Origin of the sequence: Microbacterium sp. NPDC058269 (assembly GCF_042881445.1) — a bacterium.
GTDB lineage: Bacteria > Actinomycetota > Actinomycetes > Actinomycetales > Microbacteriaceae > Microbacterium.
Window position 1 is genome coordinate 560,735 of record NZ_JBHVXT010000001.1, and the last position, 55,228, is coordinate 615,962.

A 55,228-nucleotide genomic window follows, 5' to 3' on the forward strand; every position below is an offset into this window, starting at 1 on the left:
GCGCCAGCGGCACCTCGATGATCTGGCGTCCGCCGCGGAGCGAGGTCAGTGCCTGATCGAGTGCCGTACGAGTCGTCACCCGTTGGTACTCCCAGCCGTAGGCGAGGGCGAGGTGCTCGATGCGGACGGTGTGCGGCGTGTAGAAAGCGCGGTCGAGGTCGCCGGGGCGTGCGGAGGAGGCGACTTCGAGGGAGTCGAAGATCGTGCCTCCCCCGTCGTTGCCGACGATGACCTGCAGACGGGGCTCGGTCTCATCCGGGGGCAGCAGGAGGGCACCGACGTCGTGCAGGAACGCGAGGTCGCCCAGCAGCACTCTCGTCACCCCGGGTGCCCCGGCGGCCTGACTGGCGATGGCGACGCCGGTCGCGGTGGCGATCGTGCCGTCGATGCCGGCGAGGCCGCGGTTGGCATGGACCGGGACCTTCTTGCCTCCCAGCACCTGATCGGCGACCCGGACGAGCCGGGAGGAGCCGAAGACCAGACGGTCGTGCGGCCAGGTGGCGCGCCACACGGCGTCGGCGAGCAGTTCGCGGTCGAGCGGGCGGCGAACGGCGTCGAGTTCGGCCTTGACCGCTTCTCTGCGGGCCGCGAAGTCGGTGGATGCCAGCGCCTCCGGATCGGGGGCGTGCTCGCTCAGATCGACGGTCTCGACGGCCGACGCCCGCATCCACTCGCCGAGCCACGCGCGGTCTGCAGCACCCGAAGCGACAGTGACGGCATCGACCCCGCGCGTGCGGTGATTGAGGTTCAGCTCCTCCCCGCCGCAGCGCACGGCGACGACATCGAGGTCGCGGCGGGAGAGGAGCGCGGCCACCTCACGGCTGAGCGTCGGGTGTCCGAGGACCACGACCCGCTCGATGCGTCCGCCGAGATCCTCCCGCGCAAGCAGGCGACGGTAGCCGTGCACGATCTGGCGCCCGAACCGCGCACCGCTCACGATCTCCGCGATCAGCGGCCAGCCGCCGGCGTGCGCGATCTCCTCGGCATCGGGACCGGCGTCGGCCCCGGCGATCACGACGGTTCGCGGGCCGCGGTCGAGCTCGAACGGCTCGTCTCTCAGCGCCGCGGGCGCCTCGCCCCGGACGACGGCGATCGACGGCAGATCGCCCGAGAGCGGCTCCCGCGACGGGAGGTTCAGATGCACGGGGCCGGCGATGCCGCGGAGTCCGCTCTCGACCTCGCGAGCGCCCATCGCCGCCGCCACAGCCTGTTCGGCGAGTCCGGCCCAGTCGCCGTCTCCCGGTACCGGCGCATCGAGCTGGTCGCGCACCCAGGGCTGGAAGAGGCCGTCCTGGAGTGTCGCCTGGTTGGCGCCGACGCCGCGCAGCTCGGGCGGACGGTCGGCGGTGAGCAGCAGCATCGGCACGCCGGAGTGGAACGCCTCCATCACCGCGGGCAGCAGGTTTGCGACGGCTGTGCCCGAGGTGCACACCACGGCGGCGGGCACTCGGGTCTCACGGGCGATGCCGAGCGCGGTGAAACCGGCGACCCGCTCGTCGATGCGCACGTGCACCCGGACGTGGCCGTCATCCGCAGCGCGCACCGCGGCGAGCGCGAGGGCCTGTGAGCGCGACCCCGGCGACACGACGATGTCGCGCACGCCCTGCGCGATGAGGTCGGCGATCAGGGACGCCGCGGTCTCCATGGCCGGCGACGAGGTCACGGGCGCTGGTCCGTGGCGGGAGGCTCGTCGGTCTCCTCGTCCAGACGGGCGAGTTCCTCTTCGAGGCGGTGGATGCGCGCATCCTGCTCGGTCTTGCTGATGCTGCGGAGGAAGGCGGGGTCGTCATCCGGGGCGATCACCGGACGGACACCGGGATCGTTCGCACGTCGGCGGCCGATCACGAACCAGAGGATGCCGCCGATCACCGGAAGGAGCACCACGATCACGATCCAGAGGGGCTTGGACACACCTCGGTGCCGCGTCGCCGGCTGCACTGCGCAGTCGACGATGCTGAACACCCAGAACACGGCGGCGAGGAAGCCGCCGACGATCAGTAGTCTCGCCACCCCTCCAGTGTAGGCGTGCGGAGCGCCTCCCGGCCCCGAGGAGAGGACAGAGGCGGCGTTGCTAGACTGCGCGGGAAATGCTGCCCTCATCGCCGGATCCGATGCCGCGAGCACGGGCCGAGCGGATGCTGATCGCCCGCGTGATCATCGCCGTCGGCCTGGCGCTCCTGCTCGTCGTCGGCGCGTGGTCGACCGCACGGGGCTCAGCCGATGTGCACGCGACGCTGTGCCTCGCATCCGGTGTCTCGGAGTCGGCTGCAGCCGCCCCGCCCGCCGCCGATCCGGAGGGGGCGAGCACGGTCGACGCGCTCTCGTCCGGCGTGGGGATGTGTCTCCTGGCGGTGATCGGCGGTGTCGCGCTGGTCCTGCTGTTCCATCGACTCACGGGCCACGGAACCCGCCCTCTGTGCACCCGCGCCCCGCGCGCGGTATCGCCGAGTCGCGCCGGTCCGAGCATCATCGTCGCCGCTCTCACTCTCACGCAGCTCTCCATCTCCCGCACCTGAACACCGACGCGTGTGTCGAGCCGCCCCGAAGCGGCATCCTTCCCTCGTCGTACCCGTGTGTCTGGAGACTCCATGAAGAACTCTGTCAAAGCGACCCTGATCGCCATCGCCGTCGCCATCGTCCTGCTGATCGCCGGAATCGTCTTCGCCATCAGCCAGCAGCAACCCGCCGAGCCGTCAGAAGGCGGAGAGGGCGAAGAACCGCAGCAGACCGTCCGTACCGATTCCCATGTGATCGACGACGGGGGTGAGGGCGCTATCACCGTGGTCGAGTTCCTCGACTTCGAGTGCGAGGCGTGCGGGGCGTTCTACCCCGTCGTCGAAGACCTCCGCGAGAAGTACGACGGCGAGATCACCTACGTCGTCCGCTACTTCCCCCTGCCCGGGCACATCAACTCCACGCAGGCCGCTCTGGCCGCCGAGGCCGCTGGTCAGCAGGACCGCTTCGAGGACATGTACCACCGCCTGTTCGAGACCCAGGCGCAGTGGGGCGAGCAGTCCGAGGAGACGCCCGAGGTGTTCCGCGGGTTCGCCGAGGAACTCGGCCTCGACATGGCCGCGTACGACGCCGCGATCGTCGACCCGGCCACCGCGGAACGCGTGGAGTCGGACAAGACCGACGGCGCGAAGCTCGAGGTGAACAGCACTCCGACCTTCTTCGTCGGGGGTGAGAAGGTCGCGCTGCAGGAGTGGGACGACCTGGAACAGGCCATCGAGAAGGCCCTCAACGGCTGAGACGGCAGGCGGGATCGCGCGGCCTCCGTGTCGGAGCCGCGCGGTCCCTCCGCACCGATATTCTGGCCGCATACCCAGGAGAGGGCCAGAATGACCATCGATATCTCGACCGCCTTGCAGACGACGCACAACGCCCGCGAACTCGCCGGCCTTCCGACCTCCGGAGGTGGGACGCTCGCCTCCGGTCTCCTCTTCCGTTCGGATGCCCTCGCCGCGCTCACGGACGAAGGGCTGCAGGCGTTCGCCGACCTCGGCATCGGCACCGTGATCGATCTGCGCACCGATGGCGAGCGCTCCCGTGCCGCGGACCGCCTGCCCGATGACGGCAGCGTGACACTGCTGACTCTGCCCATGCAGGGCGGGGCGATGGACGAGATGGTCAAGCAGCTGCTTCCGGCCGCCGGTGGTGCCGGGCTCTCGGTGACCCAGGTCGCCGAGGTGCTGAAGCGGGTGCCGACGCTGGAGGAGCTGTACGTCGCGATCCTGGAGGCGAGCGCCCCGCAGTTCGCGACCATCGCCCGGACGGTGCTCGAGTCTTCCCGTACCTCGCGCCCCGGCGTGCTGTTCCACTGCACCGCGGGTAAGGATCGCACCGGTCTCGCCGCCGCAGTCCTGCTGCTCGTCGCCGAGGTGCCGCGCGAGGCGATCGTCGCCGACTACACGCTGACGGAGAAGAACCTCGCACGGGGGTTCGCCGAAGCGCTCACCGCGCTGATCACCTCGCTCGGCGTCCCCCTCACCCCCGCGCTGAAGACCCTGGCCACCGAATCCCCCGCCTCGGCCATCGAGGCGGCGATGGACTGGATCAGCGCGAATCACGGTGACGTGTCCGGCTATCTGCGCAGCGGCGGCATGACCGATGAGGAGATCGCCGATCTTCGCCGGGTTCTCCGCGGCGAGTAGGAGCGGCCTGCGCAGAGGCGACGCCTCCCTCGCTACGCTGAGCGCATGACCGAGGAGCGCTCCCCCTCTCCGCATCCTGTGATCGCCGTCGTCCGGCGGATACCGGCGACCCTGACGATGGTGCTGCTGATCTTCGCGGTCGGGGTCGTCTGGCGCGGGCTCTGGGCGCCCTTCGAGGACACGGCACTGTTCCAGACCGTCGCCTACGGGCTGCCGAACCTCGCCGACGGCAAGTGGTGGACCCCCCTGACCGGCACGTTCTTCGTGAACCAGCCGTGGGTGTACCTGTTCACGATCGCGGGTTTCTGGGGCATGGCCTACCTGGAGTTCCGTCGCGGTTCGCGCGTGGCACTCGCCTACTACTGGCTCGGTCAGCTGTTCGCGATCTTCGCCACGGCACTGCTGCTGTATGTGCTCTCGCAGTTCCCGTGGGCATGGGCGACCGAGCAGGCGCAGGCGCTCGATGTGGGGGCATCCGGCGGCACCATGGCGTGCATCGCCGCGGCGGTCGGCCTGTTCCGTCCGCCGTGGAAGGTGCGCGGCTGGCTCATCCTGCTCGGCTTCGTGTTCATCGCGATGCTCTTCTGGGGGAAGGTCGCTGATCTCGAGCACCTGCTCGCGGTGCTGCTGATCCTCGTCGTGGACCGCACGCTGCGGGTGCGGCACACCACAGTCCGTGAGCAGCGGCTGATCGCCGTGGTGGCGATGCTGGTGCTCGGCGCGGTCGAGATCATCACCACCCTCCTTCCGACCGACGGTCCCTTCGGCCCGACCGAGCCCGTATCCGGCGGCTTCATCAGCCTCGCGATCGACCTCGTCGTGATCCTCGTGCTCGTGAACGGCCTGCGCCGGGGACGACGCTTCGCGTGGGTGCTCGCCCTCCTGCTCGGGATCTTCAACGTCCTGACCGCGGCTCTCGTGCTCATCCTCATCACGGTGTTCAGTCAGGCGCAGCTCGATGTGCGGTGGGACGGCGAGACCGAACTCGAGCTCGCGAACGGCTTCCTCTGGCTGATCATGCTCGTCTACCTGGTGTGGGTGCGCCGTGCCTTCCGGGCGAAGCGTCGTTCGAAGCTGGGCATCCAACCCGCCCCGACCGTCGACGACATGAAACACGAACTCCACACCCACGGCGGTGGGACGCTCTCGTGGATGACGACGTGGGAGGGCAATAGCTACGCGCGCGTGAACGGCGGGATCGTGGCCTACCAGCGACGCAACGGCGTCGCACTGGCGCTGGCCGATCCGATCGGACCGGCGGATGCGCGCGCCGAGGCCGTGACCGACTTCATCCACGCCGCGGAGCTGGCCGGTCTCGTTCCGTGCTTCTTCAGCGCGGATGAGGCCACACGCGCCGCCGTCCCCTCGACCTGGCGGAGCATCGTGGTGGCTGACGACGCGATCGTCGACCTGCCCGGACTGGAGTTCACGGGCAAGCGCTGGAACTCGGTGCGCACCTCGCTCAACAAGGCAGGCCGGGAGGAGATGACCTTCCGGATGACGCACCTCAAGGCGGAGCCGTGGGGAGTGCAGCAGCAGCTGCGGGCGATCTCGGAGGCCTGGGTCGGCGACAAGGATCTGCCCGAGATGCGCTTCACACTCGGCACGCTCGACGAGGCGGAGGACCCGGAGGTGCGCCTCGCCCTGGCGCTCGCCCCCAACGGCGACGTCGACGGCTTCCTCTCCTGGTTGCCCGTGTACGGCAGCGACGGTGCGGTACACGGCTGGACCCTCGACCTCATGCGTCGGCGCGAAGGCGGCTTCGGGCCCGTGATGGAGTACCTGATCGGATCGTCCGCGAGACAGTTCGCCGACGAGGGCGCGCAGATCATGTCTCTCTCCGGAGCCCCGCTCGCCCACGACTATCCACCCGACGCCGGGATGATCGCGGCACTGAGCGACCGGCTGGCCGATGCGCTGGAGCCGGTGTACGGCTTCGGGTCGCTGCACCGCTTCAAGCAGAAGTTCCATCCGCGATACGAGACCATGTACCTCCTGTTCCGCGACGAGAGCGACCTCACCCGCATCGGCGGGGCGCTCACCCGGGCCTTCCTGCCGGATGCCACGCTGCGGCAGTTCGCCGGAGCCGGGCTCGAACTCGTGCGCGGCGGGAAGGACTGAGTACCTCGAAGTCCACGTGAGTACGATCGGTGTCGTGCTCGATGAAGACCGCCTCCGCTCCATGGCCGACGAACTGAGCCGGGTTCCCGGCGTGCAGGCGGTCGCGCTGGGCGGCAGTCGCGCTCGCGGAACGCACCGTCCCGACTCGGACATCGATCTGGGGCTGTATGTGGACGCGAACGTGGACCGCGTCGGCATCGCACGCGTGGCGAGCGGATGGACCGGCGAGGCCGTCGAGCTCGCCGAGCGCGGCGGATGGGGCCCCTGGGTCGACGGCGGCGCCTGGCTGATCGTGGACGGAGTGCCGGTCGACCTCATCCTTCGCGATATCGCCCGCGTCGAGGAGCAGTGCGCGCGGGCCTCACGCGGCGAGTTCGCCTTCCACACCCAGCCAGGGCACCCGCTGGGATTCCTCGATGTCGCCTATGCGGGCGAGGTGGCGACGAGTGTGCCGCTGCGTGATCCGGACGGGCTCCTGGTCGGGCTGGCTCGCAGCGTGACCCCCTACCCGGAGGCTCTGCGGGACGCGTTCCTCGCGAACCTCTGGCAGGTCGACTTCCTGCTGAACGCGGCCATGAAGGGTGCGAAGTCCGGCGACGCGGCGTATGTCTCGCTGTGCGGCACCACGACGACCATGCTCACCGCTCACGCCTGGCATGCCGCCGCCGGACAGTGGGTCACGAACGAGAAGGGCCTGGTGCCGAACGTGGCACGGCTCCCGCTCGACACGGCGGGGTTCAGCGCGGCTGCGGCAGCGGCGCTCGGGAACCTCGGGACGACGCCGGAGGAACTACTCGCCTCGATCACAGGGATGAGGGAGCTACCGCGTCCGGCAGCTCCCTCATCCTGATCCTGCACCTGATCCTCAGCCGACCGTCTCGACGACCTCCGCCGGCGCCTCGCCCGCGATACCGCCTTCCGGGCGCTTCGCGGTGTTTGCGATGTGCGCACGGCTGACGACGATCACGGCGACGATCATGATCGCGACACCGAGCCAGTAGGGCGCGGCGTGGCTGACCAGCGCGTAGAGCGACCCCGCGATGAGCGGGGCGGCCGTGCCCATGGCCGCGTTCAGCGACTGCGTCGCTCCGCCGAGCCAGCCCTGTTCGTCGTCACCGACGGCATTCGACATGGCGCCATCCATCGCCGCCTGGGATGCGCCCTGGCCCGCGGCCAGCATGAGGGCGCCGACGATGAAGACCCAGGGCTGAGCGAAGATCGAGGCGACGATGGCGAGCGCCGCGAGACCGACCATCTGCGCGACGATGCCGCTGATGATCACTCCGCGCTCGCCGATGCGCGGAAGGAGGATGCCGAGCAGCACACCCTGGATGAGGATGTCGATGATTCCGACGGCCGCGGTCAGGAGACCGATCTGCGTCGGGCCCCACTGGATGGAGTCGAGCGCCAGGACGCTGAAGTTGTTCACGAAGAACCCGAACGGCAGCGCGAGAAGGCCGAAACCGATCATCAGTCCACGCAGCTCCTTGCGGCCGAACGCCTCCTTGAAGACCGCGAACGGCTGCACGTCGCGCAGCTTGATGGCGCTGATGCGGTTGCCGGGCTTGAGGCTCTCCGGAAGCAGGAAGATGCTGAGAATGGCGATCGTGAGGGCGACCGCGGAGGTGAGGAAGACGGGGAGCTGGATGCTCACCGCGGCGAGCAGACCGCCGATCCCCGGCCCGACCATGGTGCCGATCCCCGTGAGAGCGCCGAGGAGCCCGAACCGCTTCGCCCGCTGTTCGGGCGGGGTGATGTCGGCGAGGTAGGCGAAGAGGGCGGGGAGATCTCCCGCAGTCAGTCCCTGGATGACGCGAGCGAGGACGAGGACCCAGATCGCACCGCCGATGCCGAACAGTGCCATCGAGAACGCGGCGCCGAACGCGGCGACGATGATGACGGGTCGACGACCGAAGCGGTCGGAGAGCCTGCCGAGGAAGGGCGCAGCCAGGAAGGCGCAGAGCCCGTTGACCGCCTCGAGCACGCCCACCCAGATGGCGAGGTCGCCCTCGTGCGAGACGTACTGCAGCACCACGAACGGGAGCACGGGAAGGACGACCGTCATACCGATGACGGTCAGCATCGTGAGCACGATGAGCATGATCCACGCGCGGTTCTGATCCCGTCGCGTGAGGGTAGTAGGTGAAGTCATACCGAAAGTGTAGCGATACCAGTTTTGGTGTCAAGCCGGGTTTGTAGTCGGTCCACGATAGACTGTCGTCATGACGAATCCAGAGCCCCTCGGACGCCGCGAACGGAAGAAGGCCGCGACCCGGAAGACGATCTCCGACGTGGCGACGGTGATGTTCCTGGAGCGCGGCTTCGACAACGTGAGCATCCGCGAGGTCGCCGATGCCGCCGACGTCTCCCCCACAACCGTTTTCGCGCACTTCCCGCAGAAGGAGGCCCTCGTCTTCGACGAGGATGACGAGCAGCGTGACCGCCTCGTCGCGGCGGTACGGGAGCGCCCCGAGGGGAGCACGATCAACCACGCGATCCACGACTTCTTCTCCACCGAGGTCAAGGCGAACTTCGACGAGCACGGTGACGACGTCACCCGTGTCTTCATGCGCTTCCTCAACGAGACGCCGGCACTGCGCGACTATGCGGCGAAGATGTGGCTCCGACACGAAGATGCCCTCGCCGCGGCCATCGCCGAGGAACTCGGCCTCAGCGAGCCTGTCGCCGAGATCCGCGTCTATGCCCGGTTCGTGCTGCAGATGCAGCTGCTCATCAACGACAGCGACGACCCCCTCGAAACCGTGGACGCGGGGTTCCGCGTGCTCGAGAGCGGGTGGGACCCCGTCGAAGAGCGTCTCGCCAGGTGATTATCCGGCGCCGGGTCAGTCGTCGCGAGGGCGCCGGCGCAGACTCTTGACGTCAGTGCGCCGCTGCTTGGCCTTCAGACGGCGCTCCTTCGACCCGCGGCTCGGCTTCGTCGGCCGTCGAGGCGGTGCCGGCGGACGCAGAGCCTCCGCCACCAGGGCGACGAGCCGCTCCCGCGCCGCATCCCTGTTGCGCAATTGGGCCCGGTGCTCGGATGCCACGATCGCCAGGACGCCATCGACCAGGCGGCCGCTCAGTCGGTCGAGGAGCCGCTCGCGCTGATGCGGAGTGAGCGCCATCGAGTTCGCCGCATCCCACAGGAGCTCCACGCGGGAATCGGCGGTGTTGACGCCCTGTCCACCCGGCCCGGATGACCGCGAGAAGCGCCACGAGAGCTCGGCCTCGGGGATCGTGAGGCCCGACGAGACCCGCAGACCGGGACGATGGGCGGATGGCATGTGTCCATCATCGGCCCTCGCGGGGCCATCCTCGACCTCGCTTCCTCAGTCGTCGGACTCGTCGCCTTCGGCGAGGTACACGGTTGCGTAGACATCGACGCCCAGCTCCCCGATCTGCGCGGCCAGCTCGAACGGCAGCACGAAGCCGCCCTGAGAGGAATCGGAGCTGGCGGACCACCAGATGCGCGCCTCGCAGTCTTCCGGGAGGTCGGCGACACGCCCTGCTGCGGCGGTACAGCGGTCAAGGAGCTCGCGCAACGGCCGCGTTCCCGTCTGATCGATCTCGGTGTTGTCGAGAGCACCCACATCGAGGGACCACCCATGATGCGTGCGGACCCGACTCGACCGGAGCATCTCCCCTTTGCGCCACACCTCGCTCGGATCGAGGCCCAACAGCTGTGTGACGACATCCGGATCAGTGGTCTCCGACAGCACGGTGAACGTCGCCCTGCCCCACTGGATCATGGGATGAGCATAGACGCGAGCCGGCGCGCGAGGAACGCCGATGAGATGCAGCCGACGGATAGCATGGCGAGGCGGCGCTCACTCCCCCGACGGTGCCTGCCGCCACACGCGGAGCACGAATGAACTCATACCGGCAGGACGACTGGGCGGCGAGCCCCTCGTATCCGTCGACCGTGAATGAGCCGTACCTGATGGGCACGGGCGTCGTCACCGCCGAAGACACCGGCACTCGCCCGCTCTCGCCGCCGCACAGCCACGCCGATCCGATGCTGGCGTGGTGCTACCGCGGCACGGTGTGGGTGCACCTGCAGGATGCGCGGTGGCGCCTCGCTCCGGGTCAGGGTGTGTGGATTCCCGCGCACACCCCGCACACCGCCCATCACGAACCAGACTCGACCGGCTGCTACACCTACATCCCGGATGCTTCGCTGATCGCGCCGGTCGACGGCATCACGCGTGTGCTCGTACCCCGCGCGGTGCAGGAGATGCTCCTCCACCTCGGCATCAACGACATGCCGACCGACCTGCGCGTGCGCATCCAGTCGGTGCTCATCGAGATGCTGCAACAGCCGCTGCCGGAGGATGCCGGTGGCTGGGGCGAGGTGCCGATCCCTTCAGACGAACGGGTCGCCCCGCTCGTTCAGGCCGTGCTCGCCGACCCCGGCGATCCCCGCAGCACGGTCGAGCTGTTCCTCGCGCACGGACTCCACGAACGGACGGTGCTGCGCATCTTCCAGAACGACGTCGGCATGAGCTTCGGACGCTGGCGCACCGGGGTGCGGATGACTCTCGGGGCTCGGCTGATCGTCGACGGCACCCCGATCGGGGCCGCCGCGCACCGGTGCGGGTACGCCACGACGAGCGCCTTCTCCGCCGCGTTCAAGGAGCGCTTCGGGCTCACTCCCCGGCAGCACGTGGCCCGCGTGCAGGCCGACGCCGCGCACCAGCTGTACTGGCGGTGACGGCGGGGACAGCGGGGCGATCCTGATCCCCTGACGGCGAATCCGACCGTCATTGTCGGTTCCGCGACACAAGTCGTCGCTCCCGCGACACTGAGCGCTGCGTCCGCGTTCTAGCATCGTTCTGTTAGGGCATGCTTACCTAACTTCTCGCCGCGTCGACGCGGCAACACCCCTCCCCCCTTCCCGAAGGAGAACCATGTCGCTCGCTTCTGCGCGCCCGAAGATCCGCCGAGGCTCCGCCCTGGTCGCCGCGGCCCTCGCCGCCGCCCTCACCCTCGCCGGGTGCTCGTCCAGCCCCGAGGAATCCAGCTCCGACTCCAGCGCGACGGAGGGCGTGATCATCGAGCACGGCCACGGGAAGACCGTGATTCCGGAGAAGCCGCAGCGCATCGTCACCCTCGGCTGGATGACGGCCGACATCGTCGCCGCCCTCGGTACCAATCCGGTCGGCATGGAGGAGGTCTGGGGCGCGGGCGAGAGCGGCTACCAGCCCTGGTTCGAGGACTACGTCACCGAGGAGTACGGCGAGACCCCCGAGATCATCCCCTTCCTCGAAGACGGCCCCAACTACGAAGCCATCAAGGAGCTCAAGCCCGACCTGATCCTGAGCCTCTACTCCGGCGTCTCCGACATCGAGTACGAGCGCCTGACCGAGATCGCCCCGACCGTCCCCTACATCGAAGGCCCCTGGAACCCGGGGACCTGGGAGGACATGACCCGCACGGTCGGCAAGGCACTGTCCGAGGAGGACAAGGCCGATGAGCTGATCGCCGAGACCGAGAAGCAGATCACCACCCTGGCCGGCGAGCACCCCGAGTTCGAGGACAAGACCTTCGTCTGGGGTCTGACCCTGAACGAGGGCGGCACCGACCTCGGCGTCTACCTCGAGTACGACCCCCGCGTGCGCATCACCGAGGCCCTCGGATTCACCTCGACCCCGGCGATGGACAGCTTCCTCAAGACCGCGGAGGGCGACAACTGGTACACCGGCGTCAGCCTCGAGAACCTCTACGACGTGGAAGCCGATCTGTTCGCGGCCTGGGGCGGCAGCGCCGACGAGGGCACGTACACGGTCGAGAACAAGGTCGTGTCGCGCTGGAACCCGATCGCCAACGGCTCGTATGTGATCTACGCCGACGACGCCGAGGCCTCGGCCATCAGCGCGCCCACGGTGCTCTCGCTGAAGTACATCCTGCCGAAGTACGTCGACGACCTCGCCGGGGCACTCCAGGGCGAGCCCACCATCACCGGCAAGTGATCCGAGAGATGTCCCTGGCGACGGATGACGGCACGGACGTCTCGAACACGGGTGCGGGGAGTCGTCCAGTCGACTCCCCGCACCGCAACGGGACGCTCGTGGCAGGACTGGTCATCGCCGTGGCGGTGCTGGTCGTCGCCGCCATCGCCTCGCTCGCCGTCGGCGCCCGCGCGATCGATCCCGTCACCGTGCTGCAGTCCCTCTTCGCCTACGACGACGAGAACCCGCTGCATCTGACGGTCATGGAGCTGCGCGTGCCGCGCACCCTGCTCGGCATCGTCGTGGGGGCCGCTCTCGCCGTGTGCGGCGGCCTGATCCAGGCCTTCACCCGCAACCCGCTGGCCGACCCCGGCATCCTCGGTGTGAACGCCGGGGCATCCTTCGCCGTCACCTTCGCGGTCGGCGTGCTCGGGCTCACCACCCCCGGTGCCTATGTGCCCTTCGCCCTCGGCGGAGCCTTCGTCCTCACCATGCTGGTCTACGTGCTGGGCTCGTTCGGAGCCTCGGGCGCGACTCCCATGAAGCTCACCCTCGCCGGCGTCGCCCTCGGCGCGGCCTTCACCGGCTTCACCACCGCGATCGTGCTGCGTGACCACAGCACCCTCCAGGTCATGCGCTTCTGGGGCGTCGGCTCGATCGGCGGACGCACCCTCGACCAGCTCACCTGGGCCGTGCCCCTGATCGTGAGCGGCCTGCTGATCGGGCTCCTGTGCGCGCGGTCTCTGAACGCCCTGGCCCTCGGCGACGACCTGGCGCACGCCCTCGGTGCCCGCGTGCGCGTGACCCGCATCCTCGTCATCATCGCCGTCACCCTGCTGGCGGGAACCAGCGTCGCCGCTGCCGGCCCCATCGCCTTCGTCGGGCTCATGATCCCGCACATCGTCCGCTGGTTCACCGGGCCCGATCAGCGCTGGGTGCTCGCGTACTCGATGATCATCGGCCCCGCCTTCCTGCTGTTCGCCGACATCCTCGGGCGCATCGCGCTCCCGAACGGCGAGATGCGCGTGGGCATCGTCACCGCGCTCCTCGGCGCCCCGATCCTGATCATGTTGGTGCGCCGCAAGCGGGTGAGCGGACTGTGAGCATCGATCAGAAGCCCACCACCGCACCGAGTGCAACCGCACCGTCGGGCAGATTCACTCCCGTGGATCACGGGCGACGCCTGTTCCGGATAGAGACCGCACGCATCTCCGCACTCATCCCCGTGCGCTCCGTGGTCGTCAGCATCGTGCTGGTCGTCGTGATCGTCGGAGCGGGCCTCTTCTCCGTGACTCTCGGCGCCTACGAGGTCGACTTCGCCGCCGTCCTCCGGGCGATCTTCGACCCCGCCTCCGACCCCGATATCCGCCAGGTGGTCTTCGAATGGCGTCTGCCGCGCGTGCTGTTCGCGGTGCTGTGCGGTGCAGCGCTCGCCCTCGCCGGCGGCATCTTCCAGTCGCTCACCCGCAACCCGCTCGGCTCCCCCGACATCATCGGCTTCGGCATCGGCGCGCAGTTCGGTGTGACGCTGGTGATGATCGTCTTCGAGCTGAACACCTACATGTTCAAGGCGGCGGGGGCGCTGGTCGGCGGCCTGTTCACCGCCGTGCTCGTCTACGTGCTCGCCAACAAGAACACGATGTCGTCGTTCCGGCTCATCATCGTCGGCATCGGCGTCTCGGCAGGACTCGGATCCCTCACCTCATGGATCCTGATCTCGGTCAGCGTCGAGAAGGCGATGATGGCGGCGACGTGGGGCGCGGGTTCGATCGCCTCGCTCGGCTTCGACCAGCTGATCCCGGCGGCGATCGTGTTCGCGATCGTGACGCTGCTGTCCCTCCCCCTCGCCCGCACGCTGCCGGTGCTGGAGATGGGCGACGACGCGGCGACCGCTCTCGGCATCCGTCCCGGTCGCACCCGCCTCGCGGCGATGGTGTTCGGTGTGGCCCTGGTCGCGCTGGTGACCGCCGCAGCCGGCCCCATCTCCTTCATCGCCCTCGCGGCCCCGCAGATCTCGCAGCGCCTCACCCGCTCGAACACCCCGATGGGCACGGTGCCCGTGATGCTGACGGGCGCCGCCCTCGTGGTGGTCTCGGACGCGGTCGCTCAGCTCGTCGCGGTGCCGGTCGGCGTCGTGACGGTGTCGGTCGGCGGCCTCTATCTCGCCTGGCTGCTCGCCACCCAGTACGCGCGCCGCACCTGAAAGGAACACCATGACCGCTTCGCTGCGGGCCCGCGAGATCACGCTGGGCTACGGGGACACCCCGATCATCTCCGACCTCACCCTCGAGGTTCCCGACAACTCGTTCACGATCATCATCGGACCGAACGCGTGCGGCAAGTCGACCCTGCTGCGCGGATTCGCCCGGCTGCTGCGCCCGACCACGGGCGCCGTGCTGCTCGACGGCGATGAGCTGCGTTCGCTCAAGCCGAAGGAGGCCGCCCGCAAGCTGGGCCTGCTCCCGCAGTCGTCCATCGCCCCCGACGGCATCACGGTCGCCGACCTCGTCGGTCGCGGGCGCTTTCCACACCAGAGCGCCATGCGCACATGGAGCAGCGCTGACGAGCGCGCGGTGTCCGAGGCCATGGCCGCCACCGGGGTCACCGATCTTTCGCGGCGTCTGGTCGACGAGCTCTCCGGCGGGCAGCGGCAGCGCGTCTGGGTGGCCATGGCGCTCGCCCAGCAGACCAAGCACCTGCTGCTCGATGAACCGACGACCTTCCTCGACATCGCGCACCAGATCGATCTGATGGAGCTCTTCGCCGACCTGCACCGCGATGGGACGACGCTCGTCGCCGTACTGCACGACCTCAACCATGCCGCCCGCTACGCGACGCATCTCGTGGCGATGCGCGACGGGGCCATCGTGGCGCAGGGCGATCCACGCGAGATCATCACGGCCGAACTCGTGCACGCCGTGTACGACCTGCCCTGCACGGTCATCACCGACCCGGTCTCGGGAACTCCGCTGGTGCTGCCCCTCGGACGGCGGACGACGTGACGCCCACACCGCGAAGGCTGTTCGGGATCGCTCTGAAGTCCGAGGGCCGCGGGATCGCCCTCGCCGCGGCCACCGCGCTGCTCATCGTGCACGCACTGGCCGAGGCGACGATCCCGGTCATCATCGGGGCGACGATCGACCGCGCGGTGCTCCCCGCCGACCCCGCGGCGCTCGCGCTCTGGCTCGGTGTGCTGGTGGGCACATTCCTCGTGCTGACCGCGAGCTACCAGTCTGCCTCGCGGCTGATGGTGTCGATCTACGGATACGGCGAGCAGGCCCTGCGCCACCTCACCCTCTCGCGGATGCTGCGCCCTCGGCTCTCCCGCCGCACGGTGACCCCCGGCGAGGCCCTCACCTTCGTCACCTCCGACACCTACCGGGTCGCCGGAGTCGCCTGGTCGGTGGCGCAGCAGTGCTCCACGATCGCCGCGATCCTCGGCGCGGGGTTGGCGATGCTGGTGATCTCGCCCGTCGCGACCATCGTCGTGTTCGGCTCGACCATCGCCATGATGTTCGTGATGCAGGTCGTCTCACGCCCGCTCGAACTCCGCGGGTTCGCCGAGCAGCACGCGGCGACCGAGGCTGGGGCGGTCGCCGCCGACTTCATGAGCGGATTCCGGGTGCTGGTCGGCATCGGTGCGCGCGAAGAGGCTGTGCGCAGGTACGTCGCCGCGAGTGATGCCTCTCGTCGGGCGGCCACGGCGGCCGGTCGTTCACTCGCCTCGTATGAAGCCGTCAGCGGCACGCTGGCTGCGGTCGCCACCACCGCGCTCGCGGGGATGTCGGCATGGTTCGCCGCCGAGGGCCGCATCAGCATCGGCGAGCTGGTCACGGTACTCGGGCTCGCCCAGTTCATCAGCGGCTACCTGGCGTACGCCGGCTCGTTCCCCTCGAACTGGATCCACAAGCTCGCCTCGGCCAAGAGGCTCGCCGAGGTGATCGACGCCGACGACCTGCTCGATGCGCCACCCGCCTCTTCTGCTCCGGCAGAACCGGCCGGTGATGTCGTGCTGACCTTCCGCGCGGGGTCCTCCGCGGATCCGGTTGAGGTGCGGGGACGGGAGCTGCTGGGCATCCGTCCCGCTGACAGCGACTCGGCACGTGCCCTCTCGCGTCTGCTGGGTCTGCGCACCCGGGTCGATCGCGGCCGGGTCGCGCTCGCGGTCGAGGGAGAGCTCCGCGACCTGACGGACCTCGACCCGGTGGAGTACCGGCGCCGGGTCATCGCCCCTCCCCACGGACAGACGATCGTGAGCGGGTCCCTGCGCGAGGCGGTGCGCGGTCACGGCGTGGAGGAGCCCGCGCACCCGCCCTTCATCGAGATGGCAGCGCTGCACGACACCGTGGTGCAGGTCGGCGGGTGGGAATCACAGGTCGGTGAAGCCGGCCGCCGCCTCTCGGGCGGGCAGCGGCAGCGCATCGGCATCGCCCGCGCCCTGCATGCGGATGCCGATGTGCTGGTGCTCGACGAGCCGACCTCGGCTGTCGATGCCATCACCGAGGCGCACATCGCCCGCGCCCTCGCGGAGCACACGGAGACGGTGGTCGTGATCACCACCTCGCCGGTGCTTCTCGCCGCCTGCGATCGGATCATCGACCTCCCCTCCGAACGATCGGATGCGCACCATGCATGAGTCGAGCCCGACCACGACCCTGCTGCCGATCGCCTCCAGCGCACGGGTGCGCGACGTCGTCGGCGCACTGCTGCGGCAGCATCCCGGTCGCACGGCGGCTGTCGCCGCGCTCTTCCTCGCCGCATCCGCCCTGGGCATCGTTATGCCGACGTGCCTGGGACGCATTGTCGACGCGGTCTCGTCCGACGCCGGATTCGCGATCATCGCCGCCTGGGTCGCCGGGGCGGGCCTCGGCGCGATCGGCGCCGCCGTGGTGATGCTGTGGGCGGTGCGGGTGCTGACCGGGCTGGTGCAGGACATGCTCGCGACCCTCCGCGAAGACGTGTTCGCCTCGGCGATGCGACTGCCGGTGAGCGAGGTCGACGACGGCGAGAGCGCCGACCTGCTCTCCCGGGTCACCGGCGACGTCGATGCGGTGGCCGAAGCCGGCGGGAACGTCGCCCCCACCCTGCTCTCGGCAGCGTTCGCGATCGGGGTCTCGGTGGTCGCGCTGACCGCACTCGACCCCTGGCTCGCGCTCGCAGGGCTGGTCTCCGCTCCGTTCTACGTGCTCGGCACCCGGGCGTTCCTGCGCAGGTCGCGCGTGGTGTTCCGTGAGGTGCGGGTGCGCGAGGCCGCGCGCAGCCAGGCCGTGCTCGACGCGGTCGAGGGCATCGAGACCCTCACCGCCTTCAATGAGCAGGAGCACGCGCTCGAGCGTGTGCGTGAACGGGCAGAGGCGTCGATCCGGATGCAGATCGAGGGCGTCCGGGTGACCAACCGGCTGTTCCGCTGGATCAACGGCGGAGAGCTCGTCGGGCTGGCCGCGATCCTCGGTGCCGGATTCCTGCTGCAGTCCTCCGGCGCGATCACGGTGGGCGCGGTCACCACCGCCGCGTTGCTGTTCCACCGGCTGTTCGGCCCGGTCGGGCAGCTGATCTTCGGACTCGATGACATCCAGCGGGCGGCGATCGGACTCGCGCGGCTCGTCGGCGTCATCGACCTCGCGCCCGCGCCTACCACGCAGACCTCGGAGGTTGACGCCGCGCACCGGGCATCCGCAGAGATCGAGGTGCGGGACGTGACGTTCCGCTACCCGACCACCGGCCGCGGCATCAGCGACGTGAACCTTCAGGTCGCTGCGGGCACCACAGCGGCGCTGGTCGGCACGTCGGGGTCGGGCAAGAGCACGCTCGCCCGCGTGATCGCCGGGCATCATCCGCCGACCTCGGGCAGTGTGCACCTCGCATCCCGCACGGAGGCCCCGTACTACCTGTCGCAGGAGCTGCACCACTTCCGGGGCACGATCGCCGACAACCTGCGCCTCGTCGCCCCTGAGGCGAGCGACGACGAGATGGTGGCGGCGCTGCGGGCGGTCGGGGCGCAGTGGGCGATTGAGGAGATGGTCCGCGAGGAGAGGACGGGGGACGCATCCGCTGATCCCGTCGCGCCGCTCGATGAGGGTCGCATCCAGCAGCTCGCGGTCGCCAGGGCGTTCCTCGCCGATCCGGATGTGGTGATCCTCGACGAGGCCACCGCCGATGTCGGGCTCCATCACCGCGAAGCCGTGGAAGACGCGATCGCCACGCTGCGCGAGGGACGCACCGCTCTGCTCATCGCGCATCGACTGCAGCAGGCCGTCACCGCCGAGCAGATCATCGTTTTCGCCGACGGTCGGACGACGCAGCGCGGCACGCACGAGGAGCTGCTCGCCGCCGACGGGCTGTACCGAGACTCCTGGCTCGCCCAGACCCGCACCACTCCTCCCGCCCCTTCCCCCACCCCCACGGGTCAGAACCCCGACCCAGAGACGGAGACACCGTGAGCATCCACCGCGGCATCGTCAGCAGCACGACCACCCTCACCCCGACCCTGGTCCGCGTCACGCTCGGCGGCGAGGGGGTCGCGGACTTCCTCAGCACCGGCATCGGCGACGAGTACGTGCGGGTGTTCTTCCCGCACGGCGACGACCCGAAGGACGTCTCGCTGCCCGTGCCCGCGGGCGACTGGTGGGAGACGCCCGAGGGTGCACCCGAGGCGCCGATGCGCACCTACACGATCAGCGGCGTGCGCCCGGATGCCGGTGAACTCGACATCGACTTCGTGATCCACGAGGCAGGAGTCGCGGGTCCCTGGGCCGCGCGGGCGGAGCCGGGGCACGTGCTCGGGTTCAACTCCCCGACGGGCCTGTACTCGCCTCCGGAGGGCATCACGTGGCAGGTGCTCGTCGCCGACCTCACCGGGCTTCCGGCCGTGGCGCGCATCATCACTGAGGCCCCGGAGGGCGTGCGCACGCGGGTCGTGCTCGAAGTGCCGAGCGAGGCGGACCGCGTGCCCCTCGACGCGGGCGCAGACGTCGAGGTGACCTGGGTGGTCGGCGGCAACGGCCACGGACCCAGCGCGCTCGGGCCGCTCGTGCGCGGCATCGTCGACGACCGGCTCCCGCTCGACGAGGGCTACGTGTGGGTGGCCGGCGAGACCGTGGCGCTGCGCGACGTGCGCAAGTATCTGCGCAAGGAACTCGGCCTGCCCGCGACCCGGTTCAAGGTCGTCGGCTACTGGACGCCGGTCGCTGCCTGGGACGAGAAGTTCGCCGCCCTGCCCGACTCGGTGCAGAAGGAGTTGGACGCGATCTGGGCAGAGTCCACGGACGATGAGCCCGAGGACGTGCAGGTGCGCTTCGAGGAGCGGCTGGACCAGCTCGGGTTGTGAGGTTCCGCCCCGACCTCGGCTTCCGGTCGCACTTGCTGCCGCCCGCGGGGCGTTTAGACGGCGGGAAGTGCGACCGGAGCAGCGACTCGGGCTCGGACTCGGGCTCGAGCTCGGAGGCTCACTGCACGGTGAGTTCCGTGCCCTGGCCCACGTCGACGATAACCCCGATGTAGGAGGGGATCGCCTTCGCCATCTCCTCCCGCAGCTCGTCGAGCGGCGGGGTCGATCCGTCCGGGGTCGTGAGCGAGATCGTGGCTGTCAGCCCGCTCCATTGCACCGCGCCGTGGATGTGCCCGTCGGTCTCGCCGTCGAGCCAGTCGGCTGTCGTGTTCTGGATGTCGACCGACCAGCGGGCGACCGCGACCGAGGCGACCGAGTTCGCGGCGAGCGGCACCGCGATGATGACAGCCAGAGTCGCGACGACCGCATAGGCACGGCGTCGATTGGCGGTCGGCGAGGAACCGGGATCCCGCGCGTACCCCGCCATCGTGAACACGATGCTGCCCGCGATCACGAGCGCGAACACGTTCGAGAGGAACAGCACCAGCGCCCCGAGCGCCGCCGGCCACTGCCCCTGCCCCGCGCACACTCCGACCACGCCGAGAGGCGGTACGAGGGAGATCGCGATCGCGACGCCCGGCAAAACCGCGCTCAGGTCCCTGCGGCACATCGCGAGGCCGCCGGCGAACCCCGTCGCGAGAGCGGCCATCAGATCCATCAGGCTCGGCGACGTGCGTCCGATCACCTGGGAGTTCGTGGAAAGGCTCTCGGGGGTCGCGACGAAGACGGCGAACACCAGCCCGAGGGCGATCACGATGCCGACCCCGCTGAGCACCCACAAGATCGACGACACGACCAGCCGGAGGTGCCCGGTGACGATGCCCCACGCGATGCCGAGGATCGGCGTGCCGAGCGGGGCGATGATCATGGCCCCGATCACGGTCGCGGTCGAGTCGGTCAGCACTCCCGCGATCGCGATCACGCCCGAGAGCGTGAGCATGAGGAGGAAGCCGGAACGCTTGCTGAGGGTGTCTCCGGCGCTCAGATCGAGCGCGTCGTTCAAAGCCTCGGCCGACAGCCGCTGCGGCCGCGGGATCAGCGTCTGCGTCAGCTTGGACATGTCTCGGGCCCGCTATGTGCGCCGCGTGCGATCGTCATAGCCGAAAGCTAGGTCCACCGGATCACGGCTCGCAAGAGTCTCGTCACCCGTGCGGGACGAGGGCTCCGTGCAGACGCATGAACCGAAGTGGACGCGACGGCGGGAGTCGAACCCGCAACGCCTTCAGGTATGAACTGAGGCCCGGGACCGCCCGGATCGCCGCGATGGGAATGACGTTACCGGGCCGTGATCTGACCCGCCAGGACCGTTGCCTGGGATAACCCTATGAGTCGGAGGATGACGCCGCGCCGTCACCGGGCGTCATCCGGTTGCGGGGCGTCGAGGGCGCGCAGCAGCCGCCCGACGGCCTCGCGGAGTTCCGCCCGGTGCGGCTCCGCCAGCGCCACCGTGTACTCGACTCCCTCCGGGATCCAGAGCAGTCCGTACATCGCTTCGCGCCAGTCGGAACCACCGACCGGCCACCGCGTGCGGTCCTCCCCCACGGGCGTCGCGCCCTCCCACCAGGGCCCGAAACGCTCCTTCATTTCGGCGAGCGGCAGCTCCATCACGGCGTCCGCCTCGACCTTCTGCGGCGACCACGACGAGGCGATCAGCACGCGCTCCTCGATCTCCTCCTCGGTGATGTCGCGCCGTGTGAACAGCACCCGCGTGTGCTCGACGGCGGCGATGCGGTCGACGCGGAAGGTGCGCCAGTCGTCGCGGTCGAGGTCCCAGCACAGCAGGAACCACTTGCGGCCGGCCGGGGCCAGGGCGTGCGGCTCGACGCGACGGACGCTCTCCTGCCCTTCCCCGTCGACATACCGGAGTCGCAGTCGCTCGGTGTCGCGCGTGGCGAGCGCGATCTCCCCGAGCACTTCCGGCGAGACGACCGGGCCGTCGCCGATGCGCGGTGCCTGGACCGACGCGGCGAGTGCATTCACCCGCTGCCTCAGCGCCGACGGCAGCACCTGCTCGAGCTTCGCGAGCGCGGTGAGCGTGACCTCGGGTCCACCCACCAGCTGCTGGGTCGCAGCGACGCGCAGTCCGATCGCCATGGTCACGGCCTCATCGTCGTTGAGCAACAACGGTGGCACGGCGCTCCCGGCCTCCAGTCGATAGCCGCCGGCCACACCCGGGGTCGACTCCACGCGGTAGCCGAGCTCGCGCAGCCGGTCGACGTCGCGGCGCACGGTGCGCTCGGTCACCCCCAGCCGGGTGGCGAGCTCGATCCCCGGCCAGTGCCGGTGCGTCTGCAGCAGATTGAGCAGAGCGAGTGCGCGAGACGTGGTGTCGGTCATGCGTCTCAGATTGCCAGACGATGCGGACAGGATCTGTCCGCATCTGTTTCTACGCTCACTCACATGAACGAATCCCTCATCGAGACCGAAGGCCTGACCAAGGTCTTCACCGTCAAGAAGACGCCGGTGCATGCCGTGACCGACGTCTCCTTCACCGCCGTGCGCGGCGAGCTCGTCGCCTTCCTCGGACCGAACGGCGCCGGCAAGTCGACCACGCTGCGGATGCTCACCACCCTCATCCCGCCCACCTCGGGGCGCGCGAAGGTCGTCGGGCACGACATCCGCACCGACGCGGCAGGGGTGCGCGCCCGCATCGGCTACGTCGGACAGCTGACGAGCGGCAGCTTCTCGCAGCGGGTGCGTGACGAGCTGCTGAGTCAGGGCGCGTTCTACGGGATGTCCCGGCGGGACAGCGCACGGCGGGCCGACGAGCTCATCGAGTCGCTCGACCTCGCATCCTTCGCGACGCGCAGCGTGCAACAGCTCAGCGGCGGGCAGAAGCGCCGCCTCGACATCGCGCTCGGGCTCATGCACGCGCCGCCCCTGATCTTCCTCGACGAGCCCTCCACCGGACTCGACCCGCAGAGCAGGGCGAACCTCTGGGAGCACATCCTCGACCTGCGTACCCAGCACGGCACCACGGTCTTCCTCACCACGCACTACCTGGAAGAGGCCGACCGCTACGCCGAACGCGTGATGGTCATGGACAAGGGCCGCATCATCGCCGACGACGACGCCGCCTCCCTCAAGGCGACGCTCGCCGGCGACGTGCTGACCTTCGGATTCGCGGATGCCGCCGAGGCGGCGAGCGCCCGCGCCGTGGTCGCCCGGCTCAGTTCCGCCGAGGTCGCCGTCGATGACGCCTCGGTCTCGGTCGCGGTGCAGGACGGCGACCGACTGCTGCCCGTGATCGTGCGCGAGCTCGACGCCGCGGGCATCCTCGTCCGTCGCGCGACCGGGGTTCCGCCCACGCTCGACGACGTCTTCCTCGCCCTCACCGGACGCACGCTGCGCGAAGCCGGGGAGGGAGCGGATGCCGCGGGCGAGGCATCCGAATCCGCCACCCCTGCCGACACCCGCACCGCTTCCGAGAACAGCACGACAGGAGTCCTCTCATGACCACCAACGACACGCTCGTGCGTCCGAACCTCGCGCGCGACACCCGGAATGTGCTCACGCGCGAGCTCAAGCCCGTGCTCCGCGATCCGTTCACCCTGATCTTCAGCCTGCTGCAGCCGCTCATCTTCCTCGGACTGTTCGCGCCCCTGCTGATCGGCGACTCAGGGCAACCGGCCGGCGAGACGCTCGCCTGGTTCGTGCCGGGTGTGCTGGTGATGATCGTGCTGTTCGGCACCGGGTCGACCGGGTCGAACCTGCAGTACGAGATGATGACCGGCTCGCACGAGCGCACCCTGGTCGCCCCGCTCGCCCGTTCTTCGCTGCTGGTCGGACGCGCACTCAAGGAGATCGCGCCGATCGTCGTGCAAGCGCTCGTGATCGTGCTGATCGCCTGGCCGTTCGGGTTCGCGGCCGACATCCCCGGCCTCCTCATCGGGCTCGCGCTGCTGGCCGTGTTCGGGGTGGGCCTCGGCTCGCTGTCGTACTCGCTGGCGCTGGCGACGAAGGACCGGGAGTGGCTGTTCTGGGGAGTGCAGCAGTCGCTGATCTTCCCGCTGCTGATCCTCTCCGGCATGCTGCTGCCGCTGGACGCAGCCCCCGACTGGATGCGGGTCGTCGCCGCGGTCAACCCGGTGAACTGGGTGGTTCAGGCCGAGCGCGCGCTGTTCGCCGGAGATCTGGGAGACGCGACCGTGCTGTGGGGCTGGGTATCGGCGCTCGCTGTCGCTGCGCTCGGCCTGATCGTCGGAGTACGTGCGATCCGTCGCAGCAGCTGAGCTCTGCAGAGGTGCGCCGCTGGGTCGAAAGCCCAGACGCAGCGGCGCACCATCGAAGCGTCCACTCAGCGGCGGAGGGAATCGTCGAAGGGGTTGGGCTCGAGCGTGTAGTCGGTCGAGGCATCCGCCCACGTGCCGCCGTCGGACGGCTCTCGGCGTCGACGCAGCGCCGAGAGCGCCCGCGTCGTCGGAGCGCCCACCGCGAGCGCCACGGCCCCCTGTACCGTGCCGTCCTCCGCACCGAGCACGCTCGCCCGGTGCCAGGCCTCATGCAGGGAACCGCCTCGGGCCGCAGGCACTCGCCGGGCGGGCAGGGCCCCGGAGCGTCGCAGCGCCACGAGCTGCTCGACCCGCTCCCACCACGTCGACTCGCCTTCGGGGTGGAAGTAGTTGTCGCGCAGCCACTCGGGATGCGGATGCCGGAAGCGCCCGGCCACGACCTCGCTGCGACCGCCGAGCAGTCCGCTTCCCACGAACACCGTGTTCAGCAGGCTTTTGCTCACCCCGAACGAGTCGAGCGCGATCACGGGCACACCGAGGGCCGTGGCCTCGATCGCGGCCGTCGAGCTCACTGTGACGAGACCCGCGGCCGTCTCCAGCGCCGTGCTCATCGAGTCGTAGGAGAAGACGAGGTTCTTCGGAAGGCGCGACGGCAGCAGCCCTGCATACGGCTCGCGTTCGAGGTGCGTCTCCGACTCCCCCGGCCGCGACCGCAGTTTCACCACCACACGGCGCCCCGGCTCGGCCTCGGCCGCCCGCACGAGCATGGCTGCGATCTCGGCACGCTCCTCTCTCGCGACGGGAACGAGCGCTTGCGCGGCGAAGACGATGTCCGTGGCCGGCGGCCGCACCGGCAGGCTCTGCACCGGGCGCTCGGCGACCGCGACGCCCCCACGCCGCGCAACAGCCGCCTCGATTCCGATGCGCTCCGGGCGCAGCATCCGCTGCCTCCGCCGGGCGAACGGGAGCGTCGCGAGCGCCACCGGCGTCTGCACCCCGATCCGGCGGCCGAGTTCTTCGAAGGCCCGCACCTCGCGGTGGGAGTGCACCACCAGCAGGTCGGTGTGACGCCGGTAGTCGAGCGCCCCGCGCTGGGCGGGGATCGCCATGCCGGGCAGCCCCGAGACCGTGACCGGCCGATGCTCCAACGTCTCGATCACGCGCCCCATCAGCCGCACGAACGGTCCACGCCCCGCGAGCAGCACCACGTCGGGGCGCTGACCCGCCAGCCAAGCCTCCGCGTGCGCGAACCCGATACGGGTGACGTCGTCCGGCCCGAGCGTCGTGCCGGCGAGAGCCGTGCGCTCCTGCTCGACACTGGCCGTGAGCGGCGTGCGCACGAGCAGCAGATGCGGCCGCAGCCCCGGCACGGCGCCGAGCAGCGAGGCGGCCCACTTGACGAACGAGTCGGCATCCGCGATGGCGACGACGCGGATGCCGGTGCGCCCTGTCATGCCGAGATGCGGCGCAGCTTCGCCATCGGCGCACGCTCGCTGTCGAACACCCGCTTGACGCCGTCACCGGTCGCACGCTCGATCACGCGGATGTCGCGCACCAGGTGCTCCAGTCCCGTCGGCTCGAGCGATGCCGCGTGGTCGGACCCCCACATCGTGCGGTCCAGCGTGATGTGACGCTCGACCGCGACCGCTCCGATCGCCACGGCGGCGAGGGAGATCTGGAGTCCGCGCTCATGCCCCGAGTAGCCGACGGGCACGCCGGGGTAGCGGTCGCGCAGGGTCGCGATCACCCGCAGGTTCGCCTCCTCGGGCTCCAGCGGGTAGGTCGAGGTCGCGTGCATGAGCACGACGCGATCGGTGCCGAGCGTGTCGAGAGCCCGGTCGATCTGCTCGATGGTCGACATGCCGGTGGAGAGGATGACGGGCTTGCCGGTCTCACGCAGGGCGACCAGCAACTCGGTGTCGGTGAGGCTGGCCGAGGCGACCTTGTGCGCCACGACATTGAGCTCTTCGAGGAAGTCGACGCTGGGAACATCCCACGGCGAGGCGAACCAGTCCAGGCCCAGCATCGTGGCGTGGTCGCCGATCTCGACGTACTCGTCACGACCGAACTCGACGCGACGACGGTAGTCGAGGTAGCTCATCACACCCCAGGGTGTCTCGCGCGGAACGTCGCGCATGTGCTCGGGTGTGGAGATCTCCGGCGTGCGCTTCTGGAACTTCACGGCGTCGGCGCCGGCACGTGCCGCGACGTCGATGAGCTTCTTCGCGATGTCGACATCGCCGTTGTGGTTCAGGCCGATCTCGGCGATGACGTAGGCAGGACGCCCGCCGCCGATCACCCGTGAGCCGATGCTGACAGTCATGTTTCCTCCGGTGTTCGAGCGTTGGTGCAACCCCTCCCTCCTGACTACGGGCCGAGGATGAACGCCGGGAGTCCTCCGGGTTACCGGCGTCGGTCAGCTCGACAACACCCGTTCGATCAGCTCCCGCACGGCGCCCTCCCCACCCCGACGGCGCAGCACGACTCTGGCCTCTTCGATCACCCGCGGATGCGCGTTCGCCACCGCGACCGGCCACCCCACGATCCGCATCGCCGGCAGGTCGTTGACGTCGTTGCCGAGGTAGGCGATGTCGGCGAGCGGCACCTCGTTGTCCCGCGCCCAGTTGCGCAGCGCCTTCTCCTTGTCGTCGATGCCGTGCAGCACGGGCACCCTGAGCTTGTCGGCGCGCGCGCGGACCACCGGGTTGACCTCGGTCGACAGGATCAGCAGCGGCACACCCGCCCGACGCAGCAGTGCCACCCCCATGCCGTCCTCGCGACTGACCCGCACCCGTTCACCGCCGTCGGCGTCGATGATCGCGGTGTCATCGGTGTGCACCCCGTCGAAGTCGGTGACGACCGCACGCACCGGGATAGGCGCTGGAACCTCGTGCAGGGCCGCGAGCGCTCGGGCGACCCTGAGCTGATCCGCGTCGTCGATCTCGATCGCCGTCCACTCCGGCACCGCCGCGATCCGGATCCTGCCGAAGAAGCGATGCCTGCTCTCACGGAAGCCCGCGGCCCGGAACACATAGAAGGCTCCGGTTTCGAGGTGGTGCGGCTCGCGGTCTTGCCGCCTCGGGCGGTGCGCGGCCTCGTGATTGATTGCCACAGCATCGCCGTCTTCGCCTTCCCGCCACAGGAACCCGTAGGTCTCGTGGGCCGCGAACACGCTGTCGGCCCGATCGGCACGGATCTCGTCCACGGCTGCGGCGAGCGCGTCACTCGGGATGAACGGCGAGGTCGCCTGAAGGAACGCCACGATCTCGACCCGGTCTCCGTGTGCCTCGAGATCGTCCAGAGCATGCAGGATCGCGCTCTCCGAGGTCGCGGTGTCTCCGGAGAGCTCCGCAGGGCGGCGGATGACACGGGCGCCCGCAGCCGTCGCCACCGCCGCGATCTCGTCATCGTCGGTCGAGACCACGACCAGGTCGATGCCGGAAGCCGCGGCCGCCGCGCGTACCGCGCGCTCGACGAGCGGCACCCCGCCGACGCGCTGCAGATTCTTGCGCGGCACCTGCTTCGATCCTCCACGCGCCGGGATGATCGCCACCGTGAGAGGCTTCTGCTCGTCCATCGTCCACATCCTCGTCGTTCTCGTCGTCATCGTCGTCGTCATCGTCCGCGTATCGCCCGCCAGGCCCGCCCGGCACGTCGCCGGGCGCCGAGGGCGTGGAGACGCCACTCCTCGATCCTGCCCACTCCCCCGGCAGGACGCAGCGCTCGACGCACGAAGCCCTCGACCGGCGCACCGGGCAGTCGCAGCTCGGCGAGCCGTTGCGGCGTGAAGTACCGATCGCGCTCGCCCGCGTCGAGGCCGCGCAGCAGCTCCTCGGCACGGGCGCGCAGGTGACCGGCGATCTCCGGCTGCATGGCGTAGCCGACCGCATCGATCAGCAGCTGCAGACGAGCGGGATCGGCATACGGAGAGTCCTCGCGCGTGAGGGCGTCGACCAGGGTCACGGGAATCCGGTTGCTGTTCTCGAACGGCGTCAGGGCAGCGAGCACGGTGTCGTTCCCCGCCGATCCCATGGCCCGCCCGAAGAGGGTCTGCACGGTCGGCAACGCGGTGGAGAACCCGGCGACGACCGCCACCGCGTCCAATCGCTCGGCGAGCAGTTCGGCCGCGAGCGGCCCGCGATACTCGACGAAGTCGACCCCGTGCCCGATCGCCCGCGCCTCGACGGCCGCGGTCACCAGGGGCGGCGCGGCCGGATGCGGCTTGAACACGATCCGCTGCGGCCCCCACTGCGCGGCGCGGTCGATCAGGCGCTTCTGCAGATCGATCTCCTCGGCCGCCGTCATCAGCCGGAGCGCCGACAGATATTGGCCGAGCACGAGCACCGTCGAGGAGTCGTGGTCGACGGGCACGGACGCACCGGCATCGGTCTCCCGCAGGGCCGCGGCGAATGCCTCCGGCGGCACGGGGACGACCTCCGCACCGGGAGACGCGACGAGCGGTCGCACCCCCGGCACCACATCGGCATGGACGACCCGTTCGATGCGCGCGGCGACGGGATACGGTATCCGCACCCGCATCGGCGCGTAGGTCATCAGGCCATCGCCGACGATCGTGATCCGCGCCTGCGGGAACAGCGCCATCAGCGTGCGGGCCGGTGCGACCTGCGGGCTCTGCACGAACAGTTCGAGATCTCGAGGATCCAGTTGCCACGCGCGGGCGAACAGCCGCTCGAGCATCGGAAGGTCGGCGTCGGACGGTTCCCATGCACTCGGATGCAACGGCCCCAGCAGGTGTTCCAGGGGCTCGATGCGGTCGAAGCGCGCACGCAGCGAGCCGAGCACCGGGTCGTCCGCGAGCCCGACCACCGTCTCGGGCGCCCGGGACGAGGTGAAGGGCACGAGGAGGCGCTCGCCACCGGACGCGGTCGAGGCGCCGTCGAGGAGTCCGGCGTCGATCGCGGCGGCGGCGGTCACGAGGCCATAGGCGCTGTGCAGCGCGAAGATCTGCGTCATGCCGCACGCCCCGCCTGTCGGAGGACGCGTGCGAGCACCCGCCGACGCGGTCCGTCGAAGCGCTCGAGGACTGCGGCCACCTCGTCGGCGGGAAGTCGGCGGAGCATGTCGCGGATCCCGGCCCGCATCTCCATCCGCAGCTGCGGGCTCATCCGGCGGGCCCGCACGAGATGGTGGGAGCTGAGGGCGAGCGCCGTCCAGACGACCTTCGGCAGGAAGCGCTCCCCCTCCGGGTCTTGCTCGACCACCGAGATGACCTCGTTCATCGCCCTCGCGAAGTCGAGCTGCCGCCGGTCCCGCACCTGGGTGAGCGATGTGGCGACACCGCGACGGTAGAGCAAGGCGGGCGCATCGACCACCGCGAACGATCGAGCCTGCAGGTGCAGGCGCCAGATCCAGGGTCGGTCCTCCGCCGTGAACAGCCCCTCGGGGAACGCCGCCAGACCGTCGTCGATGATCCTGCGGTGGAAGAGCCCCGCCCAGGCATACGGATAGTCGACCATCGTCGACTCGTTCTCGGGCAGGATCGCCTCTCGCGGCGGGGTCACCCGGTCGCGCCATGGGTGCGGTGCGCGAACGAGCGCCCGCTGTCCGTCGGTCACCGTGACATGGTCGGTGCGCACGAAGTCGCAGTCGAGTTCCCGCAGACGCGACACCAGAACCTCGAGCCGTCTCGGCTGCATCCAGTCGTCGCCGTCGAGGAAGCAGAAGGCATCACCCTCGACGTGCAGGAGGCCTTGGTTGCGCGCCGTCGCCAGCCCGCGGGCCGTCGGATTCCGGAGCACCTCGGCGTGCGGGAACCGTTCCGCGTACTGCCGCATGAGAGCGCCGGTGTCGTCGCGGGACCCGTCGTCGATGGCGACGAGCTTGACGGCTCCGGCATCGTCGAACTGCCGGGTGAGCGTCTCGAGCGTCGTCCCGATGTACTCCCCGGCGTCTTTCGCGGGCAGGATGACGGTGACGAGGGGTGTGCGCACAGGACTCCCGGAGACGGACGGTGTCCGGGAATGGTGCCAGGCGGTCGTTGCCGGATGGCGACGCGGAGGTGAACGACGAGTGTCCGCGTGGACCGGCACTGAGGTGTGGTCCCGCACCCGAACGGAACCACACCCCCCAGTGCATCGCACTGCCGAACGTGACACGTTCGGGATGCGGGATCACAGCTGCGATCCCGCCTGCCACGGGATCGTCTGACCCCCATCAGACTCCCCCGAGACGTTCTTCGTCGTCGCATTCGTTCCCCAGAGTCGAACGCGACGCCCGAGTAACATAATACATGTCAGCGTGATGAAGGCTGCGCGAAGTCTGAGCAGTCGCTCCCCTCGCCTGTCCGGTTCGCACCCGCGCGTCTCATCGGCGACGATGGGGAGCATGCTCTGGCCCTTCGGATCGACCTGGCGCCCTGTGCGGCAGCGACGTCGCGACACCGTCGACCTGCGCTGGCTCAGTGCCAGGACGTGGACCAGACGCTGGTACCCGCAGGGCATCGACGTAGGCGAATGGCGCGGGCGACGCACTCTGGCCGTGAGCTGGTTCCGGCAGCAGCTCACCGGAGAGCACCTCGCCTCCCGAGTGACGCTCGTCGACCTGGAGCGCTCGCGTCACATCGACGTCCTCCTCGCGGTCACCGACGACGAGGGCGAGCTGCAGCCGGCGCGGATCCATGCCGGCGGGCTCGCGTGGTTCGGCGATCGGATGTTCGCGGCAGCGACGGGGCGAGGCATCTGGGAGTTCGATCTCTCCGACATCCGCACAGTGCGCGGTGCACTCGCACAACGACTCGCGGGGACACACCGTCGCGGCGGACGCAGCACCGCCCTCATCGCAGTGCGCACCCGCGTGCATCCGATCGCCCTGCGCTGCTCGTACCTCGGCCGCGTGTTCGATGAGGACGGCGCTTCTCTCTCGCGCGTCCTCATCGGCGAGCACCGCACGGATGAGAGCGGACGGATCGGCGAGTTCGCCATCCCCGACGGCACCGACGGCGACTTCACCGAGGTCGACCGCTTCACTCCCGGCATCAAGCGGATGCAGGGCGCCGTCCGCTGGGGCGAACACCATTTCGTGTCGCAGTCCGACCGCATGCACCCCGGCACGCTGTGGAGCGGTCGTCGTGAGGCGCTGAACCCGGATCCCGTTCCTCTGCCCGTCGGATGCGAGGACCTGGCTCTCGACCTCGAGGCCGGGCTGCTGTGGTCGCTGGGAGAGCACCCCTGGCGACGCGTGGTGCGCGGCATCCCCTTCGCTCGACTCGGCATCCCAGACGGCACCGGCTCCGGCGACGGCGGCTCTTCGCGACGAACGTAGACTGGAGGGGTGAAGAAGCCCGCGCCTTTCCTCGTCTACACCGTGCTGCGGCTGCTGGCGTTCCTCGTCCCCCTCGCCATCCTCTGGATCTTCTTCCCGATCTTCCGGGAGTTCTGGTGGCTCGCCGCGATCTTCGCCGCGCTGATCGGCATGAGCATCTCGATGCTGTTCCTGCGCACGCCCCTCACCGACGCCTCCACTCGATTGCACGAGCGCCGCGAGAGCCGGGCCTCCGGCGGACAGGCCGACGCAGACGCCGAGGATGAGGCGATCGACGCCTCGAATGACCCGATCGACGGCGACGCCAAGGCCTGAGCGCCCCGGCTGCGCTCAGCCGACGAAAGCCCAGAAGAGAGCGCCGGCGTAGAGCAGAGATGTCAACGACGTGAGCGCGAGTGCGGTCACCAGCTCCTTCGGCTGACGGTACGACCAGACGATCGCGATGGCCGGGAGCCCCGCGAGCAGCGCCAGCAGGGAGATCCAGGCGATCGGGAACGCCAGGGCCAGGAACGCGGCGATGCCGAATGGCGCGAGCACGAAGAGCGTGAACAGCACCTGGGTCGCCCTGCGCCCGATCAGCACCGTCAGGGTGCGCTTGCCGACCTCGCGGTCCTGGTCGATGTCGCGCAGGTTGTTGGCGAGCAGCACGGCGCACGCGAACAGGCCGGTCGCGATCGCGCCGAGCCACGCCTGCTGCGGCAAAGCGAAGATCTGCACCCAGGTCGTGCCGAGCGTGGCGACGAGCCCGAAGAACACGAACACGAAGACTTCGCCGAAGCCGTAGTAGCCGTAAGGCCGCTTGCCGCCGGTGTAGAACCACGCGGCGACGATGCAGGCTGCGCCGACCGCGAGCATCCACCACTGCCCGGTGCGCACGACGATCGCCAGACCCACGAGGGCGGCGAGCGCGAAGAACACCATTCCGATGATGAGGACGGTGCGCGGCCGCACCCGTCCGGATGCCGTCAGGCGTGCGGGCCCGACCCGATGGGCATCGGTGCCGCGCACACCGTCGCTGTAGTCGTTCGTGAAGTTCACACCGATCTGCAGCAGCACCGCGACGGCGAGGCACGCGAGCGCGATCACCCAGTGGAACTCGGGCCCGGTGCTGCGCGCGGCACCCGTGCCGATCACGACCGGTGCGATCGCGAGGGGAAGGGTGCGCAGCCGGGCGGCCCCGATCCAGTCCGACGCCGTCACCGGTCCCGCTTCGACCGCCGGACGCTTCGCCGGGTTGCCACTCGTGCGGACCGGGGTGCGCTTCGCGGTCGGGGTCTTCTTCTTGCGCTGGGAGGATGCTGCCACGCAGGGAATCCTACTGGCCGGGGCGATGCCCGACCTCAGCGCGACGACGGATCAGGAGTTCGGGTTGCTGTCCTTGCCGTCGAGCCACAGCGTGTCGGACGGGTCGCCGTGAGCGCCGCCCGTGCCCACGTGCTTGGCGCTGATCTGCGGCCCTTTGGTGATCACGTGCACGAGGGCCATCGCGTGCCCCTGACCGAGCTGGTAGTCCTCCTTGAGCCACGCGACGATGGGCGTGGCCTTGGTCGTCTGGTCGAACCCCTTCTCGGTGGCGAGCTCGATGAACTGCCGCGGGGTGAGGCCGGTCTTGGTCTCGATGTTGTCGAGGTATGCCTGGAAGGACATGGATGCTCCTGTGCTCAGTCCTCGTCGAGGAACGTCTGGATGATGGTGGCCGAGGCGTGGATGCCGATGATCTTGAGGACCCCGTCGCCCACATTCGTGAAGCGGTGCGGGATGTACGCGGGGCCGGTGGCGGTGTCTCCCGCCCCGGCCACGAAAGTCTCCTCGCCCACCGTGATGGAGGCAACACCCTCGATCACGACCCAGGTCTCAGAATAGGGATGCCAGTGCAGTTCCGGCCCCTCCCCCGGCTGGTTCTCGACGAAGAAGTACGACACCTCCGCACCGTGCTCGGCCCCGACGAACCTGCGGCTGCGGCCCGTGCCGATGCGGATGTCAGCCCCGGCGACGACCCCCGAGGGAGGTGGTGTGCTGTTCATGGCTCCAGTCTCGACAGCCTCACGAGCAGTCCCTAGAGTTTCGATGTGGATCGAAACTCCAGCCCGATCGAGGGCGTCGAGCACCCTGACCATCGCGTCGAGTTCCATCTGAGCCCGGGCGACGTCGAGGCGGTGCGGTTCGGCATCTCCCCGGGCCACGAGCTGGCCCACGCCGTTCGGGTACTGCGGCGCCCCGCCGCGCATCCGCTGCAGTGGGGATGGCTGCGGTCCGTTCGTGAACGCCTGCCCCGCGAGGACTTCACGCTGCTCACGACCGTGATCGGCGACGACGGTTATCTGCCCGACTTCCTGACGACCGCACCCCGTTGGGACCTGACGCCCGAGGTCGAGCTCGATGAACTGCGAACCGCCCCTCTCGACCCGATGCGCGTCGACTTCGGGAAGATGGTGATGAGATCGAGCGGAACCCGGCAGCAGGCTCTGCGCGAGATGCAGGATCACCCCGAGCGGGCTCGCGGGATGATCGCCGACGCCTGGGCGGCCGTGTGGGAAGCGGTGCTCTCTCCGGTATGGGCGCAGCTCGAACGACTGCTGCGTGCCGACATCGCTGTCCGCACGCGCACGATCGCGAGCGCGGGCATCGCGGGCATGGCCGGTGATCTGCACCGACAGGTGACCTGGGGGTCGGGTGCCGTCCGCGTCTCGCTGCGTCGCCACAGCGAACAGGTCGACTGCCGGGGAAGCGGCCTGGTGCTCGTCCCCTCGGTGATGTCGGCGTGGGGCTGCATGGTGCTCACCGAGCCACCAGCGCAGCCCACCCTGTTCTATCCGGCTCGAGGCGTCACCGCCGGCTGGGCCCGCGACACCGCCGACATCGCCGACGCGCTCGGCGCCCTGCTGGGACCGGCACGAGCGGGCATGCTGCTGCGCGCCGGCACCGCCCGCACGACGTCGCAGGTCGCCTGCGATGCCGGCCTCGCGATATCGACCGCCTCGCATCACCTGGCCGTGCTGCGCGGTGCAGGACTGATCGCCAGCGAACGCGACGGCACCAGGATGCTCCACCTGCGCACCCCGCTGGGTGAGGCGATGGTGGGCGCGGTGCTCTGACCCCCCACGGCTCTACTCGGCGGAGCCCACCGGGATGATCGGTCGGTGCTCGTAGTAGGTCTGCAGCACCACGGTCGTGCGGGTGCTGACGTTCGCCGCGAGCCGCACGTCGCGCACCAGCTCTTCGAGCGCACGCGGGGACGGGACGCGGACGAAGAGCATGTAGCTCGCGTCACCGGCGATGGAGTGGCAGGCCTCGATCGCGTCGAGGTGTTCGAGCAGCTCGGGAGCGTTGTCCGGTTGGGCAGGGTCGAGCGGGGTGATCTCGATGAACGCCGAGAGCGGGGTGCCCACCTGCTCGGGGTCGAGGATCGCCTGATACCCGGAGATGACTCCCCTCGTCTCCAGCCTGCGCAGGCGCGACTGCACCGCCGAGACCGAGAGTCCGACGGCGTCCGAGAGCTGGGAGAGCGTGGCGCGGCCGTCACGGGAGATGGCGGTCAGGATCGCGCGGTCGACAGAGTCATCCATAGCTGTAAGATTATCGTCAGGATTCCGTTTGCACAGGAATCTTTCCGTCAAAAACTCCGATCGGAGGTCCCGATGTCCCTTCTTTCCGCCAACAGTTCCGCTGTTCAGGCCATCGTCGGCGAACCCGAGGTCGTCGAGGACGCATCGATCGCCGAACAGTCCGCCGCCTGGGCACAGCTCAAGGACGCGGCGATCGCGATCCGCGAGATGCAGATCAAGGACGGTTCGATCCCCGACGCCGCGCACCACGCCGCGGCCCGCGAGCTCGTTGGTGCGCTCACTGCCGCGATCCGCGCGCTCGCCCCTGCCTTCCCGCACGACGCCGAGTACCTCACCGCTTCCGTCGTCGACTTCGACCGTTGGGCAGCCTCGGACTTCGGGGTGCCCGACTTTCTCGACTCGCTGATGGCCTTCCAGCCGCAGCAGCACCGCGTCGACGGGATCCGCCACCTCGTGGTGTTCCCGATGTACACGCAGAACGGCTCGAGCGATCGTCTGGTCGAGGCCCTGATCGTCGAGACGATCTGGCCGGAGTTCATCGCGGCGCTCGAAGCGGGCGACTACGGCAACAAGCTGTTCGTCTCGCTGCGTCTGGTCGACTTCACACCCGGTTACGACACGAACTCGGCCGTGCTGTTCCCCGAGACCGTCGCGATGCGCGAGATCCCGACCTTCACCTGGGGCGCGATCTTCCAGGACCGCGAGGCGGCCCGCTACCGTCGCGTCACCCGTGCCGCGGCTGCGATCACCAACCTCGACCTGCCGGAGCGCGCAGCCGCGATGCTCGACGATCAGCAGATGGCCGAGAAGACCTTCGTGATGTGGGACATCATCCACGACCGCACCCACATGCGCGGCGACCTGCCGTTCGACCCGTTCATGATCAAGCAGCGGATGCCGTTCTTCCTCTACTCGCTGGAGGAGATGCGCTGCGACATGACCGCGTTCCGCGAGTCCGTGAAGATCGAGCGTGCCCTCGCCGCGCGCATCGATGCCGGGGAAGAGCTCACCGAGGCCGAGCAGGAGATGCACGACTACGCGCACCTCGTGCAGTACGCGGTGATCTTCGACCGCATCTTCCGCTTCTCGATCACGGGCACCCGCACCCGCAACTACGACGCGGTGGGCGGACAGCTGCTGTTCGCGTGGCTGCACCAGCGCGGCGTGCTGCACTGGACCGACACCGCCCTCGCCTTCGACTGGGACAACGTGCCGGATGCCGTGGTGGCGTTGGGAGATGCGATCGACGACCTGTACTGGCACTCGATCGACCGCCCCAAGGTCGCGCACTGGCTCGCAGCCTACGAGCTCGTCCGAGGCACGCTCACCCCGCACCCGGCATCGAAGTGGGCCCGTGGACTGTCCGACGAGATCCTCGCCGGTGCGCCGAAGGGGTACACGGATGCCGTGATGGACGACGAGTTCCCGCTGTCGATGTTCTTCGAGACCCTCGACAAGAAGATGAAGCCCGTCATCGAATCGACCGTCGGCATCCGCGGCACGGACGACTGATGACCACGCGCGCACTGCGCGCGTTCCGAGTGTGACGCTGGGGCGCACCGCGCTGCGGCCGGAACCTGTTCTGTGGATTCTCCCGCAGGTTCCGGCCGCAGAAGCCCCTCCGATCCGGAAGAGTGGACGACATGGCTGAACACACCGACTCGAACGCTTCGGGGCGCATCGTCGTCCTCGCCGGGGCCACCAGCACGGCCGGCCTCGCCGTGACGCGCACACTGGTCGCCGCGAACGCCCGCGTCATCGCCACCGGTCGCTCGGCCGAACGTCTGCAGGAGCTCGCCGACGCCGGGGCGCAGATCGAACTCGCCGATGCGACCTCGCTCGAGGAGATGACCGCGCTGGCCTCGCGGATCGGGCCGGTGGACGCGGTGGTCCCCCTCGTCGGCGGCTGGCGCGGAGGCGGAGGCCTGGCCGGGCAATCAGACGGGGACTTCGTCGCCCTGCTCCCCGCACTCGAAGCCGTACGCGCCACGAGCAGGGCATTCGACGACGCCCTGCGCACCTCCGACGCCGGACGCTTCGCGATCGTGTCGTCCACCGCCGTCGCACGCCCCCTCGCGGGTGGAGCGAACTACGCCGCCGTCAAGGCCGCGAGCGAGGCCTGGACCCGCGCGGTCGCCCAGGGCTACGCCAAGGCCGCGCGTGAGGCGGGAGAACCGCTGCGCGCTGCATCCGTCGTGTTCCGCGCGAAGGCGCTCGATCCCGAGACACTCGCCACACGGATCGTCGCACTGTGGGACGAGGACGCCGCCGAACTCAACGACCGGGTGTTCGACCTGGAGTGATCCCCGGGCTCGATCTCCGGGATCCGATCGCCCGATCCATTCCTGGATGGCGTTCCTGTCACCGGGTGTCGGGTGGCATCCCCGGTACGACGGGAGGGGCGTCCGCATGCCGGTCCTCCCCGGCTCGCCTCTGGCCCTCGGGGTCGACCGCGGTCGACCCCGTCTCGACGACCTCGCCTGCGTCCCCCTGCTCGAGAGCATCGATCTCCTGCTCCGGAGCCTCGGCGTAGAGCACAGTGAGCTTGCGATACGAGCGGGTGAAGAACGCCAGGGTCGCGGCGACGACCATGATGAGTCCGGCGAACAGACAGATCAGGGCGATTCCTCGCGCCTCCCCCTCGCCGAGCAGCCACCCCCACTGTCGCTGCCCCTGGGCGGTGTTCATGTAGGGAATGATCAGGAACTCGGCGATCGGCGCGATCAGGAATGCGGTGAGCGGAGCGGCTGCCGCCTCCATCGCCGCCGCCACACCGAACACGCGCCCCTGTCGCTGGAACGGCACGACCTTCTGGATCACGGTCTGCTCGGCCGCCTCGACGGGCGGCACCAACGCCATGTACACCCACATGCCGATCACGTACAGCGGCCACCACTCGCGCAGCATGAACACCGACCCGAGGAGCCCCATCGCGATGACCACGAGCAGCATCGTGCGCATGGGTTTGGGCCCGAGTCCGAACTTGGCCACCAGCCCGCCGCCCACCAGGAATCCGGTCGAGGCGAACGCCAGGGCGAACCCCCAGGTCTGAGCGTCGAAGAGCGTCAACCCGTAGGGGTCCATGAGCGCCATGTAGACGCCGCCGATGAGGTTGTTGAACGTGGAGAAGATGATCAGGGCGAACAGGCCGGGAGCCAGCCGGATGGCCTGCACGCTGCCGCGGAAGTCGAGAGCGCTGGATGCGTTCGGGTCGGGCTCCGGAGCCCCCTCGGGGATGCGGACGAACAGCAGGTGCGCGAACGTGAGCGCCATGGCGGCGATGGCGATCGCGAGGGTCCACCCCATGCCGAGGAATCCGATCGAGAGCCCCGAGAACACGCTCGTGACGAGGAACGCGATGCCTTGCACCGTGCCGACCAGACCGTTCGCGTTCGCGCGTCTGTCTTCGGGGATGAGGAGGGTGACGGTCGTGGACAGCGCGATGTTGCGCAGCTGCTCGATCACGCCGCCGAACAGGATGACCCCGGAGAACAGCCAGAACCAGGGTCCGCCCAGATCGAGCAGCGCCGCCTCGGGCTGCCAGAGGTAGAGCGCACCGGCGACCAGGAAGGCGACCGCGGAGATGACGCTCGAGATCACCATGACGGTGTGCTTGCGGTTGCGGTCGACGATCGTGCCGAACGCCATCGCGAAGAACGCGACGAACAGCATGTAGGCCCCGCCGATGATGCCCGTGGCCAGCACCGACTGCGTCTCGATGTACACCCAGAACGTGAGTGCGAACCACAGGAAGCTCGTCGTCACGTTCGCGATGAGCGTGTTGACGAGGACGTTGGCGAAGGCCCTCTTCGCGGCGGTGCGCTCCATGACTTCGAGGGTAGGACCGGCCCCCGACATCCGGAACCCCTACTGCGGAGATGAGGCTGTGGCGGACCGGGAGCAGCGGCCGGACAATTAGGCTGGAGAGGTGAGCATCCAGCATGACCCCGCGATCCGGGGCTTCGCCAGTGACAACTACTCCGGTATCCACCCCGACATCCTCGCGGCGATCGCCGCGGCGAACGGCGGCCACCAGAGCGCCTACGGCGAGGACGCGTACACCGCGCGCCTGCAGGAGGTCTTCCAGGAGCACTTCGGCGAGGGCGTGGAGGCGTTCCCGGTGTTCAACGGCACCGGCGCGAACGTGACCGGCCTGCAGTCGATGCTGCCGCGTTGGGGTGCAGTGATCGCCGCCTCGACCGCGCACATCAACGTCGACGAAGCTGCGGCCCCCGAGAAGATCGGCGGCTTCAAGCTGCTCACGGTCCCCACCGACGACGGCAAGCTCACCCCCGACCTGATCGACCGCGAAGCCTGGGGGTGGGGTGACGAGCACCGTGCGCAGCCGCTGGTCGTCTCGATCACCCAGACGACCGAACTCGGCACGCTGTACACGGCCGACGAGATCCGCACGATCGCCGACCACGTGCACGAGCGCGGCATGAAGCTGCACCTCGACGGCGCCCGGCTTTCGAACGCCGCGGCCGCCCTCGACCTGCCGCTGCGCGCATTCACCCGCGACGCCGGTGTCGACGTGCTCACCTTCGGCGGCACCAAGAACGGCGCCATGCTCGGCGAGGCGATCGTCGTGCTGAACCCCGAGGCATCGAACGGGCTCAAGTACTCGCGCAAGTTCAACATGCAGCTGTCGTCGAAGATGCGGTTCGTCTCGGCTCAGCTGATCGCCCTGCTCGAGAGCGACCTCTGGCTGCGCAACGCCCGGCACGCCAACGCCATGGCCGCCCGCCTGCGCTCCGAGATCGAGGCCGGCATCGCCGACGGCTCCATCCAGGGTGTCGGGTTCACGCAGCCGACCCAGTCGAACGGTGTCTTCGCCACGCTGCCCGACGGCGTCGCCGACCAGCTCCGCGACTCGTTCCGCTTCTACGACTGGGATGCGGCGCGCAAGGAAGTCCGCTGGATGTGCGGCTTCGACACCGAGGAAGCCGACGTCGACGCGTTCGTCGCCGAACTCTCCCGCCTCACCACGGCCTGACCCTCCGCGAGCGTCAGCGCAGAAGACGTCAGCGCAGGAGACCGAGGCTCGCGAGCGCCTGACGGATGAGCGTGCCCCGACCGTTCTCCATCTCGGCGGCGACCGCGTCGGAACCGGCGGCCTCCGGCGAGAACCAGGTGACCTCGAGAGCGTCCTGACGCGGCTCGCACGTGCCGGTCACCGGCACGACGTAGGCCAGCGAGACCGCGTGCTGCCGGTCATCGTGGAACGCACTCACCCCGGGGATCGGGAAGTACTCGGCCACCGTGAACGGCAGCGGCTGCGGCGGCAGCAGCGGGAAGGCCATCGGTCCCAGATCGTTCTCGACGTGGCGGAAGAGGGCGTCGCGGATCGTCTCACCGAATCGCACCCGGCCGGACACGATCGTGCGGGTCATCTCCCCCATCGGGGTGGACCGCAGCAGGATGCCGATCTCGATCACCTGGCCGGAGCCGTCGGTGCGCACCGGGATGGCCTCGACGTAGAGCATCGGCAGTCGACGCCGCGCCTCTTCGAGCTCGAACTCGCTCAGCCAGCCGGGATTCGCGTCGGGCGCGGGCCGGTTCGAATCCGGGAAGTCGCCGAGACCATCGTCATCGGGCTCCGGATCGGGATCAGGTGTGCGGACGGCCATGTGTCCTTTCTACCAGCCGCTTCCCGGAACCGACACCGCGCGCACGTCCGTCGCCCCTGGCAGGATGACCGTGTGAGTGAGAACCTGACGATCGACGACACCGCGACCAGATGGTCGTCCCCCGACCGCGTGGGGATGCCGCTGCTGGTCCTGCTGCACGGATACGGCGCCGACGAACACGACCTGTTCGGACTCGTCCCCTACCTTCCTGCGGGAATCGCGGTGGCGTCCGTCGCTGCTCCCCTCGCACCGCCGTGGCCGATGCCCGGCCGGTCCTGGTACCCGATCGAGGGTCTCGACGGACGCAGCGCCGAGGCCGTGACCCTGGCGGCAGAGGCCTTCCTTCGCTGGCTCGACACCGCGGCGGCCGATGCCCCCTCGGTCGCCCTGCTGGGCTTCTCGCAGGGCGCGGCGGTGTCGCTGCAGGCTCTGCGCCTGGCTCCGGAGCGCTTCGGCGCCGTGGCGGTCCTGAGCGGCTACGCGGCGCCGGGCGAACTGCCGAACGATGAGGAGCTGGCCGAGCTGCGCCCACACGTGTTCTGGGGACGAGGCACGCACGACGACGTCATCCCGCCCGCGTTGATCGATCACACGGCCCAGTGGCTGCCCGCGCACTCGGAGCTGTCGGGTCGGGTGTACACGGGACTCACGCACAGCATCTCCGAAGAGGAGCTGACCGACGTGCACCGGTTCTTCACGAAGTGGATCGACGGCATCGCCGCGAGCTGAGCCCCGACGGGCCGTGGCGATACCGCTCGGCACCCTCCGAGGTGAACGGTACCTCCACGGTCTCGCGTCCGCGTCAGGCGCGGACCAGGAAGGTCGCCTCGATCCCCCAGCCGAGCGGCTGCACCTGCTCGGTCGTCCAGCCCGCAGCGGCTGCGAGCTCTCCCAGCGCCTCGCTGGAGCGGAACGGCGCACCGGTCATGGCGAAGCTGATGATCCGATGCTCCTCGACGCCCGGGCTGAGTGCGTCCGGCCTGCTCGATTCGAGGAGGATCACGCGTGCCGCGTGCGGCGCGAGCTCGTCGAGGAGAGCGACGGCCTCGGCATCCGTCCGGTGCGCGAGGGCAAGAGCGAGCACCGCGACGTCGACCAGCCGACCGGTCCACCCGGCGGACGGATCCTGCCCCACCGCCTCGACGACGGCGTCGCGCACCCGCCCGTGCTCGTGCAGGGCGACACCGATGCCGCCGCGTCCACCGTCCTCGAAGGCGCCGAGAACCGCGGGGGCGCCAGGGCCGACGACGAGCAGGCTGGAGACCTCCTGCCACATCGGGTCCGCCACGAAGCCGTCGAGCAGGTAGGCCAGCCGACCGGCGTCCTCCATGAGCTCCTCGACATGGGCGGCATCCGCCTGCGCCTGCATCGCGAGAGTCGCCCCGTGCGCTCTTTCCCAGGGAGAGACCCCGTCCCGCAGCGCGTCGTCGAGATCACGCAGCGCCAGCACGGCCTCCGCCTCGAGGCCGTCGAACTCCTCGCGGTGATGCTCCTCGAGGAGATCCTCGCCGAAGCGGCCGAGGGCGAGCGCATCGACCTCGCCCACGACCACTTCCGCCGACGCGAGGATGCCGCGCAAGGCCTCGATCGACCGCGCAGCCACCCCGAGCCTGGCCGCCAGCTCCCGCACCGACAGCGGCCCCTCGGCGAGGGCATCCACCATGCCGATGCGGATGGCGGCTCGCACGACGAGCCACGGCACGGGCGATGCCGGTTCGGAGACCGGCGGCAGCGCCTGTTCCGATGACTCCGCTCCCTCGGAGACGACCTCGGCATGCCAGTAGCCCGTGATGTTGATGCGATCCTTCGCGAGTCCCCGCTCACGCTGCAGGTACCGCCGCACCGGCAGAAGGGCACGGCTCTCCGCCGCCGCCCACACATAGCCCTCACCGTCCTCCGGAAGCACGAGGGCCCGCACGGCCGCTTCCAGAGCGGGCGCGTCGCCTGCCGGGGCGGTCACCCAGGTCACGGTGTCGCCCGCGCGCAGGCGCAGCTCCTGCCGGGCGGTCTCCTCCTCCACCGCCAGCAGCACGTGCGCGGCGGCGGCGGTGGGACGTTCGTCGAGGAACCGCCCGACCGCCGGCAGACCGGTCTCGTCGGCGATCAGCACGATCCAGTCCAGCTCCTCGGGAAGCCGCAGCGACGACTTCGGTCCGACGAAGCACAGGTCGTCACCGGGTGCGGCCGACTGCGCCCACGTCGCGGCCGGTCCGTCACCGTGCAGCACGAAGTCGAGCGCCATCTCCCCGGCTGCGGCATCCACCCAGCGCGGTGTGTAATCGCGGGCGAGCCTGTTCTCCGCCGCAGTCCATTCGATGCCGTGCGGCAGCTGGATCGGCAGCGCCGACTCCAGGTCGCCATCCGCGGCGAAGATCAGCTTGATGTGGTCGTCGAAGCCCGGGGCCGCGAAGGCCCGATGGGTGTGCCCGTCGACGACGGTCTCCCCCAGCCCTTCCCCGCCGACGACGATGCGTCGCATCCGAGGAGTGACCTCCTCGATGCGACGCACCGTCACGCGGCGCACGACCAGCGGATGCGAAGTGAATGCGCGCTGTGCCATCTCAGCCGAACAGCTCCTCGATGATGTCGAGCAGAGCCAGGGCCTCGTCGTAGTCGCCGCGTGCGACCCAGTACGGCAGCACGTAGGCAGCGTCGTCCTGGAACGCCGGGAGGGCGGCGAGGACCGGGTTCGCCGACAGTGTGTCGATGTCGCCGATGTCGGTGTTGAAGCCGGTGATGAACACGGTGGGCTGCGTGATGACCTGCCCCACCTGCTCGGTCGACAGCTCGAACGAGTCGCCGCCGGGCGTGTAGGGCTCGTAGTCGCCCTCCGCGAAGAGCGGCGCGGCCTCGATGCCGACGGCGTCGAACACCACCGGAAGACCCATGTCCTCGCGGGCGACGTAGACCGTGCCGTCGGGCAGGATCGAGAGGAACGCCGACGGCGCGGTCGGCACCGTGATGTTCGCGGCGACTTCGGTCACCCGGTCTTCGTAGGCGTCGAGCGCCTCGTCGTAGACCTCGCCCTTGCCGAAGACGTCGTCGGCCAGGAACGAGTACTGGTCCTGCCACGTCGCCTTCTTGCCGCTGACGAGCACGGTCGGGGCGATGTCGCTCAGATCGTCGTACGCGTCGGTGGCGAGGAAGAGGGGGAAGCCGATTCCTCCTCCCACGATCAGGTCGGGTTCGAGCGCGAGGATCGCCTCGAGGTCGAAGCCGTCGCCGCTCCACGAGATGAACTCGGTGCCCTGCTTCTCGGCATCCTCGGCCCAGAAGTCGGAGAACGCGGCGTCGTAGCCGAAGTCCTCGGAGGTGAGCGCTGCGACCGGCACGTCGAGGTCGTACAGGTACCCGGCGAGGGCGTAGTTCAGCACCACGACCTTCTGCGGATCGGCCGGGATCGTGACGTCTCCCTGGTCGGTGGTGACGACGCGGGTCTCGGCTTCGCCGGAGGCACCGGCGCCCGACTCCGGCGCGGGTTGCGCGGAGCAGGATGCCAGGGCGAACAGGGCGACCACGGGGAGCGCAGCGAGAAGACGGACGGATCTGGACATGGAGAGACCTCGGGAATCGGCGGGTGCGGTGGGACCGGCGGGCACGCGGCGGACGGCGCTGCTCGGGTAAGGTAAGGCTATTCTCACTAACCGGTCGAATCGTGACGTATGCGACATCGACGCTGACGGATACGACATGTCTCGGAGGGGAACAGCGTGCGATCCACCGCTCTCGCCGGCACCGTCCCGGAGAACTCGATCCGCTTCCTCGGGCACGACACCCACGAGCACGACGAACCCCATGTCGTCTACGTCGTGACGGGCTCGGCCGTACTCACCGTCGACGGCGTCGACATCCCGCTGCGTCGGCACGAAGCGGTCTGGATGCAGCCGCATGTGCCGCACGCCGTCCGCATCCGCGAGGGCGGGACCGTGCTCGGCCCGATCCTCGAAGACACAGCATCGCCCTCGACGCGGGTCCGTGTGCTCGGTGTGGTCCCCGCGCTCGTCGACGTGATGACCACCGCCCTCGTCGCAGCCCCCAGCACCGACGCGCAGATCCTGCCGTTCCGCCGCGCCATCGCTCGCGTGCTGCAGACGGTGTCGCGTCCCTACTTCACCGTCGTGTACCCCGAGCACCCCGCCGCGCGCCGCCTCGCGAAGGACGCCCTGCGTCTACCTCTTCCTCTCGACGAGCTCGCCACCCGGCATCGGATGAGCGCGAGGCAGGTGCAGCGGATCTTCGTCACGGAGACCGGGTGGTCGTTCTCCCGCTGGCGTGGACGTGCCCGCCTGAACGCGGCCGTCGCGCACCTGGTAGGCGGGGGCGATCTGACGGTTGCAGCCCGACTCTCCGGCTTCAGCACGAGGGCCGGACTCGTGAAGGCGCTCAGCAGGGAGACCGGGATCACTGCCGATCGTCTGACCGCCGACCCCCGCAACGCGCTCCTGAACGACTGAGCGACTGCGTGGGAACACCATCGAGCGAGGGCTGTCGACGCACAGTGCCGGCCGCCGAAGCTGTTAGCGTTTCGGCGTCCAGAGGAGCCCCATGACCACCGCCGTGCGCATCGAGCCGGCCGCCCGCACCGGCGTTCGACGCCATCGCACCCGGCGGCGGGTTCTGGGCCTGATCGCCTCGCTGCTGTTGTTGGGCGGGCTGTGCGTCCTCAGCGTGGTCGTGGGGTCTGCCGCGCTTTCCCTCGACGTGGTCTGGCAGGCGTTCACAGCACCGGACGGGTCGGTGAGCCAGGTCACCGTGACCACCGCTCGGGTCGACCGGACACTGCTCGGGATCCTCGTCGGCACGGCGCTCGGCGTCTCGGGGGCGCTCATCCAGGCCCTCACCCGCAACCCGCTCGCCGATCCCGGCATCCTCGGGGTGAACGCCGGTGCGGGCTTCGCGGTCACGCTCGCGGTGGCCTTCCTCGGGATCACCCGGATCGATCAGTACCTGCCGTTCGCGTTCGTGGGGGCCATCGCGGCGTCCGCTCTCGTCTACCTCGCGGCAGGAGCGGGTCGCGGGGCCGGATCGCCGGTGCGTCTGACCCTGGTCGGCGTGGCCTTCGCCGCCGTGCTCACCGGTTTCTCGCACACGCTCGCGCTCGTCGACACCGAGACGTTCGACCGGATGCGCTTCTGGGGCGCGGGCACCCTCGCCGACCGCCCGGCCGGCACGATCGGCGCGATCCTCGTCCCCCTCGCAGTCGGGCTCCTGATCGCCGCGTTCTGCGTGCGCCCGCTCAACGCCCTCTCCCTCGGTGAGGACACTGCCAGGGCGGTCGGCGTACGACTCGGAGCCGCACGTGTCGGGATCGTCCTGGCCGTCGCCCTCCTGTGCGGTGCGGCGACGGCAGCGGTGGGACCGCTCGTCTTCGTGGGGCTCGTCGTACCCCACGCGGTGCGCTGGCTGACGGGCCCGGACTGGGTCTGGATCACCGTCTACTCCGCGGTGCTCGCCCCCGCGCTGGTGATCGGCGCCGACATCCTCGGCCGGATCGTGGCCGTCCCCGCAGAACTGCAGGTCGGGGTGATGCTGCCTCTGATCGGCGCACCGGTGCTCATCGCGCTGGTGCGCGGGCGGAAGGCGAAGGCCCTGTGAGCGCGGCCCTCGTCCTGCGCGCCGGACCGCTGTCGATGCGCACCACGCGGCGGATGCTCCTGGTGTGCGCGGCACTCACACTGCTCGCCCTGTCGCTCGCCGTCTGGGCGATGACGCTCGGCAGCTACGGGCTGAGTGCGAGCGAGGTGATCGGGGCCTTCCTCGGCAGCACCGATGGCCCGGCGCGCAAGGTCGTGATCGAATGGCGGGCACCCCGCGTCGTCGCGGCGCTGCTCTTCGGCGCGGCGCTGGGCGTATCCGGCAGCATCTTCCAGTCGCTCACCCGCAATCCGCTGGGCAGCCCCGACGTGATCGGCTTCAGCACCGGGTCGTACACCGGCGTGATCCTGATGATGCTCACCGGCACGACCGGGTACGCCGCCTACGCCACCGGAGCGCTGATCGGCGGAGTACTGACGGCGGCCGTGGTCTACCTCCTGGCCTTCCGACGCGGCATGCAGGGCTTCCGACTCATCATCGTCGGCATCGCGATGGGGGCGCTGCTCGGATCGCTGAACACCTGGTTCAGCACCAGGGCCGACGTCGACCTCGCCCTGCGCGCCGCGGTGTGGGGGGCGGGATCCCTCGCTGCCGTCGACTGGACGACGCTCGGCTTCGCCGCGATCGCCATCGCCGTGGTGCTGCTGTGCGCCCCCGCCGCACAACGGCGGATGCGACGGCTCGAGCTCGGCGACGACGCCGCGGCGATGCTCGGCATCCCCCTCGAACGCACCCGCGGCATGCTCATGCTGCTCGGCGTCGCCGCGATCGCGGCGGTGACGGCAGCCGCCGGTCCGATCGCCTTCGTCGCCCTGGCCGCGCCGCAGATCGCACAGCGCCTCACCGGACGGGGAACATCGGTCGATCTGATCGGTGCCGCGCTGACCGGATCGGTGCTGCTGCTCTCGGCCGACGTGATCGCGCAGCACGCGATCCCCGATGTGACGCTGCCGACCGGCGCCGTGACGATCTGCATCGGCGGCATCTACCTGCTCGTGCTGCTCATGCGTGAGAGCCGGCGCTTCACCGGAGGAGGACGACGATGACACGACTCGCGACCGAGGAACTGCGGGCCGGGTACGGCGGACGAGGGGTGCTCGACGGCCTCGACGTGCGCATTCCCGATGGGGAACTCACCGTGATCGTGGGGCCGAACGCCTGCGGCAAGTCGACGCTGCTGCGCGCGCTCGCCCGGCTGCTCCCGGCCACCGGAGGACGCGTGCTGCTCGACGGCGGAGACATCACACGCCTGTCGACCAAAGAAGTGGCACGACGGATGGGCCTGCTGCCGCAGAGTCCGCTCGCTCCGGAAGGCATCACGGTCGCGGATCTCGTCGGCCGGGGCCGCTACCCGCACCAGAGCGTGCTGTCGAGCTGGTCCGTCGAGGACGAGCGGGCGGTCGCGGAGGCCATGGCGGCGACGAACGTCACCGATCTCGCCGAGCGCAACGTCGACGAGCTCTCCGGTGGTCAGCGCCAACGCGCCTGGATCGCGATGGCGCTCGCGCAGGAGACCCCGATCCTGCTGCTGGACGAGCCGACGACGTTCCTCGACATCGGACACCAGATCGAGGTGCTCGAACTCGTCACGCGCCTGCACCGGGAGGGGCGCACCGTCGTCGTGGTGCTGCACGACATCAACCAGGCCGCCCGCTATGCCTCGCACCTGATCGCGATGAAGGACGGCCGCATCGTCGCAGAAGGCGACCCCCGCGAGATCGTCGACGCCCCGCTGCTCACCGAGCTGTTCGATCTCGAGGCGAGGGTGATCGCCGATCCGGACACCGGATCTCCCGTCGTGCTGCCCGGGCGGTGAACGCCGTCCACGCAGATCCGACACGCCCGGGAGTTGCGCGATCCTGACAACCCCGGGTATCGTCGGGGAGTCCTGTCCGCCGTGTCTGGAAGTCCTTTGATCTGATCCGTCGCCTCCGCGCTCTTCTTTCCGCGCGCTGACCCGACGATCGCCGACTCCACGGCAGACCCTCTCCTCCCGCATCCTGTGACGCGTGTCACGGCCTGGCAGGGGCTCGGTGTCAGTGCACCCTCGCACTCGACAGGAGACACTCATGTCAACCCCCACCCCTCTTCACGCGTCGGTCATCCTCGACCGGCTCACCTTCACCTGGCCCGACGGCTCGGTCGCGCTCGACGGCGTCTCCGGGGCCTTCGGCTCCGGACGCACCGGCCTCGTCGGCCGCAACGGCGCCGGCAAGTCCACGCTGCTGCGACTGATGGCCGGCGAGCTCGAACCGACCTCGGGCGTCGTCACGGCATCCGGCGAGGTCGCCTATCTCCCGCAGCAGCTGACTCTCGACATCGACCGTCGCGTCGCCGAGCTCCTCGGAGTGTCCGAGGCGCTCGACGCCGTGCGAGCGATCAGCGCCGGCGACGTCGATCCCGCGCACTTCGACGCGGTCGGCGACGACTGGGACATCGAGGCGCGCGCCGAGGCGTCCCTGGCGGAGGCAGGGCTCGCGCCGGACTTCCTCGACCGCAGGGTCGGAGAGCTCTCCGGCGGGGAGGCCGTGCTCGTCGCGATCGCCGGCATCCGCCTGCGCCGCGCACCGATCACGCTCCTCGACGAGCCGACCAACAACCTCGACCGCGAGGCCAGGGCGAAGCTCGCGGCGATGGTGCGCGCCTGGAAGGGCACGCTCATCGTCGTCAGCCACGACCTGTCGCTGCTCGAGCTGATGGACGACACCGCGGAGCTCTACGCCCAGACACTGAGCGTGTTCGGTGGCCCCTACTCGGAATGGCGCGCCTGGCTGGACGCCGAGCAGGATGCCGCGAAACAGGCGGAGGTCACGGCCGCCCAGGCGCTCCGCAAGGAGAAGCGGCAGCGGATCGAAGCCGAGGTGAAGCTCGCCCACCGCGCGCGCACCGCGAAGAAGGCGGAGATCGAGAAGCGCGTCCCGAAGATCGTCGCCCACGGGCGGAAGATGGCTGCCGAGGTGTCGGCGGGCAGGCTTCGCACCGAGGTCGGTGCGAAGGAGGACGCCGCGCGCTCGGTGCACGACGAGGCCGGGCGACGCGTGCGCTCCGATGCCTCGATGAAGATCGAGCTGCCCGACCCCCAGGTGTCGCGCAGCCGCCGCATCGCGACGGTCGGCGATCACGAACGGGCCTGGGTGATCCAGGGGCCGGAGCGCGTCGCACTGATCGGCAAGAACGGCGCCGGGAAGACGACGCTGCTGGAGCGGCTGGTCGCCGGCGGTGTTCACCACTCAGGAGAACCGGCGTCCGTCGCGTCACAGGGTGCGGATGGAGCCGGATCCGGGGCGGATCTCCTGAGTTCTGCACGCCCGTACCTGCATGCCGAGGCCCACACCGATCTCATCGGCTACCTGCCGCAGCGAGTCGACGGCCTCGACGAGCAGCGGTCGGTGTTCGAGAACATCGCCGCCGCGGCACCGCACGTGCCGGAGAAGGAGCTGCGCAATCGGCTCGCCCGGTTCCTCATCCGGGGAGCCACGGCAGAGCGACCGGTCGCCGCCCTCTCCGGCGGCGAGCGCTTCCGGGTCGCGCTGGCCAAGCTGTTGCTCGCCGATCCCGCACCGCACCTCGCGGCGCTCGACGAACCGACGAACAACCTCGACCTCGACACGGTCGACCAGCTCGTCGAAGCCCTTCGCACCTATCGCGGTGCCGTGCTCATCGTGAGTCACGACGACGCGTTCCTGCGACGGCTCGATCTCGATCTGACACTCGAGATCGATGCAGAGGGCGCGCTCCAGGAGGTCTCGCTGGAGCAGTGACGCGAAGCAGACGGAGGCGGGTGCCGGGGAAGAGCTCCTCGGCACACGCTCGCGTCAGACCAGCTCTCGTCAGACCAGCTCTCGTCAGGCCAGCTCGTGTCAGACCAGCCCGGCCTCGTAGGCGAGGATGACGGCCTGCACCCGGTCGCGCAGGTCGAGTTTCAGCAGGATGCGGCCGACGTGGGTCTTCACGGTCGACTCGGACACGAACAAGCTCTCGCCGATCTCGGTGTTGTTGTAGCCCTTCGCGATGGCGAGGAACACCTCACGCTCCCTCTCCGTCAGCACGTCCAACCGCGGATCCACCGTCTCGGACTGCCGGGGCAGGCGCGTGGCGAACAGGTCGAGCATCGATCGGGTGACACGCGGCGAGACCAGGGCGTCGCCCGCGGCGATCGCCCGGATCGCGGCGGTCAGCTGTGCAGGCGGGGTGTTCTTCAACAGGAACCCGCTCGCTCCTGCGCGAAGGCTCCCGAACGCGTATTCGTCGAGGTCGAATGTCGTGAGCACCAGAACCCGGCTCGACGGCGTGCTCCTGACGATGCGGCGGGTCGCCTCGATCCCGTCCATCTCCGGCATCCGGATGTCCATCAGGATCACATCGGGTCGCAGATCAGCCGCCATGTGCACGGCCTCGGCACCCGAGACCGCCTCGCCCACCACCTGCATGTCGTCTTCGGCATCGAGCACCATCCGCATGCCGCGGCGGATCAGCTCGTGGTCGTCGACGATGAGCACCCGGATTCGTTCCTCGGTCATCCCTGTTCCTCCTGTTCGGGGATCTCCACGCGCACGCGCCATCCGCCACCCGAGAGCGGTCCGGCTTCCACCGTGCCACCGGCGAGACGCGCGCGCTCCCGCACACCGACGAGGCCGCGCCCCGATCCGACCGATGCCGCGGGAGGGCCCTCTCGTCCGTCGTCGGTGACCTCGACCACGAGGATGTCTCCGCGGAAGTCGAGGTTCACGAGCACCTCGCGCGGGTCTTTCGCGTAGCGCAGCGCGTTCGTGAGTGCTTCCTGCACGATGCGATGGATCGTGTTCTGCAGCGCCGGGGAGGAGGGGACGTCCCCCTGGGTACGGACCGTGACGGGCAGCCCGGCGGTGCGGAAGGTCTCCACCAGCGGGGTGAGCTCGCTCAGTCCGGGGTTGGGGCGGAGCGGACTCTGTTCCTCTCCGTCTGGCGTGTCATCACCGAGCGCACCGAGCAGCTGCCGCATCTCGACGAGCGATTGCCGCCCGACCTCGCCGATCTCCTGGATGGCACTCCGCGACCGCTGCGGATCCTTCTCGGCCAGGGCGCTTGCGCCGTCCGCGAGCGACACCATCACCGACACGCTGTGCGCCACGACGTCGTGGATCTCGCGGGTGATCCTGGCGCGCTCGGCCAGGGTCGCGATCCGCGCCTGCTGGTCACGTTCGCGCGCGAGCTGGTTGGCACGGTCGAGGATCGCCCCGATGTAGCGGCGCCGGTCACCCACGGTGACTCCGAGGAGTGCCGCGATCAGCATCACGACGAGGAACAGCAGGCTGCCCGGCACCGAGAACGCGCCCGCGAGGTCGCCGCGCCGAAGCCCGTCGAGCAGGGGGAACACGACGACGCCGGCGAGCACCGTCACCCCGAACGCGATCCACCCGCTGCGGTTCGAGCGATAGACGAAGAGCGCATACAGCGCCAGGCTGACGCCGATCGGATCCGCCAGCGTGTCGGTGACGAGGGCGACGACCGCGATGAGGGCGAACACCGCGAAGGTGAGCCAGGGACGATGGCGCCGGAACAGCAGACCGACCGCGCCGACCGCCGCGAGGATCAGCGGGACGAGGACCGGTGCGAGCGGTGACCACTCTCCGGAGGAGAGCGGGGTGACCATCGCCCAGAATCCGGCCCACAGGAGATAGAGGAAGGCGAGCAGACCGTCGACGAGCCAGGGGTGATTGCCCCAGAACCGCCGCACCACCCCGGGCGGCCGCGGCAGGTCCTCCGCACGGGCCCCGTCGTCGCCGACCGGTGCTGACTCTCGCATGTGACGACTCTACGCACCGCACGACGCGGTTCCCTCAGCGAGCGGCGGCGGCGAGCGAACCCGTCGCGGTGCTGCGGGAGGTGCTGCGGGAGGTGCTGCGGTGGACCTCGACGACCTGGGGTGCCGGCTTCCACGTCTCGCGCCGCACCCGACGCCGCTGCGCGACCGCGGTGTCCATGCCGAGGATGGCGAGCCAACCCATGCCGATGGTGGTCGCGACGAGTTCGAAGATGCTGCCGATGTCGGTGCGGAACTGCAGCAGGGAGAGGATGCCGCCGGCCGCAGCGATCACGGCGGTCGAGATCCCCGCGCCCAGGGAGAGCACCCGGAGCGTTCGCCGTCCCTCGACGAACGAGACCTGGAGCATCGCGAACGCAGCCAGGGCGAAGGCGAGTACGGCGACCGTCGTGTGCACCAGGTCCTGCCAGGTGAACGCGGGGCCGACCGGCAGCGGGCACCCGGTCGTGCAGGTGACCTGCGAGGCCACCAGGAACAGGGAAGACGCCATCGCCACCGAGAACGACGGCGACCAGATGCTGAGCCACGGCACCGTCGAGCGCAGTCCGCGCGCGGCCCAGGCCACCGCGAAGCCCCCGGCGACGAGGAGCAGCAGCGCGAGCTCGAACCACCCGGCGGTCGGCTCGCCGTCGGCCCCGAGACCACTCACGTACAGGACCCGGTCGATGCTCAGCCGGGCGACCCAGATGATGGTCAGCGCTACGGCGACGAGCACGCTTCCGCCGATCGAGGCGATGACGCGAAGAGCGGTTCCGGCAGGGTGAGAGGCGGTGTTTTCGGTGGGCATAGGGAGACGGTATGAGCGGAGGCCACCCCGCCGCGTCGGCCCCGAGTGCCCACTGCGAAGGGGCGTCGTACCTCAGTACGACGCCCCTTCGATCGCGCTCCCGCGGCCCGGCGCGCTACCCGAAACGCGGAAGCCACCGCGGGATCGTCCCCACGTCGATCGGGCGGAGGGAGCCGTCGTCGTCGAGCACGAGGAGCCGGTTCGCCTGCCACGACTCCGGTGCGGTGGCGATCACCGCGGTGGTGCCGGAGGGGCCGGTCAGCGCCCGCACGGCGTCGGTCTGCATCTCGACGGAGTCGATGAGCTGCCCGGTCGCGATGTCGAGGCTGCTGAGCAGGGTCCGATCGGCGTTCACCGACTCCCGATGCTGCACGAGCACCATGCCCTGCCCCGCGCCTGCCGGGACCACCGTGTCATCGGGCGAGGGCGTCGCCCCGAAGGCCCGCTGCAGGAGCGCCTCGATGTCGTCGGCGTCGATGTCCCCGAAGTCTCCGGGCAGGAACTGTCCGGTCTCCAGCAGCACGCCCAGACGCGGCTCCAGCCCGACGACCGGGAGCAGGCTGGCGTCGACGAGCTCGGTGCGGATGATGCGGGCCGGGTCGGTCGAGGTGATCACGAGAGCATCCCGTTGCACGGATTCGGCCACCGGGACGATCTGGAGCCGGGTGCCATCCGGGGTCGCTGCCACGTCGACCTGCTGCGTGAGCATCGTCTCGTCGAGGAACGGTCCAGAACCCAGCGCGTTCCGCCACCGGCCGGCGACCGCGGGTTCGGCCGGAACCGCCGCGGTCTCACCGACCGGTATCTGCACGAGTGCTCCGGAGCCGGTGAGAGCGACGACCACGTTCGCCTCGGGGTCGTATCCGTACGCGCTGGCCGAGAGCACGGCATCCGCACCGATCCCCGGCACGGCGTCGCCTTCAGCCCGAACGGCCCCGGTCGCGGCATCCAGGATCACCAGTCCGTGATCGCTGCCGATGTACACCGACGAGTCGTCGCCCGCGAGCACGACCGCGTCGCCGATGAGGTCTTCGTTCAGACGCTGATCCCACAGCTGCTCGCCATCGGACAGGCGGATCGCCGCCACCCGCATCTGGAACGTCGCCTCGAACAGTCCGGGACGCGAGTCGTCGTGATACACGAGGACCGCGACGTCCTGTCCATCCATGCCGATCACCGCCGACGACGGCACGATCTCGATGTCTCTGACCGACGGCAGCATGAGCTGGATGGCCAGGACGATCAGCCCGCCGAGGATCACCGGCGCGAACATCAGGAGCAGGAACCGGCGACGGATACGACCGCGCACCCGCTTCGGATCGCGCGGCGTCCGCACGGGCAATGCCGAGGATCCCAGCGGAAGGACGGTGCTGCCGTTGAGCGTGTACCCGGTGGTCCTGTTCGTGTCCATGTCGCCAGAATGGAGCGCGAGCGCTGCTCCCGATCACGGATTCGCTCGCGGTCGCGCCGCTCTCTATAGGCTGGCGGACATGAGCGCCGCGACCGAGCTCACGCCCCCGCCCCCGGCCCCCACCGCGTCGGAGGCGCTGCGGCCGCGCGCGCAGGTCATGATCGACGCCTGGCTGGCACTGGACCGTGATGTCGCCGCACTCAGCAACGGCTCTGGGCGTCCGCTCGCCCGCACGGTGAAGCTGATCCTCGAACCGCTCGTGATCCGTCCCGTGCAGAATCCGGGCCTCGCCGGCGGTGCCCTCTCAGCGGATGCCGCCGGGCAGCTGCACGCCCGCATCCTCGCCGCAGGCCCCGACCTCGCAGCGACGGCGGCATGGTTCCTGCGGGTGAAGACCGTTCGACGCCGGTTGCGCGTCACCGAGGGGAATCCGCAGGAGAAGTACTTCTCCCGCTGCTTCGAGCTCGCCCGCACCGTGGGCATGCCCGGCGTCGACGCCGAGGATCGCGCGGTCGAGGTCGTCACCGAGATCGCCCAGGCCTCCGGCGACTCACTTCTCGGGCGAATCCGGGAACTGCTCCGAGACGCGCACGAGGTGACCCGGCTCGAGGCGCTGCTGCACGAGAGATGGGCGGAGCGCACCCCACCGCGCGCGCTCGCCCCCGCGTCCGAGGTCATCGCCGCGATGCTCGACACCTGTCCGACGGGGCACGCCGACGCCGCGTTCGAGGCCCTGCGAATCTCCGACGCCGGTTCCGCCGCCGCGAGCACGCTCGGCGACGAGGGCACCGCGCGGCTCCTCGGGCTGACCGCACATGCGTCGCCCCCTGTCCCCCTGATCGGCAGCACCGCGTCGAAGCGCGGCCTCCCGCGCCCCTTCGACCGGTCGATCTTCGAGCGTCTGTTCGCCGCACTGTCCGGAGGCGCGCCCGTCGAGAGCGACCTCGACGGCGACGAACTGCTCGCGGAGGAGATCGACCGCTCCGCTCTGCCGTGGGAGCTCGCCGACGAGCACAGCCGCATCATGATGCTTCTCGGGCGGGAGGTGACCGGAGCCCTGGATGCCTCGGGCCCCGCCGCGACGACCGCCGCGCACCGGCAACTGGCCTCCCGGTGGAACCGCGAGGCCTACGTGCGGCGAGCGCTGCGTCTTCCCGCCGAGGTGAGCGGGGTCCCCGCGTCTGTGCTCGACGACATCCACGACGTCCGACAGGCGTATCTGCGGCGCCTCTGGGTGCGCATGCACGGTCGCGAGCTCCGCGGTCAGGTGCTCGGAGCCGATGACGTCTGGGACACCCTCGACGGCGTGCTGC

The 55,228-nt window shown here is 69.7% G+C and carries 53 protein-coding genes and 1 tRNA gene (2 of these 54 cut by a window edge); 29 read left to right on the top strand and 25 right to left on the bottom strand.

The window, feature by feature from the left end:
* Positions 1-1,645 carry the 5' portion of a 2-succinyl-5-enolpyruvyl-6-hydroxy-3-cyclohexene-1-carboxylic-acid synthase gene (gene menD, locus ACFVWL_RS02805; protein ID WP_387180901.1) on the bottom strand. 5 nt of this gene lie to the left of the window's left edge, so 1,645 of the gene's 1,650 nt are visible here — the first part of the coding sequence; it begins with the start codon at positions 1,643-1,645; the stop codon falls past the left edge of the window.
* A gap of 14 nt (positions 1,646-1,659) precedes the next feature.
* Positions 1,660-2,010, bottom strand: coding sequence for a PLD nuclease N-terminal domain-containing protein (locus tag ACFVWL_RS02810; RefSeq protein WP_387178189.1), 351 nt, complete (start codon positions 2,008-2,010; stop codon positions 1,660-1,662).
* Between the two features lie 101 nt (positions 2,011-2,111).
* Between ACFVWL_RS02810 and ACFVWL_RS02815 the strand changes: the two genes are divergently transcribed.
* The 5 genes from ACFVWL_RS02815 to ACFVWL_RS02835 all read left to right on the top strand — a co-directional run bounded on the left by ACFVWL_RS02815 (position 2,112) and on the right by ACFVWL_RS02835 (position 7,125).
* A complete protein-coding gene (locus ACFVWL_RS02815; protein WP_387178192.1) occupies positions 2,112-2,516 on the top strand; it encodes a hypothetical protein in 405 nt (134 codons plus the stop codon).
* Between the two features lie 72 nt (positions 2,517-2,588).
* On the top strand, positions 2,589-3,251 hold the full coding sequence (locus tag ACFVWL_RS02820) for a DsbA family protein (protein ID WP_387178194.1): 663 nt from the start codon (positions 2,589-2,591) through the stop codon (positions 3,249-3,251).
* Between the two features lie 90 nt (positions 3,252-3,341).
* A complete protein-coding gene (locus tag ACFVWL_RS02825) occupies positions 3,342-4,154 on the top strand; it encodes a tyrosine-protein phosphatase (protein ID WP_387178196.1) in 813 nt (270 codons plus the stop codon).
* A 45-nt stretch (positions 4,155-4,199) separates the two neighbouring features.
* Positions 4,200-6,275 (top strand): bifunctional lysylphosphatidylglycerol flippase/synthetase MprF, encoded by a 2,076-nt coding sequence (locus tag ACFVWL_RS02830; protein WP_387178198.1) that lies wholly within the window; start codon positions 4,200-4,202, stop codon positions 6,273-6,275.
* A gap of 16 nt (positions 6,276-6,291) precedes the next feature.
* Positions 6,292-7,125 (top strand): nucleotidyltransferase domain-containing protein, encoded by an 834-nt coding sequence (locus ACFVWL_RS02835; protein WP_387178201.1) that lies wholly within the window; start codon positions 6,292-6,294, stop codon positions 7,123-7,125.
* A 15-nt stretch (positions 7,126-7,140) separates the two neighbouring features.
* Here ACFVWL_RS02835 and tet(42) read toward each other — a convergent pair whose 3' ends face one another.
* The gene (gene tet(42), locus ACFVWL_RS02840) at positions 7,141-8,427 is read right to left on the bottom strand and encodes a tetracycline efflux MFS transporter Tet(42) (RefSeq protein WP_387178203.1); all 1,287 of its coding nucleotides are present in this window, start codon (positions 8,425-8,427) and stop codon (positions 7,141-7,143) included.
* Between the two features lie 70 nt (positions 8,428-8,497).
* Here tet(42) and ACFVWL_RS02845 point away from each other — a divergent pair, with 70 nt between their 5' ends.
* The gene (locus ACFVWL_RS02845; protein ID WP_387178205.1) at positions 8,498-9,103 is read left to right on the top strand and encodes a TetR/AcrR family transcriptional regulator; all 606 of its coding nucleotides are present in this window, start codon (positions 8,498-8,500) and stop codon (positions 9,101-9,103) included.
* Between the two features lie 15 nt (positions 9,104-9,118).
* Here ACFVWL_RS02845 and arfB read toward each other — a convergent pair whose 3' ends face one another.
* Both arfB and ACFVWL_RS02855 read right to left on the bottom strand, forming a co-directional pair.
* The gene (gene arfB, locus ACFVWL_RS02850; RefSeq protein WP_387178207.1) at positions 9,119-9,559 is read right to left on the bottom strand and encodes an alternative ribosome rescue aminoacyl-tRNA hydrolase ArfB; all 441 of its coding nucleotides are present in this window, start codon (positions 9,557-9,559) and stop codon (positions 9,119-9,121) included.
* A gap of 45 nt (positions 9,560-9,604) precedes the next feature.
* Complete coding sequence (locus tag ACFVWL_RS02855; protein WP_387178210.1) at positions 9,605-10,024, bottom strand: DUF4279 domain-containing protein; 420 nt, start codon at positions 10,022-10,024, stop codon at positions 9,605-9,607.
* A gap of 119 nt (positions 10,025-10,143) precedes the next feature.
* On the opposite strand from ACFVWL_RS02855, the gene ACFVWL_RS02860 reads away from it, so the two are divergent.
* From ACFVWL_RS02860 to ACFVWL_RS02895, 8 genes are all read left to right on the top strand, one after another.
* On the top strand, positions 10,144-10,986 hold the full coding sequence (locus ACFVWL_RS02860) for a helix-turn-helix domain-containing protein (protein WP_387178213.1): 843 nt from the start codon (positions 10,144-10,146) through the stop codon (positions 10,984-10,986).
* A 196-nt stretch (positions 10,987-11,182) separates the two neighbouring features.
* Positions 11,183-12,244, top strand: a complete 1,062-nt coding sequence (locus ACFVWL_RS02865; protein WP_387178216.1) for an iron-siderophore ABC transporter substrate-binding protein — start codon at positions 11,183-11,185, stop codon at positions 12,242-12,244.
* Positions 12,245-12,252: 8 nt separating this feature from the next.
* Entirely contained in the window at positions 12,253-13,326 is a 1,074-nt protein-coding gene (locus tag ACFVWL_RS02870; RefSeq protein WP_387178219.1) for a FecCD family ABC transporter permease, read from the top strand.
* The gene (locus ACFVWL_RS02875) at positions 13,323-14,426 is read left to right on the top strand and encodes a FecCD family ABC transporter permease (protein ID WP_387178222.1); all 1,104 of its coding nucleotides are present in this window, start codon (positions 13,323-13,325) and stop codon (positions 14,424-14,426) included. Before ACFVWL_RS02870 ends, ACFVWL_RS02875 begins: the two co-directional genes overlap by 4 nt.
* Positions 14,427-14,436: 10 nt before the next feature.
* Positions 14,437-15,225, top strand: coding sequence for an ABC transporter ATP-binding protein (locus ACFVWL_RS02880; protein WP_387178225.1), 789 nt, complete (start codon positions 14,437-14,439; stop codon positions 15,223-15,225).
* Positions 15,222-16,859: an ABC transporter transmembrane domain-containing protein gene (locus tag ACFVWL_RS02885; RefSeq protein WP_387178228.1), complete on the top strand. Its 1,638-nt coding sequence runs from the start codon at positions 15,222-15,224 to the stop codon at positions 16,857-16,859. The genes ACFVWL_RS02880 and ACFVWL_RS02885 overlap by 4 nt, the downstream gene beginning before the upstream one ends.
* On the top strand, positions 16,852-18,663 hold the full coding sequence (locus tag ACFVWL_RS02890) for an ABC transporter ATP-binding protein (protein WP_387178231.1): 1,812 nt from the start codon (positions 16,852-16,854) through the stop codon (positions 18,661-18,663). The genes ACFVWL_RS02885 and ACFVWL_RS02890 overlap by 8 nt, the downstream gene beginning before the upstream one ends.
* Complete coding sequence (locus tag ACFVWL_RS02895; RefSeq protein WP_387178234.1) at positions 18,660-19,550, top strand: siderophore-interacting protein; 891 nt, start codon at positions 18,660-18,662, stop codon at positions 19,548-19,550. Before ACFVWL_RS02890 ends, ACFVWL_RS02895 begins: the two co-directional genes overlap by 4 nt.
* Before the next feature lie 118 nt (positions 19,551-19,668).
* On the opposite strand, the gene ACFVWL_RS02900 is transcribed toward ACFVWL_RS02895, so the two are convergent.
* The 3 genes from ACFVWL_RS02900 to ACFVWL_RS02910 all read right to left on the bottom strand — a co-directional run bounded on the left by ACFVWL_RS02900 (position 19,669) and on the right by ACFVWL_RS02910 (position 21,947).
* The gene (locus tag ACFVWL_RS02900; RefSeq protein WP_387178236.1) at positions 19,669-20,670 is read right to left on the bottom strand and encodes a TIGR00341 family protein; all 1,002 of its coding nucleotides are present in this window, start codon (positions 20,668-20,670) and stop codon (positions 19,669-19,671) included.
* A 127-nt stretch (positions 20,671-20,797) separates the two neighbouring features.
* Positions 20,798-20,873, bottom strand: a tRNA-Met gene (locus ACFVWL_RS02905).
* Positions 20,874-20,960: 87 nt separating this feature from the next.
* Positions 20,961-21,947: a helix-turn-helix transcriptional regulator gene (locus ACFVWL_RS02910; RefSeq protein WP_387178238.1), complete on the bottom strand. Its 987-nt coding sequence runs from the start codon at positions 21,945-21,947 to the stop codon at positions 20,961-20,963.
* A gap of 63 nt (positions 21,948-22,010) precedes the next feature.
* Here ACFVWL_RS02910 and ACFVWL_RS02915 point away from each other — a divergent pair, with 63 nt between their 5' ends.
* The gene (locus ACFVWL_RS02915) at positions 22,011-23,066 is read left to right on the top strand and encodes an ABC transporter ATP-binding protein (protein ID WP_387178241.1); all 1,056 of its coding nucleotides are present in this window, start codon (positions 22,011-22,013) and stop codon (positions 23,064-23,066) included.
* On the top strand, positions 23,063-23,842 hold the full coding sequence (locus tag ACFVWL_RS02920; protein ID WP_387178244.1) for an ABC transporter permease: 780 nt from the start codon (positions 23,063-23,065) through the stop codon (positions 23,840-23,842). Before ACFVWL_RS02915 ends, ACFVWL_RS02920 begins: the two co-directional genes overlap by 4 nt.
* Positions 23,843-23,907: 65 nt before the next feature.
* Here the strand turns inward: ACFVWL_RS02920 and ACFVWL_RS02925 are convergent, their stop codons facing one another.
* The 5 genes from ACFVWL_RS02925 to ACFVWL_RS02945 form a co-directional block, all read right to left on the bottom strand.
* On the bottom strand, positions 23,908-25,296 hold the full coding sequence (locus ACFVWL_RS02925) for a DUF6716 putative glycosyltransferase (protein ID WP_387178245.1): 1,389 nt from the start codon (positions 25,294-25,296) through the stop codon (positions 23,908-23,910).
* Positions 25,293-26,165, bottom strand: a complete 873-nt coding sequence (locus ACFVWL_RS02930) for an N-acetylneuraminate synthase family protein (RefSeq protein ID WP_387178247.1) — start codon at positions 26,163-26,165, stop codon at positions 25,293-25,295. Before ACFVWL_RS02930 ends, ACFVWL_RS02925 begins: the two co-directional genes overlap by 4 nt.
* Before the next feature lie 93 nt (positions 26,166-26,258).
* A complete protein-coding gene (locus tag ACFVWL_RS02935) occupies positions 26,259-27,419 on the bottom strand; it encodes a cytidylyltransferase domain-containing protein (RefSeq protein ID WP_387178250.1) in 1,161 nt (386 codons plus the stop codon).
* 38 nt (positions 27,420-27,457) lie between these two features.
* Positions 27,458-28,816 carry a polysialyltransferase family glycosyltransferase gene (locus tag ACFVWL_RS02940; RefSeq protein ID WP_387178253.1) on the bottom strand — a complete coding sequence of 453 codons (1,359 nt, stop codon included), beginning with the start codon at positions 28,814-28,816 and terminating at the stop codon, positions 27,458-27,460.
* Entirely contained in the window at positions 28,813-29,793 is a 981-nt protein-coding gene (locus ACFVWL_RS02945) for a glycosyltransferase family 2 protein (protein WP_387178256.1), read from the bottom strand. The genes ACFVWL_RS02940 and ACFVWL_RS02945 overlap by 4 nt, the downstream gene beginning before the upstream one ends.
* 394 nt (positions 29,794-30,187) lie before the next feature.
* On the opposite strand from ACFVWL_RS02945, the gene ACFVWL_RS02950 reads away from it, so the two are divergent.
* Positions 30,188-31,123: a hypothetical protein gene (locus ACFVWL_RS02950; protein ID WP_387178258.1), complete on the top strand. Its 936-nt coding sequence runs from the start codon at positions 30,188-30,190 to the stop codon at positions 31,121-31,123.
* 9 nt (positions 31,124-31,132) lie between these two features.
* Entirely contained in the window at positions 31,133-31,438 is a 306-nt protein-coding gene (locus tag ACFVWL_RS02955; protein WP_387178261.1) for a DUF4229 domain-containing protein, read from the top strand.
* Positions 31,439-31,453: 15 nt separating this feature from the next.
* Here the strand turns inward: ACFVWL_RS02955 and ACFVWL_RS02960 are convergent, their stop codons facing one another.
* The 3 genes from ACFVWL_RS02960 to ACFVWL_RS02970 are packed head-to-tail and all read right to left on the bottom strand — an operon-like array spanning position 31,454 to position 33,147.
* The gene (locus ACFVWL_RS02960; RefSeq protein ID WP_387178264.1) at positions 31,454-32,428 is read right to left on the bottom strand and encodes a 1,4-dihydroxy-2-naphthoate polyprenyltransferase; all 975 of its coding nucleotides are present in this window, start codon (positions 32,426-32,428) and stop codon (positions 31,454-31,456) included.
* Between the two features lie 51 nt (positions 32,429-32,479).
* Positions 32,480-32,770 carry a DUF4287 domain-containing protein gene (locus tag ACFVWL_RS02965; RefSeq protein WP_387178267.1) on the bottom strand — a complete coding sequence of 97 codons (291 nt, stop codon included), beginning with the start codon at positions 32,768-32,770 and terminating at the stop codon, positions 32,480-32,482.
* Positions 32,771-32,784: 14 nt separating this feature from the next.
* A complete protein-coding gene (locus ACFVWL_RS02970; protein WP_387178269.1) occupies positions 32,785-33,147 on the bottom strand; it encodes a cupin domain-containing protein in 363 nt (120 codons plus the stop codon).
* Positions 33,148-33,192: 45 nt separating this feature from the next.
* Between ACFVWL_RS02970 and ACFVWL_RS02975 the strand changes: the two genes are divergently transcribed.
* Positions 33,193-34,218 (top strand): DUF5937 family protein, encoded by a 1,026-nt coding sequence (locus ACFVWL_RS02975; RefSeq protein ID WP_387178272.1) that lies wholly within the window; start codon positions 33,193-33,195, stop codon positions 34,216-34,218.
* Positions 34,219-34,230: 12 nt separating this feature from the next.
* Here ACFVWL_RS02975 and ACFVWL_RS02980 read toward each other — a convergent pair whose 3' ends face one another.
* Positions 34,231-34,689 (bottom strand): Lrp/AsnC family transcriptional regulator, encoded by a 459-nt coding sequence (locus ACFVWL_RS02980; RefSeq protein ID WP_055865693.1) that lies wholly within the window; start codon positions 34,687-34,689, stop codon positions 34,231-34,233.
* A 72-nt stretch (positions 34,690-34,761) separates the two neighbouring features.
* Here ACFVWL_RS02980 and ACFVWL_RS02985 point away from each other — a divergent pair, with 72 nt between their 5' ends.
* Together ACFVWL_RS02985 and ACFVWL_RS02990 are read left to right on the top strand one after the other, a co-directional pair.
* Positions 34,762-36,201: a DUF6421 family protein gene (locus tag ACFVWL_RS02985; protein WP_387178274.1), complete on the top strand. Its 1,440-nt coding sequence runs from the start codon at positions 34,762-34,764 to the stop codon at positions 36,199-36,201.
* 131 nt (positions 36,202-36,332) lie between these two features.
* Positions 36,333-36,992, top strand: coding sequence for an SDR family NAD(P)-dependent oxidoreductase (locus tag ACFVWL_RS02990; protein ID WP_387178277.1), 660 nt, complete (start codon positions 36,333-36,335; stop codon positions 36,990-36,992).
* A 58-nt stretch (positions 36,993-37,050) separates the two neighbouring features.
* On the opposite strand, the gene ACFVWL_RS02995 is transcribed toward ACFVWL_RS02990, so the two are convergent.
* Entirely contained in the window at positions 37,051-38,517 is a 1,467-nt protein-coding gene (locus tag ACFVWL_RS02995; protein ID WP_387178279.1) for an MFS transporter, read from the bottom strand.
* Between the two features lie 100 nt (positions 38,518-38,617).
* Between ACFVWL_RS02995 and ACFVWL_RS03000 the strand changes: the two genes are divergently transcribed.
* Positions 38,618-39,685 carry a threonine aldolase family protein gene (locus ACFVWL_RS03000; RefSeq protein WP_387178281.1) on the top strand — a complete coding sequence of 356 codons (1,068 nt, stop codon included), beginning with the start codon at positions 38,618-38,620 and terminating at the stop codon, positions 39,683-39,685.
* 28 nt (positions 39,686-39,713) lie between these two features.
* Here the strand turns inward: ACFVWL_RS03000 and ACFVWL_RS03005 are convergent, their stop codons facing one another.
* Positions 39,714-40,319, bottom strand: coding sequence for an NUDIX hydrolase family protein (locus ACFVWL_RS03005; RefSeq protein ID WP_387178284.1), 606 nt, complete (start codon positions 40,317-40,319; stop codon positions 39,714-39,716).
* A 72-nt stretch (positions 40,320-40,391) separates the two neighbouring features.
* Between ACFVWL_RS03005 and ACFVWL_RS03010 the strand changes: the two genes are divergently transcribed.
* Complete coding sequence (locus ACFVWL_RS03010; RefSeq protein ID WP_387178287.1) at positions 40,392-41,048, top strand: alpha/beta hydrolase; 657 nt, start codon at positions 40,392-40,394, stop codon at positions 41,046-41,048.
* 73 nt (positions 41,049-41,121) lie between these two features.
* Here ACFVWL_RS03010 and ACFVWL_RS03015 read toward each other — a convergent pair whose 3' ends face one another.
* Together ACFVWL_RS03015 and ACFVWL_RS03020 are read right to left on the bottom strand one after the other, a co-directional pair.
* A complete protein-coding gene (locus tag ACFVWL_RS03015) occupies positions 41,122-42,879 on the bottom strand; it encodes a siderophore-interacting protein (protein ID WP_387178290.1) in 1,758 nt (585 codons plus the stop codon).
* A 1-nt stretch (position 42,880) separates the two neighbouring features.
* The gene (locus tag ACFVWL_RS03020) at positions 42,881-43,873 is read right to left on the bottom strand and encodes an ABC transporter substrate-binding protein (protein ID WP_387178292.1); all 993 of its coding nucleotides are present in this window, start codon (positions 43,871-43,873) and stop codon (positions 42,881-42,883) included.
* A gap of 156 nt (positions 43,874-44,029) precedes the next feature.
* Between ACFVWL_RS03020 and ACFVWL_RS03025 the strand changes: the two genes are divergently transcribed.
* The 5 genes from ACFVWL_RS03025 to ACFVWL_RS03045 all read left to right on the top strand — a co-directional run bounded on the left by ACFVWL_RS03025 (position 44,030) and on the right by ACFVWL_RS03045 (position 49,675).
* Positions 44,030-44,773 carry a helix-turn-helix domain-containing protein gene (locus ACFVWL_RS03025; protein WP_387178294.1) on the top strand — a complete coding sequence of 248 codons (744 nt, stop codon included), beginning with the start codon at positions 44,030-44,032 and terminating at the stop codon, positions 44,771-44,773.
* A 91-nt stretch (positions 44,774-44,864) separates the two neighbouring features.
* Positions 44,865-45,914: an iron chelate uptake ABC transporter family permease subunit gene (locus ACFVWL_RS03030; protein WP_387178297.1), complete on the top strand. Its 1,050-nt coding sequence runs from the start codon at positions 44,865-44,867 to the stop codon at positions 45,912-45,914.
* Positions 45,911-46,960 (top strand): FecCD family ABC transporter permease, encoded by a 1,050-nt coding sequence (locus ACFVWL_RS03035; RefSeq protein ID WP_387178300.1) that lies wholly within the window; start codon positions 45,911-45,913, stop codon positions 46,958-46,960. Before ACFVWL_RS03030 ends, ACFVWL_RS03035 begins: the two co-directional genes overlap by 4 nt.
* The gene (locus tag ACFVWL_RS03040) at positions 46,957-47,730 is read left to right on the top strand and encodes an ABC transporter ATP-binding protein (RefSeq protein WP_387178304.1); all 774 of its coding nucleotides are present in this window, start codon (positions 46,957-46,959) and stop codon (positions 47,728-47,730) included. The genes ACFVWL_RS03035 and ACFVWL_RS03040 overlap by 4 nt, the downstream gene beginning before the upstream one ends.
* Before the next feature lie 253 nt (positions 47,731-47,983).
* Positions 47,984-49,675 (top strand): ABC-F family ATP-binding cassette domain-containing protein, encoded by a 1,692-nt coding sequence (locus ACFVWL_RS03045; protein ID WP_387178307.1) that lies wholly within the window; start codon positions 47,984-47,986, stop codon positions 49,673-49,675.
* A gap of 99 nt (positions 49,676-49,774) precedes the next feature.
* Here ACFVWL_RS03045 and ACFVWL_RS03050 read toward each other — a convergent pair whose 3' ends face one another.
* The 4 genes from ACFVWL_RS03050 to ACFVWL_RS03065 form a co-directional block, all read right to left on the bottom strand.
* The gene (locus ACFVWL_RS03050; RefSeq protein WP_387178309.1) at positions 49,775-50,434 is read right to left on the bottom strand and encodes a response regulator; all 660 of its coding nucleotides are present in this window, start codon (positions 50,432-50,434) and stop codon (positions 49,775-49,777) included.
* Positions 50,431-51,699, bottom strand: a complete 1,269-nt coding sequence (locus tag ACFVWL_RS03055; protein ID WP_387178312.1) for a histidine kinase — start codon at positions 51,697-51,699, stop codon at positions 50,431-50,433. The genes ACFVWL_RS03050 and ACFVWL_RS03055 overlap by 4 nt, the downstream gene beginning before the upstream one ends.
* Before the next feature lie 34 nt (positions 51,700-51,733).
* Positions 51,734-52,504, bottom strand: a complete 771-nt coding sequence (locus tag ACFVWL_RS03060) for a DUF998 domain-containing protein (RefSeq protein ID WP_387178315.1) — start codon at positions 52,502-52,504, stop codon at positions 51,734-51,736.
* A gap of 115 nt (positions 52,505-52,619) precedes the next feature.
* Complete coding sequence (locus tag ACFVWL_RS03065) at positions 52,620-53,915, bottom strand: PA2928 family protein (protein WP_387178317.1); 1,296 nt, start codon at positions 53,913-53,915, stop codon at positions 52,620-52,622.
* Positions 53,916-53,994: 79 nt separating this feature from the next.
* Here ACFVWL_RS03065 and ACFVWL_RS03070 point away from each other — a divergent pair, with 79 nt between their 5' ends.
* Positions 53,995-55,228, top strand: partial view of a hypothetical protein gene (locus ACFVWL_RS03070; RefSeq protein WP_387178319.1) — the 5' portion only. Its footprint extends 86 nt past the window's final position; the window shows 1,234 of its 1,320 coding nt (coding positions 1-1,234); the start codon lies at positions 53,995-53,997; the stop codon falls past the right edge of the window.

What these genes read in the sequence shown, in the direction of transcription:
- ACFVWL_RS02815 (WP_387178192.1), top strand. Translation starts at nt 2,112, where the DNA reads ATGCCGCGAGCACGGGCCGAGCGGATGCTGATCGCCCGCGTGATCATC.
- ACFVWL_RS02820 (WP_387178194.1), top strand. Translation starts at nt 2,589, where the DNA reads ATGAAGAACTCTGTCAAAGCGACCCTGATCGCCATCGCCGTCGCCATC.
- ACFVWL_RS02825 (WP_387178196.1), top strand. Translation starts at nt 3,342, where the DNA reads ATGACCATCGATATCTCGACCGCCTTGCAGACGACGCACAACGCCCGC.
- ACFVWL_RS02830 (WP_387178198.1), top strand. Translation starts at nt 4,200, where the DNA reads ATGACCGAGGAGCGCTCCCCCTCTCCGCATCCTGTGATCGCCGTCGTC.
- ACFVWL_RS02845 (WP_387178205.1), top strand. Translation starts at nt 8,498, where the DNA reads ATGACGAATCCAGAGCCCCTCGGACGCCGCGAACGGAAGAAGGCCGCG.
- arfB (WP_387178207.1), bottom strand. Translation starts at nt 9,559, where the DNA reads ATGCCATCCGCCCATCGTCCCGGTCTGCGGGTCTCGTCGGGCCTCACG.
- ACFVWL_RS02855 (WP_387178210.1), bottom strand. Translation starts at nt 10,024, where the DNA reads ATGATCCAGTGGGGCAGGGCGACGTTCACCGTGCTGTCGGAGACCACT.
- ACFVWL_RS02860 (WP_387178213.1), top strand. Translation starts at nt 10,144, where the DNA reads ATGAACTCATACCGGCAGGACGACTGGGCGGCGAGCCCCTCGTATCCG.
- ACFVWL_RS02865 (WP_387178216.1), top strand. Translation starts at nt 11,183, where the DNA reads ATGTCGCTCGCTTCTGCGCGCCCGAAGATCCGCCGAGGCTCCGCCCTG.
- ACFVWL_RS02870 (WP_387178219.1), top strand. Translation starts at nt 12,253, where the DNA reads ATGTCCCTGGCGACGGATGACGGCACGGACGTCTCGAACACGGGTGCG.
- ACFVWL_RS02880 (WP_387178225.1), top strand. Translation starts at nt 14,437, where the DNA reads ATGACCGCTTCGCTGCGGGCCCGCGAGATCACGCTGGGCTACGGGGAC.
- ACFVWL_RS02890 (WP_387178231.1), top strand. Translation starts at nt 16,852, where the DNA reads ATGCATGAGTCGAGCCCGACCACGACCCTGCTGCCGATCGCCTCCAGC.
- ACFVWL_RS02900 (WP_387178236.1), bottom strand. Translation starts at nt 20,670, where the DNA reads ATGTCCAAGCTGACGCAGACGCTGATCCCGCGGCCGCAGCGGCTGTCG.
- ACFVWL_RS02910 (WP_387178238.1), bottom strand. Translation starts at nt 21,947, where the DNA reads ATGACCGACACCACGTCTCGCGCACTCGCTCTGCTCAATCTGCTGCAG.
- ACFVWL_RS02915 (WP_387178241.1), top strand. Translation starts at nt 22,011, where the DNA reads ATGAACGAATCCCTCATCGAGACCGAAGGCCTGACCAAGGTCTTCACC.
- ACFVWL_RS02920 (WP_387178244.1), top strand. Translation starts at nt 23,063, where the DNA reads ATGACCACCAACGACACGCTCGTGCGTCCGAACCTCGCGCGCGACACC.
- ACFVWL_RS02925 (WP_387178245.1), bottom strand. Translation starts at nt 25,296, where the DNA reads ATGACAGGGCGCACCGGCATCCGCGTCGTCGCCATCGCGGATGCCGAC.
- ACFVWL_RS02930 (WP_387178247.1), bottom strand. Translation starts at nt 26,165, where the DNA reads ATGACTGTCAGCATCGGCTCACGGGTGATCGGCGGCGGGCGTCCTGCC.
- ACFVWL_RS02935 (WP_387178250.1), bottom strand. Translation starts at nt 27,419, where the DNA reads ATGGACGAGCAGAAGCCTCTCACGGTGGCGATCATCCCGGCGCGTGGA.
- ACFVWL_RS02940 (WP_387178253.1), bottom strand. Translation starts at nt 28,816, where the DNA reads ATGACGCAGATCTTCGCGCTGCACAGCGCCTATGGCCTCGTGACCGCC.
- ACFVWL_RS02950 (WP_387178258.1), top strand. Translation starts at nt 30,188, where the DNA reads ATGCTCTGGCCCTTCGGATCGACCTGGCGCCCTGTGCGGCAGCGACGT.
- ACFVWL_RS02965 (WP_387178267.1), bottom strand. Translation starts at nt 32,770, where the DNA reads ATGTCCTTCCAGGCATACCTCGACAACATCGAGACCAAGACCGGCCTC.
- ACFVWL_RS02970 (WP_387178269.1), bottom strand. Translation starts at nt 33,147, where the DNA reads ATGAACAGCACACCACCTCCCTCGGGGGTCGTCGCCGGGGCTGACATC.
- ACFVWL_RS02980 (WP_055865693.1), bottom strand. Translation starts at nt 34,689, where the DNA reads ATGGATGACTCTGTCGACCGCGCGATCCTGACCGCCATCTCCCGTGAC.
- ACFVWL_RS02985 (WP_387178274.1), top strand. Translation starts at nt 34,762, where the DNA reads ATGTCCCTTCTTTCCGCCAACAGTTCCGCTGTTCAGGCCATCGTCGGC.
- ACFVWL_RS02990 (WP_387178277.1), top strand. Translation starts at nt 36,333, where the DNA reads ATGGCTGAACACACCGACTCGAACGCTTCGGGGCGCATCGTCGTCCTC.
- ACFVWL_RS02995 (WP_387178279.1), bottom strand. Translation starts at nt 38,517, where the DNA reads ATGGAGCGCACCGCCGCGAAGAGGGCCTTCGCCAACGTCCTCGTCAAC.
- ACFVWL_RS03005 (WP_387178284.1), bottom strand. Translation starts at nt 40,319, where the DNA reads ATGGCCGTCCGCACACCTGATCCCGATCCGGAGCCCGATGACGATGGT.
- ACFVWL_RS03015 (WP_387178290.1), bottom strand. Translation starts at nt 42,879, where the DNA reads ATGGCACAGCGCGCATTCACTTCGCATCCGCTGGTCGTGCGCCGCGTG.
- ACFVWL_RS03020 (WP_387178292.1), bottom strand. Translation starts at nt 43,873, where the DNA reads ATGTCCAGATCCGTCCGTCTTCTCGCTGCGCTCCCCGTGGTCGCCCTG.
- ACFVWL_RS03030 (WP_387178297.1), top strand. Translation starts at nt 44,865, where the DNA reads ATGACCACCGCCGTGCGCATCGAGCCGGCCGCCCGCACCGGCGTTCGA.
- ACFVWL_RS03040 (WP_387178304.1), top strand. Translation starts at nt 46,957, where the DNA reads ATGACACGACTCGCGACCGAGGAACTGCGGGCCGGGTACGGCGGACGA.
- ACFVWL_RS03045 (WP_387178307.1), top strand. Translation starts at nt 47,984, where the DNA reads ATGTCAACCCCCACCCCTCTTCACGCGTCGGTCATCCTCGACCGGCTC.
- ACFVWL_RS03050 (WP_387178309.1), bottom strand. Translation starts at nt 50,434, where the DNA reads ATGACCGAGGAACGAATCCGGGTGCTCATCGTCGACGACCACGAGCTG.
- ACFVWL_RS03055 (WP_387178312.1), bottom strand. Translation starts at nt 51,699, where the DNA reads ATGCGAGAGTCAGCACCGGTCGGCGACGACGGGGCCCGTGCGGAGGAC.
- ACFVWL_RS03060 (WP_387178315.1), bottom strand. Translation starts at nt 52,504, where the DNA reads ATGCCCACCGAAAACACCGCCTCTCACCCTGCCGGAACCGCTCTTCGC.
- ACFVWL_RS03065 (WP_387178317.1), bottom strand. Translation starts at nt 53,915, where the DNA reads ATGGACACGAACAGGACCACCGGGTACACGCTCAACGGCAGCACCGTC.